We start from the raw sequence: 45436 nt of genomic DNA, 5'->3' as shown, positions 1-45436 counted from the left end.
CCCGCTACGACAAACGCGGCTACATCTTCCTCGGCACCGCAACGGCAGCCGCCATCACCATCTGGCTACGAACATGATCGACCGGACAAGTCCTAGTACGGGCAGTTGCCGATCACTGCGTAGAGATTCTCGACGTGTACGGATCGGCCGCCGTCCGGTACAGATCGACCACCGTCCAGTACGGATCGGATTCCCTCCAGTTCCCGTACGTACCCGACTGCTGACCAGTACGTACCGACCACTGATCAGCACGTATCGCCGCTGACGAGAACGTACCGACCGCTGCTGAGTCCGGACCGCCCGCACAGCGTCGAGGGGCATGCGCACGACCTGAACCCCCTCAGCCAACCGAACACCCCAACCAACCGAACCCCCTGACCCACTGCACCTCCCCCCACACATCACAAGGAGCACCACCCCATGAGCACCACCGCCCGCACCACCACCGCCATTCCCACCGTGCGTCCCCTCACCACGGGTGACGCCGATGTCCTTATCGAGGCTGCTCGTCGGGCCGCCGATGGTCTCGGGGTACGTGGCAGCGTCACCGTGTTGGACACGGGTGGTCAGCTGCTCGGCTTCCGGCGGCATGACGAGGCGGTGCTGATCTCGGGCGAGACCAGTACCCGCAAGGCGTACACCGCGCTCCAGTTGGACGCGCCGACCGCAGACCTTGTGGACCTCGTACGTCCCGACGGGCTCTTCCACACCCTGCCCACCGCGCTGGACCGCCCGCTGCTCTTCATCGCGGGCGGCGTACCGGTCCATCGGGACGGCCGGCTGATCGGCGCGATCGGCTTCGGCGGCGGCACCCCGGAGCAGGACCACCGGATCGCCACCGAGGCGCGGGAGGCGGCACAGCTCGTCTGAGGGAGGTCCCGCGACTGCCGGCGAGGGCCCGCGTTCCGACGGCCGGCCGTTCTCTCCGACGAAGCCGCCCCGTCACCGCTGATCCGAGGTGGGCACCCGACGGCGAGCGCTCGCGCCGTAGACCCGCTCCCGCGCCCGCTCTCGTTGTCGATCGCTATCCCCGTACCCGTTAGAGCTTCTCTCCCCTCCCCGTCCGCGGACCTCTGCCGACTGTGCCGTGCGCAGTCGGCTGCCGCGTTTGGTCGGTCGCCAGGGCTTGAGAACGGAGTCCGCGGTGAGGAAGAGGCAGGTGACCGTGGCGACCGAGGGCGCGACGCGGAGGCTGATGTCGGGGGCCGGCACGCCCGCGGCGGCCCCGGCCGCGAGACGGCTGATGCCTGGCCGGAGCAGGAAGACCGACACCAGCGCGGTGATCAGGGGCAGCCAGAACTTGATGTGGTCCCAGCGATACCCGGCCAGCCCCCACCACGCACCCACGGCCAGTACGAGTCCGCTGACCAGCGACGCCAGAGCGATGGGGAGCGGAGCAGCAGTCAGTCACCGAGGACCTTCATCGCGCGGTAGATGACGGCCGCCATCTCGGGGGCAGCCGGTGGTGAAGCCGTTGATGCTCAGGGCGAGCAGCCCGAGGATGAGCAGCCCAAGGGTGAGCCCGAACCAGCCGACGAATACGGCGATATGAACGACGAGGGTGGCCCGGCGGGCGGGACGACTGCGGCGAGGCATGCGCTCCACGGTGACGAGCGGCGACCGCGAGGCATCTGACGGCGGGAGTATCCGCAGGTACGTGGGGCCGAGTACGTGCGGGGTCTGAGCTGGGCAGGCCGGTGGCGAAGCCACTCCAGTACCCTCCGAAACCACTGCTGCACCTACCCAGGCCACTCCTGCAGCTACACAAGCCACTCCTATACCTCCCCTCGCACTCTCCTCCGTTGCCTCCGTCGTCCCCGCACCCTCCTGCGGGCTCGTGCGTGCTTTCGACCACCAGGCGTCTTAGGCTCCGGCGTATGGGGAAGCTGCATCTGTTTGATATGGACGGGACCCTGCTCTACGGATCCGCTGCCGCCATCGAGATCTCCCGGCAACTCGGGCTGGAGCGGGAGATCGACGAGCTGGAGCGCGGGTTCGCGGCGGGGGAGCTGACACCGCCGCAGTTCGCCCAGTTGGCGTGCGATCTATGGGCCGCCGAGCTGACCGAACCGCAGGTGGCGGCTGCCTTCGAGAGCGCACCGTGGCTGGCCGGAATTCAGGAGGTCTGGGCGGACATACGGGCACGCGGCGAGCGGTGCGCGGTGATCTCGCTCTCGCCGAGCTTCTTCGTCGAACGGCTGCTGGCGTGGGGCGCGGACGCCGCGCACGGTTCGCGCTGGCCCGCGGTGCCGATCCGCGAGCGGGTGGAGCCGGCCGGCATCCTCTCGTCCGCGGCGAAGGTACGGATCGCCGACGAACTCTGCGCGCGGTACGGACTGACCCGGGCCGACTGTGTGGCGTACGGGGACTCCATGTCGGACACCGACCTGTTCGCCGCGGTACCGGCATCGGTGGCCGTGAACGCGGATCACCACGTCAGTGACCTGGCCTCATATGCGTATGCGGGGCGTGATTTGCGGGAGGCGTACGAACTGGTCCGCACCGGCCCGTAATTCAGGGAATTCCACGGTCGATTCATCCGCGGTATGTGCTGAGAATGCGTGCTGTGGGGAGGAGCGAGGATGTCGGGGAGGGACGGGATATCGGATCGCGAGAATTCGGGAAGGCGGGAATGCGTGCAGAGTTCCCGTCCAGGGGTTGTGGTTCCAGCTGCTGCCGGTGAGGTCGCGGCCGGCCCGATGGAGGTGAGGGTTTTCGTGGGTCTGCGAAGGGTGCGCGAAGCCTGCCGACGTAGCGGCGTGGTAGCCCTTGAAAGCCGGACTTATTACTATTTTTCCTCCGCGGCAACCCTCGGCGGCATGTTACCGAGGTGGTCTCTGTCCCCATCATCGGGAGCACCGAGACTTTATGGATTTTGCCCGCTTCATCAGGCTTCGCCGGAACGGCTTGAGTCGATCGCGCATTGATTCAGAAGCGGGGTGGGGGGAATCGCAGGGGCCTTCCGATCCGCGGAGGTGCGAAATGACGACAACCAAAAGACGTTCGAGGCGAGGCAGAGACCATGGACGCTCCGACCACCGCGACGGCCGATAGCGGCTCTTCCGACGACAGCAGTGGCGACTGGGGTTGGTTCACGCCGCTGAAGAATTCGCCCGAAGAGCCGCGCGAGCTGCGAGAGCCACAAAAGCCGCAAGGGCCGCGCGAGCCGCAAGACCACCGGAGACAGCAACCCTCGTCCCACACGTCCCCCACACCTCCCACGTACCCCATAGACCACCCCGCCCCCGCGCCACGGCCTCCTGCCCCTGAGCCCACCCTGGACTCCTTCACCGCCGCGGTCTCGTCCGCCACTGCGGCCACCCCCGCCTCCCCGGATGCGATTCTCATCCGTCGCACCATGGCCGAAATCGAGCCGGTCGCCGACAAGGTCACCTCGTACTTCTATGCGCTGCTGTTCTTGCGCCATCCCGATCTGCGGGTGATGTTCCCCGCCGCGATGGATGTCCAGCGTGACCGGCTGTTCAAGGCGCTGGTCACCGCCGCCAAGCATGTCGATGACGCCGAAATACTCACCGAGTACCTCTCGCATCTCGGCCGCGGGCACCGCAAATACGGCACTCTCGCCGGCCACTACCCCGCGGTCGGCGAATGCCTGCTCGGCGCGCTCTCGCGCCATGCCACGTCCAGTTGGAGCGCCGAGACCGAGGCCGCGTGGGTGCGCGCGTACACCGCGGTCTCGCAGATCATGATCGACGCGGCCGCCGAGGACGAGGCGGTCGCCCCCGCCTGGTGGCAGGCCGAGGTCGTCGCGCACGAGCTGCGGACGCCTGAGATAGCGGTGGTCACCGTCCGCCCCGACCAGCCGTATCCCTTCCTCGCCGGGCAGTACACCACCGTGGAAACGCCCTGGTGGCCACGGGTCTGGCGGCACTACTCCTTCGCCACCGCACCCCGTGCCGACGGTCTGCTCTCGTTCCATGTCAAGGCGGTCCCGGCCGGCTGGGTCTCGAATGCCCTCGTCCGCCGCGCGCGCCCCGGGGACGTCATCCGGCTCGGCGCCCCGGGCGGTTCGATGACCGTCGATCACACCACCCGCAACGGCCTGCTGTGCGTGGGCGGCGGCACCGGCATCGCGCCCATCAAGGCTCTGGTGGAGGACGTGGCGGAACGCGGCATCCGGCGCCCCGTCGAGGTCTTCTACGGCGCCCGCAGCGACTACGACCTCTACGACATCGACACCATGCTGCGCCTGGAGCAGGTCCACCCCTGGCTCTCGGTCCGCCCGGTCGTCGCCACCGGTGCGGTCCGGGGCCGGCCGAACGGCGTCAGCGGGCAACTCCCCGACGCCGTACGCCGATACGGGCCGTGGCGGGAGTACGACGCCTATCTTTCGGGGCCGCCAGGGCTGATCCGCAGCGGTGTGGACGCGTTGCTGGGGGTCGGCATCCCGTCCGACCGTATCCGGCACGACTCGGTGGAAGAACTGGTCACGACGGGATACCGGTAGCGGAGACCGGAGGCACGTCAACGGCCGGGTGCGGGTGAGGCGGGAGGAGCCGCACTTGAGCCACCCCGGGCTGCCGTCCGACCCGGTAGCCGGTCGGCGCGCTCAGCAGTGGGGCACGTCCGAGGCCGAAGCGGCGTACGTCCACCGCGCCGAGCGCATCCCGCAGCCGCGAAGGTGTCGGCGCGAGCGCATGGCACGCGGGCCGCGCGTCCCGTTCTGCCGAAGCAGACGGCTCAGCCCAAATCGGGGGCGTGCATGGCCCGTACGCCCTCGATGTTGCCGTCCAGATAGTGCCGCAGTGAGAGCGGTACGACCTCGACGGAGGCGATCCCGACCCGGGTGAACGGCACCCGCACGATCTCGTACTCGCCACAGGGCTCCTCGACCTCGGGGCCGTGCCGGCGCGCGGGGTCCATCGACTCCAACCGGCAGACGAAGAAGTGCTGCACCTTGACACCGTCCACCCCGCCGTCGCTGAAGTGCTCGACGGTGTCCACGAACACCGGCACGACGTCCGTGATCTTCGCGCCGAGTTCTTCGTCCAGCTCGCGGTGGAGGGCGTCGATGACAGTGGTGTCCTCGGGCTCCACCCCGCCGCCCGGGGTGATCCAGTACGGTGCCCGGCCCGGCTTGGTGCGCTTGATCAGTACGAGGTCCGCGCCGTCGAGCAGAATCGCGCGGGCGGTACGTTTTACGACTGGCCGTACGGTCATACGGGACAGATGCCGCAGTCAGCACCCCGCGAAACCCACGACCCACGCCATATCGCCACACACCACTACACCGCGCCGCATATTTTTTCCCGCCCTCCCCGGCTCCCCCTTCCCGCCCCGGTTCACCAGTCGGCGGCCGTCCGCAGCAGCCAGTCGTGCGCCCGCGCGATGTGCGGCCGGCCGAGCGTCCCGGTCCGTACGACCAGGAAATACGTGCGCAGCGGGGGGACCGGCGGGTCGAGGAGGGCGACGACCTGGCCGCTGTCCAGCGCCTCGGTGCACAGATAGCGGGGCAGCACGCCGAGCCCGGCGCCCGCCGCGACGCAGGCCAGCACCGCCCGGAGGTCGGTGGCGATGACGGCGGCGGAGGCGGCGGGCCGGGCCTCGAAGACCGCCGACCAGTAGCGGGCGATCAGCGGCAGGCTCTCGTGGACCTCGACGAGCGGTACGGGATCCAGCAGGCGGACCCCGCCGGCCCGGAGCGCGTCCGGTCCGCCCAGCCGCTCCGCCCAGCGCGGGGCGGCGATCAGCACATGCTCCTCATCGCACAGCGGGGTGGCGGTGAGCAGTCCGCCGCGCGGCCGGGCGGTGGTGACGGTCAGATCGTGGTGACCGGCGGCGAGGCCGGTCAGCAGCTCCTCGGCGGGCCCGAACGCGGTGCGTATGGACAGGCCCTGGGCGATGAGCGGGGAGAGCGCGGGCAGCGCGCGCTCGGCGGTGAACTCCGGAGGTCCGGCGAGATGCAGGGTGCGGGTGGCGGACCCCTCGTCCAGACCGGCCTCGGTGATCTCGGTGAGTGCGTCGAGATGCGGCGCCACCTTGTGGGCCAGTTCGTCGCCGAGGGTGGTGGGGGTGACGCCGCGGGCGTTGCGCAGGAAGAGCGGGCGCCCCAACCGGCGCTCCAGTGTCCGGATCTGGCTGGTCACCGCGGGCTGGGAGAGGCCGAGCAGCACCGCGGCGCGGGTGAGGGAGCCGGCCCGGTGCACCGTGAGGAAGGTGCGCAGCAGAGCCAGTTCCATTGCGTACCTCCTGCGCCCCTCGGAAGCCCGGCCGCGACCGCCATAAATTTGTCGATGGGGCTGTGTCACTAGCGTGATTGGACACTGACGCTGAGTCAACTAGCCTTTGTTGAGCGGTTCGTTGCACCGTGAACCGCGGCCGGCAGGGTGACGAGGGGGGATACCCTGCCGGCCGGATTCGTGCGGTGACGAGTCCGGCCGACGGGCAGCCGGTGCCGGATCCGGACATTCCAGCAGCCGTTCCGGCCGGGGCGGGTGAGTTTCAGCCGGAGCCTGATGCTCCGGCGGCCGTTCAGGGCGGATCGGCCACTCCGGCCTGGATCGTCCATTCCGGCCCGGACGAGTCCTGTCGGCGTGAAGCTAGTCTTCCGGCCGGGATCAGCCATTCCGACCCGAACGAGCCTTCCGGCCCGAACCCGTCCGCCCCGCCGGGGTCAGCCGCTCCGCCGGAGTCAGCCGTTCCGCGCCGCCGAGTCCAGCGCGCCGAGGACATCCGCGACCAGATCCGCCGGATCCTCGACGCCGACCGAGAAGCGGATGAAGCCCTCCGGTACGGCGTCGCCGCCCCAGCGGGCCCGCCGCTCGGCGGTGGACCGGACACCGCCGAAGCTCGTCGCGTCGTCCACCAGCGTCAGCGCGGCCAGGAACCGCTCCGCATGCGCATGGTCGGGGAGCGCGAAGGACACCACGCAGCCGAAGCGCCCGGGGCGCATCTGCCGTACGGCGAGTGGATGGGCGGGGTCGGTGGGCAGGCCGGGGTGGCGCAGACCGGTGATCTCGGGACGGTCGCGCAGCGCCTCGGCGAGCGCCAGCGCCCCGTCCGCCTGCTGGCGGACCCGCAGCGCCAGGGTGGCGAGCGAGCGGTGCGCGAGCCAGCTCTCCATGGGGCCGGGGATCGCGCCGACCGTCTTGCGCCACAGCCGTACGGAATCGGCCAGCGCGGCGTCGCGGGTGGTGACATAGCCCAGCAGGACGTCGCCGTGGCCGGTCAGCGCCTTGGTGCCGCTGGCGACCGAGAAGTCGGCGCCGAGGTCGAGGGGGCGCTGGCCGAGCGGAGTGGCGAGGGTGTTGTCGACGGCGACCAGGATGCCGCGGGCGTGCGCGGCCTCGGCCAGCCGCCGGATGTCGCAGACGTCCAGACCGGGGTTGGAGGGCGTTTCGATCCACAGCAGCCGGGCGCCGTCCAGCACGTCGAGCTGCGCGTCGTGCGCGGTGGGCGCCGTGCGGACCTCGATGTCGTAGCTCTCCAGGCGGGTGCGGACGGCCGGCAGCAGTTGGTAGCCGTCGTTGGGGAGCACCACAGTGTCGCCGGCGCGCAGCTGGGAGAAGAGGACGGCGGTGATCGCCGCCATCCCGGAGGCGAAGGCGACGGTGTGCGCGGCCTCGTCCGGCGATTCGAGCTCACCGATGGCTTGTTCCAGCCGGGTCCAGGTGGGGTTGCCGTCGCGGCCGTACGTATACGGGCCGACGGCGTCGCCCGGTAGGTGGTAGTGAGCCGCGAAGACCGGCCCGGGGAGGGCCGGTTCGAAGGCGGCGGGCTCCGGAAGCCCGGCCCGTACGACACGTGTGCCGTCGCCCGTCATGCGCTCTCCTCGCTCCTGGTGAACCTGGTGAATCTGTTGAGCCGGTTGAACCTGCTGAGCCCGTTGAACGGCGCTGTTCCTGCTCATCCTGCGTCTTCTGCAGGCGGTGTGCCGCGCGGCGGGTGCTGCGTGTCCCCGGATACCGGCTCTCCGGGCGCGGGCTCTCCGATGGTGACCGCGGCGCGGACCGCCGCCAGGAGGCCGTCGCTCGCCGCCTCGATCATGTCCAGGCACTCCGCGAATTCCGCGGACCCGCCGTAGTACGGATCCGGAACATCCGGTCCGCCCGCCGGTGTGCCGCCCGGCTGGTAGGAGCGCAGCAGACGGACCTTGGCGGCGTCCGAAGCGGTGGGGGCCAGGCGGCGCAGGGTGCGCAGATGTCCGGAGTCCAGCGCGATGACCAGCTCCAGCCGGTCGAACCAGGAGGCCCGGAACTGCCGGGCGGTATGGGTGTGTTCGTAGCCGCCCGCGCGCAGTACGGCGACCGTGCGCGGGTCGGCTCCCTCCCCCTCGTGCCAGCCGCCGGTGCCCGCACTGCCGACCTCGACCAGATCGCCGAGCCCGGCGTCCGCGATCCGGGCCCGGAAGACCGACTCGGCCATCGGCGAGCGGCAGATGTTGCCGGTGCAGACGAAGCAGACGCGGAAGGAGGGGCTCATCTGGTCAGTCTTGCTCAGTCCTGCTCAGTCCTGGTCGGGAAGGACCATGTGCAGCGCCCACGAGACGACCGAGATGATCACGCCACCGAGCACTGCGGTCCAGAAGCCCTGCACATGGAACGCGAGGTGAAATTTGTCCGCCAGCCAGGACGTCAGGAGCAGCATCAGGGCGTTGATGACGAGCGTGATCAGGCCGAGGGTGAGGATGAACAGGGGCAAGGCCAGCAGTTTGACCACGGGCTTGACGATGAAGTTGACCAGCCCGAAGATCAGCGCGACGACAATCAGCGTCAGCACCTTGCGGCCGGTGTTGTCACCGGTCAGCGTGATGTTCTTGAGCAGCCAGATGGCCACTGCAAGTGCCGCGGCATTGGCAAGCGTCTTGACCAGAAAATGCTTCATGGTGAGATCGTCCCAGACGCGACGGACACATCGAGGGGAACGAACGGATGAAGGCTTTCAGGCTGGACGAGCTGGAGGCGGAGCGGGCCGCCAACGATGGCGCGTATCTCCAGTTCCTCCGGGAGCGGAACATGTCGGTCGGGCTGTACGCGCTGGACGCGGGCGGTACCGATCCGCAACAGCCGCATGCCCAGGACGAGGTGTATCTCGTGGTCAGCGGCCGGGCGGCGATCACCGTCGGGATGGAGACGCAGTCGGTGGCGCGCGGCAGCGTCGTCTATGTGCCGGCCGGTGTGGCCCACAAGTTCCACCACATCAGCGAGGACCTGCGGGTTCTGGTGGTCTTCTCTCCGCCCGAGAAATGAGGGCCGGCCCCGGGGACCCGTAGGGGAAGGGTCAGGGGCGGGCCGGGGCTGCGCGGGCCCCGAAGCGGCCCGCGGCGCCCTAGCATCGATGGTGAAGGGGGAACCGGACAGACGCCGCGGCCAACGCGCAGGGACGCGGTCGGCGGCATCGACGCGACTGACAGAGAAAGCAGGGCAGAGCAGTGGCTGGTAAGGGGATATTCGCAGGGCTTCCGTGGTGGGTCACCTGGGTCGTGGTGCCCGTCATCTTGATCGTCGTCTTCGGCGGACTGCTCGCCACCGCGCTCGGCTTCCTGATCAGCGTGCTGTTCAAGGTGCTGATCGCGGCGGCGCTGATCGCCGGAGTGATCTATCTGGTGCGCCGGTTCACCGGCTCCTCCTCGTCCTCGTCGAAGAGCGACTGGTGAACCGCGGCGCCGGCCGGCGCCGTCCGGCGCACGCCGCCTGACGGACACCGTCCGACCGACACTGTCCGGATCCCGACCGATGCCCCGCTCCGCTTCCGGAGCGGGGCATCGGCGTTCCCGGCGGGCCGTCCGACGCTCGGTGAGACGGCTGTTGGGGTCCTCGCGGAGCCGGTCGGCGTTCCGGATGGGGCCGCCGGCGCTTTCCATGGGGCGTCAATCGATCACTGAATGCGTACGCGATACTCCACCAAGTCACCGGATGCCAAGAAATGAGCCAGGTGAGTTAACTCGCAAGCCATTCGGCCTATCGCCTCGACCAGCCGAGTTAGAGTGCGGTTCGCAGTGTCTTCCGGATGCTGACATTCCGGAAAATAGCGAGTGTGGCGAGGCCGGGCGGACGTCGTCGATGGGGGCCTGGGAGACGCGCGCGGTGCGGGAGCAGTTCCCGCGCCGGGGGTCCCGTGCCCCGCGGCGATCGGACCTGGGGGTTGGCGTTGGCAGACGTGAACGGCGAATCCGCTTCCCCGCCCACCCTGATCGGATCGGTGCAGCGCGCGCTGCGCCTGCTGGAGGCGGTGGGCGCACACGCCGACGGGGCGCCCGCCAAGCAACTCGCCAGGGAGGCCGGCCTGCCCCTCCCGACCACCTATCACCTGCTGCGGACCCTGACCCACGAGGGATATCTGCGCCGCGAGAACGGCGTCTTCGTCTTCGGTGAGGCGGCCGACTCCATCGGCCAGGCCGGCTCCCTGCGCCGGCAACGCGCCCATATCACCGAGGTGTTGGCCGTGGCGGGCCGGAAACTGGACGCCGCGGTCTACTTCGCGGTCTACCGTGCGGGCGAGGTGGAGGTGGTGGCGGTGTCCGACGACCCGGAGCGGCCACCGGTCGAGGAGTGGGTCGACTTCCGCACCACCGCACACGCCCATGCGATCGGGCAGTGCCTGCTCGCGCAGCTCGACGACGCGTCCAGGAAGGAGCACCTGGCGCGCTATCCCGTGCAGTCCATAACGCCGTTCTCCGTGCGATCGGAGGACGATCTGCTGCACCGCCTGGACGCGGTACGCCGTCAGAACGTCGCCTACGAGTACCAGGAATACGCGCTGGGCACGGTGTGCTCCGCCATACCCATCCAAGTCGGCGCGGCCGCCGCCACATTGGCGGTTTCGTTGCCCGTGGACGAAGCGCACCGGTTGCGTTCCGTTACGAATCGACTACGAAGAATGGCGGAGAAGACACTAACGACACTCGCCTTCTCTATCAGTATCTGAAAACTCACTCCTTGTGATCTGCTTGCACGTGACAGACGATGGCGTCAATGGGCCTTCGGGGGACGATTCCCGGCCATCTCCGATCTCAAGTGCGGGGCAGTGGTTGATGAACGACACAGTTCAGGCAGAAGTAATCATGAGCTTCCTCGTCTCGGAGGAGCTCGCGTTCCGGATCCCGGTGGAACTGGACTTCGACAGTGCCGATCCGTACGCCATCCGTCTAACCTTCGATCTCCCCGGCGATGTGCCCGTGACCTGGACTTTCAGTCGCGAACTGCTGCTGGACGGGCTCAGTCGGCCGTCCGGTGAGGGCGATGTACGCATCGAACCGTCCTCCGCCGAGTACCTCAGTGATGTCTTCATCAGCCTCCAAGTCGGCGCCGAGCGCGCGCTGTTCAGGGTCAGCGCGCCACCACTGGTCGCCTTCCTGGACCGTACGGACCGACTGGTCCCGCTCGGCAAGGAGGAGGTGTGCGACACCCTGGACGCCGTACTGGACCGCATCCTCACGGAGGCCCCGGCCGGCTGATCCCTCCGCAACGGACCGGCCCAGCCGGTCACGGCACCCCGTACGCCACTCACTCCCGTTCGGCACTCACCGCTTACGGCACTCACCGCTTACGGCGCTTGCCGCGCGCTCCGCGCCGCCCGGACCGTCCACCCCCGGCGACCACGGCTTCCACCGGCGGACCCGGTGTGTCCGTGGGGCCCGGACCGCCCGGCGCCGTGCGGTCCGCCGAGACGACCAGCGCCGCGAGCAGCGTCGTCAGCGGCACCGACGCGACCAGTCCGATGCTGCCCACCAGCGTGCGCACGATCTCCTCCGCGACCACCTCGCTCGTGGCGGCCGTACCGATACCGCTCTGTGCGATCGAGAACAGCAAAAGCAGGGGCAGCGCGGCGCCCGCGTAGGCCATCACCAGGGTGTTCACGACGGACGCGATGTGATCGCGCCCGATCCGCATCGCCGCTCCGTAGAGCTTGCGCCAACCCGCCGTCGGGTCCGCTTCCTTCAGCTCCCACACCGCCGCGGTCTGGGTGACGGTCACATCGTCCAGCACCCCCAGCGACCCGATGATGATCCCCGCCAGCAGCAGACCGTGGATCTCGATACCCGGGTACAGGCTGTGCACCAGCCCGGTCAGGTCGTCCGTGTTGCCGGTCAGCAGCGCCCAGTCGATGAACACCGACCCGAGCAGACCGATCAGCAGCAGCGATGCCAGGGTGCCGAGCACCGCCACCGACGTCCGGGCCGTCAGCCCGTGGCACAGATAGAGCGCGATCAGCATGATCGCGCTGCCGCCGATGACCGCCACCACCAGCGGATCGGAGCCCTTGAGGACCGCCGGGAGGATGAACAGCGTCAGCACCCCGAAGCTCGCCACCAGCGCCACCAGCGCGAGCACCCCGCGCAGCCGGCCGACGAGCACGACCGCGAACGCGAAGACCCCGGCCAGTACCCACATCGGCACGGTCCGGTCGACATCGCTGACCGCGTACTGGAGATCCTTCGGCGCCTTGGGGGAGTACGCGACCACCACGTCCTGCCCGGCCGTGTAGTGCCGCAAGGCGTCCGGCGTCACCACCGTCTGGAACGTCCGCCCGGTGTTGTCACCGGTCGTGACCTTGATCGTCGCCTGCTCGCACTTCGTGGCCCGCCCGCCGCCCGTGCCCGGCGGCTGTCCACCCGGCGACGCCGGCTGTTGCTGCTGCTCGGCGTGGACGTCCGCGCAGTTCACCTCGTCCACCTTGACCACCCTGGCCTTCTCCAAGGGCTGGTCGAAGCCGACGCCGGACGGCTTGTGCGCCGGCGCGCCGCCCGGCCACAGCACGACCAGACCGACCACCACCGCCGCCGCGAACGGGATCAGCACCGCCGCGATCACCTTGCGCAGATGCCGGGAAACAGGCGCGGCGGGCGCATGGCCGTGCGCATGGGAGTGCGCGGGGGCGTGGGGCGGGTGCTCAGAACTGCTCACCGCCCGATCATCGCAAGAACTCATGGGGCCCCCTGTTCAGCGCGTCGCACCGGCCGCTACGGTGGGTGGCACCTTTGCAATCGCGGGAGCTCGGAGCACCGGGCTGAGAGGGCGCTGACCTCCGCGGGGACGGCCGGCCGATGCCGGTACGCCACCCACGGAAGCCGCTGCGTCGACCGCCGAACCTGTTACCGGGTAATGCCGGCGTAGGGAGTTGGGTCTCATGACTCTGAAGGATGCACGCACGCCCGAAAGCGCCGCCGACGGCACCGGAGAGCGGATCGGCTGGCACAAGGGCTATCTTGCCGGATCGCGCCCCGACCTCCGGGTCCCGGTCCGGCGGGTGCACCTCACCAACGGCAAGGACGTGACGCTCTACGACACGTCAGGGCCGTACACCGACCCCCAGATCGACACCGACGTCCGCCGCGGGCTCGCCCCGCTGCGGGAGAACTGGATCATCGCCCGAGGCGACACCGAGGAGTACGCGGGCCGCCCGCCGCGCCCGGAGGACGACGGACTCAAGCACACCTCGCCGCGCGGCGGCCTCAAGAACCTCGACGCGGTCTTCCCCGGCCGCCCCCGCCAGCCGCGCCGCGGCCGGCACGGCGCCGCGGTCAGCCAGCTCGCGTACGCCCAACGCGGCGAGATCACCACGGAGATGGAGTACGTCGCCCTCCGCGAGAACGTCCGGCCCGAGTTCGTACGCGACGAGATCGCGGCCGGCCGCGCCGTGCTCCCCGCCAACGTCAACCACCCGGAGATCGAGCCGATGATCATCGGCAAGAACTTCCTGGTCAAGGTGAACGCCAACATCGGCAACTCCGCGGTTACGTCCTCCATCGAGGAGGAGGTGGACAAGATGACCTGGGCCACCCGGTGGGGCGCCGACACGGTCATGGACCTGTCCACCGGCCGCAACATCCACACCACCCGCGAGTGGGTGCTGCGCAACTCTCCTGTCCCCATCGGCACCGTCCCCCTCTACCAGGCCCTGGAGAAGGTCGACGGCAAGGCCGAGGAACTGACCTGGGAGATCTACAAGGACACCGTCATCGAGCAGGCCGAACAGGGCGTCGACTACATGACGGTGCACGCCGGCGTGCTGCTGCGCTACGTCCCGCTCACCGCCCGCCGCAAGACCGGCATCGTCTCGCGCGGCGGCTCGATCATGGCCGCCTGGTGCCTGGCACACCACAAGGAGTCGTTCCTCTACACGCACTTCGAGGAGCTCAGCGAGATCCTCGCCGCGTACGACGTCACCTACTCCCTCGGCGACGGTCTGCGCCCCGGCTCCATCGCGGACGCCAACGACGAGGCGCAGTTCGCGGAGCTGCGGACGCTCGGCGAGCTGAACACCATCGCCAAGCGGCACGGCGTCCAGACGATGATCGAGGGCCCGGGACACGTCCCGATGCACAAGATCAAGGAGAACATCGACCTCCAGCAGGAGATCTGCGAAGAGGCCCCGTTCTACACGCTCGGCCCGCTGACCACCGACATCGCGCCCGCCTACGACCACATCACCTCCGGTATCGGCGCCGCGATGATCGCCTGGTGGGGCACGGCCATGCTCTGCTACGTAACGCCCAAGGAGCACCTGGGACTTCCGGACCGCGACGACGTCAAGACCGGCGTCATCACGTACAAGATCGCGGCCCATGCGGCGGACCTGGCCAAGGGGCACCCGGGCGCCCAGGACTGGGACGACGCGCTCTCCGACGCCCGCTTCGAATTCCGCTGGGAGGACCAGTTCAACCTGGCCCTCGACCCGGACACGGCCCGCTCCTTCCACGACCAGACGCTCCCGGCCGAACCGGCGAAGACGGCGCACTTCTGCTCGATGTGCGGGCCGAAGTTCTGCTCGATGAAGATCTCCCAGGACATCCGCCGCGAACACGGCGGCGACCTGGCGATCGACCCCGAGGCCGGTATGGCCGAGAAGTCGAAGGAGTTCGCGGCGGCGGGCAACCGCGTCTATCTGCCGATCGCGGACTGACCCACCGCCACGCCGGGACCCGCCCGACGTCACCGTCCCGCGCGGCGACGTCGGGCCGTCGGGCGCTACTCGGGCCGGTGGTCAGGGCCCCCGTAGTCCGGGCTGCTGAAGTCCGGGCTGGCGTAACGGGGGTGCGGTCCGGCCGGGCCGCTGTCCGGGCTGGTGAAGTCGGGGCGGGAGTAGCCGAGGGTCGGGATACGGCTCCCGGGTGCCCCCTGACCGGGTCCGCGGCCGGAGGGGTACGGGCCGGGGGCCGGGCCGGTGAGCGCGCGGCGGAGGAACGGCAGCAGACCGCGGATCAGGAGGGCGTGCCGCCAGGCGTCCCGGGCGTGTTCGAGCTCCGCCGCCGGTCCGTCCTGCGCGGCGGGCTCTGCGGAGCCGTTGCGCAGGGCCGTGACGATCAGGCCGCCCATCCCGAGGAGGGAGCCCACGGCGGCCAGCGCGGCGAAGATCCAGCCGACGCTGATCAGCGGCTGGGCCATGGCGTGTCCGGGGCCGAGGGCGCGCAGGAGGTAGCCGAAGAGGAGGAAGAGGACGGCGGCGATGCCCGCGAGGACCGGGGCGAGGACGGAGACCATGGCGCCCACCCCCGCGCCGGCCGTCCCGGTCGCCGTGGTGACGGCGGTCGCCGTGGCCGGACCGGCCGGGCCGCCGGATGGCTGGTCTCTTTCCCCGCCGCCTGCGCCGGCCCCGGCGTACGCCGGTACGGACGCCGGGTCACGCAGCTCGGCACGGAGCTGTACGTAGTGGTGGTATTCGGCTGCCGCGCAGGCGGCGATGGTGGCCGTCGCATCGAGGGCCATCGCGCGCAGTTGCTCGGTACTGAGGTGCTGACCCGCGTCGGAGAGCACGCCCTCCGGCCGGTATTCGGCGGTACGCAGCGCGTCATCGAGGATGCGTGCGAATTCCTCGCGATCCTCGCTCAGCAGGTGTGAAGCGCTGTTCATCTGCATCCCCCGATGCTCCGTAGGGCCATACCGGCCGACAGCGGCCGGCACTGGGCGGAATGGGCGGAGAGCCTGCTACGGATGGACCGATGGTAGAGCGCCTCCGGCACGGGGCGACAGGGAGTTGGGAAATTGCGACCGGCCACGACCGGTTTTCGCCTCACCGCGCACCCGGCCGATCACCTGCCGACCTTGCGTATACCTGCCCCGGTAACGCTCAGTCATTCAAGGGGAGTTGAACGACCAGCAGCTTTCCGGCCATCGTCACTCCGCCGTCCATCGCGATGGCCAGCCCGTCGGCGTAGACATGCGGACCGTCGACGGCGACGCCCTCGTCCTCGCTGTCCTCCGTGCCGACCTCGCCCAGCAGATACGGGATCGGGCTGTGGCCGTGGACGACGCGTTCGCCACCGTAGGCGTCCAGGAGTTCCCGGGCGGCCTGTGCCCCGCCGTCGTCACGGAAGGCGAACCGCTTGGTGAACTTGCGGAAGAGCTCCCAGACTTCGTCGGCTTCGCTGCGCGTCAGCACCTCGTGGACGGTGTCGTTGACGTCCTCGATGGAGTCGCCGTATTCGAGGTAGGCGGTGGTGTCGGAGTGCACGAGCAGATGCCCGTCCTCCTCCGTCACGGCATCCAGCCGGGCCATCCACTGGAGGTGGTGGTCCTCCAGGCGGTCCATATCGGTCTTCTGGCCGCCGTTGAGCAGCCAGGCGGCCTGGAAGGAGGCGGTACCGGCGCCGGACTGGACGGGGGTGTCGCCGAACCGCTTGGCCCCCAGCAGCAGCAGTTCGTGGTTGCCCATCAGGGCCTTGCAGTAGCCGCCGGCCGCCGCGGCCTGGGCGGAGAGCTGCATGACGAGATCGATGACGCCGATGCCGTCCGGGCCGCGGTCGGTGAAGTCGCCGAGGAACCACAGCCGGGCGTTGCGGGCCGACCAGTCGCCGTCGGCGTCGATCAGTCCCTCGGCGGCCAGTGCCTCGCGCAGCTCCTCGTAGAAGCCGTGCACATCGCCGACGACATACAGCGGGCCCGGCCCGTCGGGCACCTCGGGGTCCGTGGCCGTCTCCGGCGCCGGTACGAGACCCGCGGCCGGGAGGTCGACGAGGGTGTCCGTACGGACCGCGCCGATGACCGGGAGGTCGCGCTCGGTGGGGGTGTACTCCGCGGGCGGCTCGTCCGGCCGGGCGTCGGGCGGTACCACGGGGGGCGCGGCCGGGGGGCCGGCGGGCAGATGCCTCGGCGGCCCGACGGGGGCCAGGGGCGGTGGCCCCGCGGGCGGTCCGGGCGGCGGAGGGGACGCCGGAGTTTCTTCCGCCATGGTCCACACCATGGGTCCTTGACCGGCCCCCTGAGTCATCGACCCCTCCACCATCGCGCGCCGTGCACCTCTGGGACCTCTGCCTGGTCGGCGGCGGGTCCGCGGTGTCGTGCGCCCATCATAGGAATGCCGCTCGCGGGTTGTGACGCACCCGGGGGTGGTCAATCGGCCGGAGCCTGCCGATCGCGGCTGATTTCTCCCGTGATCACCCTGTTTTTTCCTGGCCGGAGGAGACACCGGGCCGCAGCCGGCGGGCCCGGTCCGCCGTCCACGGGAGCACGCTCAGTTGCCGGCCGGACCCCGCGGCGGGCTGATGGTCGTCCGCGGGGACCGCCGCTGGGAGGAGGTCCGGACGATCAGATCCGTCGGTATCACCTGCTCGACCGGCCGGCCGTCGCCGAGCCCTTCGATGGCGTCGATGAGGATCTGGACGACGGCGGTGCCGATGCGGCGGGGCTTGAGGGAGAGCGTGGTGATGGGCGGCTCGGTGCTGGCGTAGCCGGTGGACTCGCTACAGCAGACCAGCAGCAGATCCTCGGGGACGCGCAGGCCGTAGCGGCGGGCGGCGGCGAGCAGATCGGTGCCGTTGGGGTCGAAGAGTCCGTAGACGGCGTCCGGGCGGTCCGGACGGGCCAGCAGCCGGTCGGCGGCGACGGCACCCGCGCAGGGGTCGTGGGCCGGGTAGGACTCGTACACCGGGTCCTGGCCGACCCGCTCGCACCACCGCAGATAGGCGGTGGTGGACAGCCGGGTGTAGGTGTCGGTGGTGGTGCCGGTGAGCAGGCCGATGCGGCGGGCGCCGGCGTCGGCGAGGTGGTCGAGCAGGCCGAGGACGGCCGCTTCGTGATCGTTGTCGACCCAGCCGGTGACGGGGAGGGCGCCGCCGGGGCGGCCGTCGGAGACGACGGGGATGCCGTGCCGGACCAGTTCCGCGACGACGGAGTCGCCGTCGGCGGGGTCGATGACGACGGTGCCGTCCAGGGCGACGTTGGACCACACGTCGTGGCGGGAGGTCGCGGGGAGGATGACCAGCGCGTAGCCGCGGGCCAGCGCCGCCGAGGTGGCGGCTCTGGCCATCTCGGCGAAGTACGCGAACTCGGTGAAGGTGAAAGGTTCATCCCCGTACGTGGTCACGGTCAGGCCGATGAGTCCTGACTTGCCGGTACGGAGGGTGCGGGCGGCTGCGGACGGGCGATAGCCCAGCCGGTCGGCCACCTCGCGGACATGGCTACGGGTGGCATCCGGAAGCCGGCCCTTGCCGTTGAGCGCGTCGGAGACGGTCGTGATCGATACACCGGCTGCGGCGGCCACGTCCCGGATGCCCGCCCGTCCCAGTCGGCGACCGGTCGACCGGCTCACCTGGTGCTTCCCTGCTGCTGTCATGGCGAGCCGATAGTAGGGCTCGGGCAACCCGTTCGAGGGGGTCGTCCGGAGCTCGCGAGAAGGCACGTTTCTGCAAGGTCGTATCCCCTCAATTTCCATGGAAATTGAGGGAGTTGATTCCTCCCGCAATCGTTGGAGGGGAGAGCGGGTGTCCTCGCCTGCCGATGAGTTCAGGTCTCGAAGAGGTCTCAAGTCACCTCCACGGGGGATGCGCGCCACGGCGCGGGCCACCAGCGCGTAACAGACAGCGGAGCGCTCCCTAAAGCTTCCGCGCGAGGCGGTCGGATGCGGCCTGCGTCCGCCGCCGCTGCCGGGCGCCGGTGAATCAGGGGCTGCCGCCGGACGGGGCAATCCTCATAAGGTGTGCAGTATTGGAGTCGAGGGACGGTCGAGGAGGACCTGCGGTGAGCGAGAAAACCCCGAAGCTGCGTGCTGCGCTGGACGGCATTCCCACCTACAAGCCGGGCCGGCCGGCGGCGGCCGACGGCCCCGTTTCGTACAAGCTGTCCTCCAACGAGAACCCCTATCCGCCGCTGCCGGGCGTCCTGGAGAGCGCGGTGGCGGCGGCCGGCTCCTTCAACCGTTACCCGGACATGGCCTGTACGGGGCTGATGGCGGAGCTGGCCGAGCACTTCTCGGTGCCGGTGGAGCATCTGGCGACCGGTACCGGGTCGGTGGGGGTGGCTCAGCAGCTGATCCAGGCGACCGCCGGTCCCGGCGATGAAGTGATGTACGCCTGGCGGTCGTTCGAGGCGTACCCGATCATCACCCAGGTCTCCGGCGCCACCTCCGTGCAGGTCCCGCTGACCTCGGACGAGGTGCACGATCTGGACGCGATGCTCGCCGCGATCACCGACCGGACCCGGCTGATCTTCGTCTGCAACCCCAACAACCCCACCGGCACCGTCGTACGCCGTGCCGAGCTGGAGTCCTTCCTGGACCGGGTGCCGAGCGATGTGCTGGTGGTGCTGGACGAGGCGTACCGCGAGTTCAACCGCGACGCCGAGGTGCCGGACGGCATCGATCTCTACCGGGACCGCCCCAATGTGTGTGTGCTGCGGACGTTCTCCAAGGCGTACGGCCTCGCGGGGCTGCGGATCGGCTTCGCGGTGGCGCACGAGCCGGTGGCGGCCGCGCTGCGCAAGACGGCGGTGCCCTTCGGTGTGAGCCAGCTCGCCCAGGAGGCGGCGGTGGCCTCGCTGCGCAGCGAGGCGGCGCTGATGGAGCGGGTGGACGCGCTGGTCGTCGAGCGGGCCCGGGTGCTCGGCGCGCTGGCCGGGCAGGGCTGGACGCTGCCGGAGTCGCACGCCAACTTCGTGTGGCTGCGGCTGGGGGACCGCGCGGCGGACTTCGCGGCGGCGTGCGAGCGGGCCGGGGTGGTCGTGCGGCCGTTCGCCGGCGAGGGGGTACGGGTGACGATCGGCGAGAGCGCGGCGATGGATCTCTTCCTGGAGGCCGCGGAGGAATTCCGCAAGACGTACTGACGCGTTCACGCTATGTGAATGCCGGTGTGAACGCCTTCGGGCGAGGCTGAGGCCGCAGGTCACCGACCTGCGGCCTCTGGCATGTGGGGGGTGACCGCGGTCACCCACCCCCCCCATCAGGATGGCCGAAAAGGGTAGGAGATAATGGCTTGTGAATGTGAACGCGTTCACAAGCGTGTCCCTTTATGTCCTGCTTTCTCTGTGACGCAAGGGGCAAACTGCCGTAGGAACGGCGACGTAAGGAGAGCCCGACGTGGAACTGGCGTTGGCGCCAGAGACCCTGGCGCGATGGCAATTCGGCATCACGACCGTCTACCACTTCCTCTTCGTCCCCCTCACGATCTCCCTCGCCGCTCTGGTGGCAGGACTTGAGACCGCCTGGGTGCGAACGGGAAACCAGAAGTACCTCCAGGCCACCAAGTTCTGGGGCAAGCTGTTCCTGATCAACATCGCGATGGGCGTCGTCACCGGCATCGTCCAGGAGTTCCAGTTCGGTATGAACTGGTCCGACTACTCGCGGTTCGTCGGTGACATCTTCGGTGCCCCGCTCGCGTTCGAGGCGCTCATCGCCTTCTTCTTCGAGTCCACCTTCATCGGCCTGTGGATCTTCGGCTGGGACAAGCTGCCGAAGAAGATCCACTGCCTGTGCATGTGGGTGGTCGCGGTCGGCACGATCCTGTCGGCCTATTTCATCCTCGCGGCCAACTCCTGGATGCAGCACCCGGTCGGTTACAAGTACAACGCCGCCAACGGGCGCGCCGAGCTGACCGACTTCTGGAAGGTGCTGACCCAGGACACCACCCTCGTCGTCGTCTTCCACACGCTGACCGCCGCCTTCCTGACCGGCGCCGCGTTCATGGTCGGCATCTCCGCGTACCACCTGATGCGCAAGAAGCACATCAAGGTGATGCGGACGTCGCTGCGGGTGGGCCTGGTCACCCTGGTGATCGCCGGCATCATGACCGCCATCAGCGGTGACACGCTGGGCAAGGTCATGTTCGAGCAGCAGCCGATGAAGATGGCGGCGGCCGAGGCGCTGTGGGACAAGGAGGAACCGGCGCCGTTCTCGGTCTTCGCCTACGGCGATGTCGACAAGGGGCACAACAAGGTCGCCATCGAGATCCCCGGTCTGCTCTCCTTCCTCGCGCACAACGACTTCAGTTCGCCGGTGCCCGGGATCAACGACGTCAACAAGTCCGAGCAGGAGAAGTTCGGGCCCGGTGACTACCGGCCCAACATCCCGGTCGCCTACTGGGGCTTCCGGTGGATGATCGGCTTCGGTATGGCGTCCTTCGCCATCGGACTGGCCGGGCTCTGGCTCACCCGCAGGAAGTTCTGGCTCGCGCCGTCGCTGCGGACGGGCGACGAGGAACCCCCGCATCTCGCGGTCACCAAGAACAAGGCGCTCGGCGCCCGGTTCACCAAGTGGTACTGGTCACTGGCCTTCGTCACCCTCGGCTTCCCGCTGATCGCCAACTCCTGGGGCTGGATATTCACCGAGATGGGCCGCCAGCCCTGGGTCGTCTACGGCGTCCTGCGCACCTCCGACGCGGTGTCGCCAAGTGTCTCGCAGGGCGAGGTGCTGACCTCGATGATCGTCTTCACCACGCTCTACGCGGTGCTCGCCGTGATCGAGGTCAGGCTGCTGGTGAAGTACATCAAGGCCGGACCCCCGGAGCTGACCGACTCCGACCTCAACCCGCCCACCAAGATCGGCGGCGATTCCCAAGACGCCGACCGGCCGATGGCCTTCTCGTACTAGGAGGCGGCTGTGCAACTCCACGACGTCTGGTTCGTCCTCATCGCCGTCCTCTGGATCGGGTACTTCTTCCTCGAAGGCTTCGACTTCGGAATCGGCATCCTCACCAAGCTGCTCGCCCGGGACCGGCGCGAGAAGCGGGTACTGATCAACACCATCGGCCCGGTCTGGGACGGCAACGAAGTCTGGCTGCTCAGTGCGGGCGGCGCGACCTTCGCGGCCTTCCCCGAGTGGTACGCCACGCTCTTCTCCGGTTTCTACCTGCCGCTGCTGGTCATCCTGGTCTGTCTGATCGTGCGCGGAGTCGCCTTCGAGTACCGCGCCAAGCGGGCCGAGGAGCGCTGGCAGCGGAACTGGGAACACGCGATCTTCTGGACCTCGCTGATCCCCGCGCTCCTGTGGGGCGTGGCGTTCGGCAACATCGTGCGCGGCGTGAAGATCGACGCACACAAGGAGTACGTCGGGACCTTCTTCGACCTGCTCAACCCGTACGCGATCCTCGGCGGACTGGTGACGCTGACGCTGTTCACCTTCCACGGCGCGGTGTTCGCCGCGCTCAAGACGCTGGGCGACATACGGGAGCGGGCCCGCAAGCTGGCGACCGTCGTCGGACTGATCACCGCCGTGCTCGCGCTCGGCTTCCTGATCTGGACCCAGCTCGACCGCGGCAACGGCACGAGCCTGGTCGCCATGATCGTGGCGGTGGTCGCGCTGGTCGCGGCGCTCGGCGCCAATCAGATCGGGCGTGAGGGATGGGCGTTCGCGTTCTCCGGGATCACCGTCGCGGCCGCGGTCGCGATGCTCTTCCTGACGCTCTTCCCGAACGTCATGCCGTCCTCGCTGAACGAGAGCTGGAACCTCACGGTCACCAACGCCTCGTCCAGCCCCTACACCCTGAAGATCATGACCTGGTGCGCCGGTATCGCCACCCCGGTTGTGATTCTCTATCAAGGGTGGACGTACTGGGTGTTCCGTAAGCGAATCGGCACCCAGCACATCGCCGACGCCCACTAGCTGAGTCCCGCCCCTTCGGGGGCGGCCTCATCAGGACGGAAAGTTTCACGTGAAACCGGTCGACCCGCGCCTGCTCCGATACGCCCGCGCCACCCGCGTCTTCCTCATCGCGGTGGTGGTGCTCGGGCTTGCCGGGGCGGGCCTGGTCGTCGGCCAGGCCATGCTCATCGCCGAGATCGTGGTCGGCGCCTTCCAGCACGACCTCGATCTCGGCGGCCTGACCACACCGGTGATGCTGCTCGCCGCGGTCTCCGTCGGCCGCGGGCTGGTCTCCTGGCTCACCGAACTGGCCGCGCACCGCGCCAGTGCGGCGGTCAAGTCCGAGCTTCGGATGCGGCTGGTCGAGCGGGCGGCGCTGCTCGGTCCGGGCGCGGCGATCCGCCGGCCGGACAGCGACCCGAAGGCCACCGGCCCGGACGGCGGCCCGTCTGCGGCCGACGCGGGCACGCTGGAGATGCGCACCGGCGAACTCACCACCCTCGCCACGCGCGGTATCGACGCTCTGGACGACTACTTCTCCCGCTATCTGCCGCAGCTGGGGCTGGCGGTCGTGGTCCCCGTCGCGGTGCTGGCCCGGATCGTCACCGGCGACTGGATCTCGGCCCTGACGATCGTCATCACCCTCCCGCTGATCCCGCTCTTCATGATCCTCATCGGCTGGGCCACCCAGTCGCGGATGGACCGCCAGTGGCGGCTGCTCTCGCGGCTGTCCGGGCATTTCCTGGACGTCGTCGAGGGGCTGCCCACCCTCAAGGTCTTCGGGCGGGCCAAGGCCCAGGCGGCTTCCATCCGCGCGATCACCAGCGAGTACCGCCGGGCGACCCTGCGCACGCTGCGGATCGCCTTTCTCTCCTCCTTCGCGCTCGAACTTCTCGCCACCATCTCCGTCGCCCTGGTCGCGGTCGGCATCGGTATGCGCCTGGTGAACGGCGATCTCGATCTCTACACCGGGCTGATGGTGCTGGTGCTGGCGCCCGAGGCGTATCTGCCGCTTCGACAGGTGGGTGCGCAGTACCACGCCGCCGCCGAAGGGCTCTCGGCCGCGGAGGAGATCTTCGCGGTGCTGGAGACCCCGCTGCGGACGGCCGGTACCGCGCCCGCGCCCGCGGGCACGGCACTGGCGGTCGAGGGGCTCGTCGTCCGCCACCCGGGACGGACCGCCGACTCGCTCCCCGCGACGTCGTTCGAGGTCCGGCCCGGTGAGACCGTCGCGCTGGTCGGCCCCTCCGGCGCCGGCAAATCCACCTTGCTCAGCGTGGTGCTCGGCTTCACCGAACCGTCCGAGGGCCGCGTCCTCGTCGACGGCCAGGACATCGCCGCCCTTTCGCCCGAGAGCTGGCGGCAGCGGATCGCCTGGGTGCCGCAGCATCCGCACCTCTTCGCAGGCACCATCGCCGAGAACGTACGGCTGGCACGCCCGGACGCCGAGGACGCGGCGGTGCGCACCGCTCTGGACGACGCCGGGGCGCTGGACTTCGTCGACGCGCTCCCCGACGGCCTGGCCACCCGGCTCGGTGAATCCGGTGCCGGTCTCTCCGCGGGCCAGCGGCAGCGCATCGCGCTCGCCCGTGCCTTCCTCGCCGACCGGCCGATCCTGCTGCTGGACGAGCCGACCGCGAACCTGGACGGCGAGAGCGAGGAGGCGATCGTGGCGGCCGTCCGGCGGCTCGCGGTCGGCCGTACCGTCCTGCTGATCGTGCACCGGCCGGCGCTGCTGGCGGTGGCCGACCGCACGGTGCGGCTGCCCGCTCCGGCCGACCCGGCCGACCGGACCGCGGAGGTGGCCGGTGCCTCCGACGGAGGGCCGGAAGGCACGGGCCGGGACGCCGCGGCCGATGACATCGCCGCGACCACTTCGGCCGACGGGCCCCGACAGCAGGACTCGAACCCCGGCCCGGACCCGTACGCCACTCCCGTCCGTGGTTCGGCGCTGACCCGGCTGCGGCGGATCGCGCGTGCCCGGCGGGCGCGATTCGCGCTGGCGCTGCTGCTCGGCAGCCTCGCGCTGGGCAGCGCGGTGGGCCTGATGGCGACGTCCGGCTGGCTGATCTCGCGCGCGGCGCAGCATCCGCCGGTGCTCTATTTGATGGTGGCGGTCACCGCCACCCGCGCGTTCGGCATCGGGCGGGCCGCCTTCCGCTACGCCGAGCGGCTCGTCGCGCACGACGCGGTGTTCCGGATGCTCGCCGATGTACGCGTGGCCGTCTTCCGGCGGCTGGAGCGGCTCGCGCCGGCCGGGCTCAAGGAGCGCCGCCGCGGCGATCTCCTCTCGCGGCTGGTCGCGGATGTCGACGCGGTACAGGACTACTTCCTGCGCTGGCTGCTGCCGGCTGGCGCCGCGGTGCTGGTCGGCGCCGCCGCCGTCGGCTTCACCGGCTGGCTGCTGCCGGAGGCGGGCGCGATCCTCGCCGTCGGACTGCTGCTCGCGGGCGCGGGCGTGCCGGTGCTCTCGGGCGCCCTGGCCCGGCGGGCCGAGCGTCAGCTGGCCCCGGCCCGCGGGGTGCTCGCCACCCGCGTCGTCGACCTGCTCACCGGCACGGCCGAGCTGACGGTCGCCGGCGCCATCGGGGCCCGTACGGACGCGGCACGGCACGCGGACCGGGACCTGACCCGCCTGGCTTCCCGCTCGGCGGCCGCGGCCGGGGTGGGCGCCGGACTCTCGGCGCTGGTGTGCGGGCTGACCGTCGCCGCGGCGGCGGTGGCCGGTGTCCAGGCGGTGCACGAGGGGCGGCTGAACGGGGTGGCGCTGGCCGTCGTCGTGCTCACCCCGCTCGCCGCGTTCGAGGCGGTGACGGGGCTGCCGCTCGCCGTGCAGTACCGCCAGCGCACCCGGCGCGCCGCCGAGCGGGTCTTCGAGGTGCTGGACGCTCCGGCGCCGGTGCGCGAACCGGCCACGCCCGCCGCCGCTCCGGACACGCCGTTCCCGCTGGCCGTACAGGGCCTCACCGCGCGCCACCCGGGACAGCACGAGCCGGCGCTGGACGGCGTCGGATTCACCCTCACGGCCGGGCGGCGGCTCGCCGTCGTCGGCCCCTCCGGCTCCGGCAAGACCACGCTCGCACAGGTGCTGCTGCGCTTCCTGGACCGGGAGGCGGGGACGTACACGCTGGGCGGGACGGATGCCGCGGCGGTGGACGGTGACGACGTCCGGCGGCTGGTGGGGCTGTGCGCACAGGACGCGCACCTCTTCGACAGCTCGCTGCGGGAGAACCTCAGGCTGGCCCGCCGGAGCCGCCCCGATGACGAGGCCGCGCCGGACGCCGCCGACCGGGACCTGTGGGACGCGCTCGGCCGGGCGCGGCTGGCGGACTGGGTGCGCGGGCTGCCCGACGGGCTGGACACCATGGTCGGCGAGCACGGCGCCCGGCTGTCCGGCGGTCAGCGCCAGCGCCTGGCACTGGCCCGTGCGCTGCTCGCGGACTTCCCGGTCCTCGTCCTGGACGAGCCCGCCGAGCACCTCGACCTGGCCACCGCCGATGCGCTGACCGCCGATCTGCTGGCCGCGACCGAGGGCCGTACGACGGTGCTGATCACCCACCGGCTCACCGGTCTCGACGCGGTGGACGAGGTGCTGGTGCTGGACCGCGGCCGGGCCGTACAGCACGGCGGATACGCGGAGCTGGCCGCGACCGACGGCCCGTTCCGGCGGATGCTGGAGCGCGAGCGGGCGGTGGACGCGGCGTACGGGGACCTGCCGGTGGCGATCTCCGCACCGCGCCGCGCACCGGGCCGTACCCCGGCGTTCCGCGGGTAGCCGGCGGGCCGCGCGCGGGCTTCTCCGTATATCTGGACTTTCGTCGGAAAAGCGCCCTTATTAGGCTCATGGCATGGCAGTCACGGCAGGACCCTCAGATCCCATGGACACCGGGCGGGCCGGTCCGGTGCCCGATCCCATGGACGCCGCCACCGAGGCCACCCGCAGTCTGCAAGGACTGTCCTCCGAGCTGACCGCGCGGGTGCCCCAGCTGCTGGAGGCGATGCGCACCGTGGGCGCGGGGCTGGACCTGCACATCACCCTCGACCGGATCGTGGAGACCGCGGCCGAGCTGGCCGATGCCCGCTACGCGGCGATAGGCATCATCGACGACGCCCGTGAGGGGTTGTCGGACTTCGTCACGTACGGCGTGACCGCGCAGGAGCACGAGCGGATCGGCGCGCTGCCCGACGGCCACAAGGGCCTGCTCGGCGCGCTCATCCACGACCCGAAGGCGCTGCGCCTCGCCGACCTCACCAAGGACCCCCGCTCGGCCGGATTCCCGCCGGGCCATCCGCCGATGCGGACGTTCCTGGGGGTGCCGATCCGGGTCCAGGGCGAGATCTTCGGCAATCTCTATCTGACGGAGAAGCGCGGCGGCGCGGAGTTCAGCGAGGAGGACCTGCACATGGTGCGGGTGCTCGCCACCGAGGCCGGTATCGCGATCGGCAACGCCCGGCTGTACGCGGCGACCCGGCAGCGCGAGCGGTGGATCGACGGCTCGGTGGCGGTGACCACCGAACTGCTCGCGGGCAGCGATGTGGACGACGCGCTCGCGGTCGTCGCGGAACAGGCCAGGAAGCTGGCGGACTCGGCGGCCGGCATCGTGCTGCTGCCCGACGATCGCGGTGGCATGGAGATCGTCGCGGTGTCCGCCGACGAGCCCGCCGGGATCATGGGGACCCAGATACCGCCCGACAGCCCGGTGGCGGCACAACTCCTCGCCGGGGAACCGGTGTTCGTGGATGATTCGGCCACCGATCCGCGGATGGTCACCCATGTGTCGGAGCGCTTCGGGCCCAGCATGATGCTGCCGCTCAAGAGCGGTGGCCGGGTGCTCGGCACCCTCGCGACGCCGCGGTCCCGGGGCGCCCGCCCGTTCACCCAGGCTGAACGCACCCTGGCCACGCAGTTCGCGGCGCAGGCCGCGCTGGCGCTGGTGCTGGCCGACGCACAGCGCGACCGCGAGCGGCTGGCCGTCTTCGAGGACCGCGACCGGATCGCCCGTGACCTGCACGACCTCGTCATCCAGCGGCTGTTCGCGACCGGAATGATGCTGGAGAGCGCGCACCGCAGGTCCGAGGCGCCGGAGGTGATCCGGGGCGTCGGCAAGGCCGTGGACGAACTGGACGTCACCATCCAGGAGATCCGCACCGCGATCTTCGCGCTCCAGCAGGGGCCGGCCGAGGCACCGTCCGGGCTGCGCACCCGGGTGCTGCGCGAGATCGGCACCGCCGCCGTACCGCTCGGCTTCCAGCCGTCCGCGAACTTCATCGGCGCGGTGGACTCCCGGGTCGGCGAGCTGACCGGCAAGAACCTGATCGCCGCGCTGCGCGAGGCGCTGTCGAACGCCTTCCGGCACGCTCGAGCCTCCCGGATCGAGGTCGTCGTCGACGCGACCATCACCTTGCCGGACGGCACCGACGGCGTACGGCTGACCGTCGCGGACGACGGCGTCGGCATCCCCGAGGGCGGCCGGCGCAGCGGCCTGAAGAACCTCAGCAAGCGCGCGGAGTCGCTGGGCGGGTCGAGCACCTACGGGCCGGGGCTGGGCGAGGACGGTACGGGCACGATGGTGACGTGGGAGGCGCCGCTGTGAGGGCGGGCCCCGGCGGCGGAGCCTGCCGGGACGGCGTCAGCCGCCCGCCGGGCCCGACTGAAGTATCCGCTCGATCACGGCCGCGACGCCGTCGTCGTTGTTGGAGTCCGTGCGGCCCGTGGTGACGGCCAGGACGTCCGGGTGGGCGTTGGCCATGGCGTACGAGGTGCCGGCCCAGGTGAGCATCTCCATGTCGTTGGGCATGTCCCCGAAGGCGACGACCTCCTGGGGCGTGATCCCGCGCTCCGCGCAGCAGCGGGCGAGGGTGTCCGCCTTGCTGACGCCGAGGCCGCTGATCTCCAGGAGGGCGGTCGGGCTGGACCGGGTGATGGACGCGAGGGCGCCCGCCGCCGTACGGGCCAGCGCGAGGAAGGCGTCCGGGTCCAGCTCGGCGTGGTGCGCGAGCAGCTTGAGCACGGGCTGGCCGGGGCCGGTGGTGTCGAAGGTGGCGGGCGTGCCCAGGGGGGCCACGGTGACGGTGTCGGCGGCCATGCCCGTATCCGTGCCGGGGCCCGGTCCGAAGTCCTCGGCGAGGAGCTTCTCCACCGGGGCGACGACCGCGGCCGGGTCGCGGTGGAGGGGCGGGTACTGCGGCTCGTAGTGGCTGCCGCCGGTGCGCTCCACCGCGAACGTGGTGCCGGGCGCGACGCCGCGCAGCACGTCCACCACGTCCAGCGCGACCGTGCGGTCCAGGGGGCTGACCTCGACGATCCGGCGGCCGCGGTGCAGATCGACGACGGCCGCGCCGTTCGCGCAGATCGCCAGGCCGTGGCCGTGTACATGGTCGCTGACCACGTCCATCCAGCGGGCCGGGCGGCCGGTGACGAAGAAGACCTCGATACCGGCCCGCTCCGCGGCGGCGAGTGCGGCGATCGTCCGGTCGGAGACCGTTTTGTCGTCGTGCAGCAAGGTGCCGTCGAGGTCGGTGGCGATCAGCCGGGGCGCTACGGCCGGCTCGGGCGCCGGGGACGGCGTGGCGGGGGCATCGGTCACGGTGACCATCTTCGCGTACCGCCGCGCACAGGGGTGCGGTGGGTCGCGCGGATGAGCCGGGCGGGGAGGCGAGGCCGGCCGCCCACCTCGGCGCGCGGCCGGGACCTTCGGTTCGTGCGGGCCGCCGTAGGCTCGGGGGCATGCGACTGAGCACCGTGATACTTCCCGTCCGCCGCTGGTCCGAGGGTGGCAAGGAGGTGTGGCAGCGCGCCGAGGAACTGGGCTTCCACACCGCGTACACCTACGACCACCTCTCCTGGCGAAGCTTTCGCGACCAGGCGTGGTTCGGCGCGATCCCGACGCTGACGGCGGCCGCCACCGCGACCTCCCGGATGCGGCTGGGCACCCTGGTCACCTCGCCGAACTTCCGGCACCCGGTGACTCTCGCCAAGGAACTGATCTCGCTCGACGACATCAGTGACGGCCGCGTCACCCTGGGCATCGGCGCCGGGGGCAGCGGCTTCGACGCCACCGCGCTCGGCCGGGAGCCGTGGTCGCCGCGGGAGCGGGCCGACCACTTCGGCGAGTTCCTGCCGCTGCTGGACAAGCTGCTGACCCAGGACGTCGTCTCCCACCAGGGCGAGCGCTACACCGCGCACGAGGTCCGTAACATCCCCGGCTGCGTGCAGCGGCCCCGGCTGCCGTTCGCGGTGGCGGCCACCGGGCCGCGCGGGCTGAGGCTGGCGGCCCGCCACGGCCAGGCATGGGTGACGACGGGCGATCTCAAGGATGCGACGGGCACCCCGGTCGCGTCGCGGGAGGTGGTCCGCGGGCAGATCGAGCGGCTGGAGAAGGCGTGCGCCGACGTCGGCCGGGACTGCGGGGAGCTGCGCAAGATCGTGCTGACCGGCTTCACGCCGGACCGGCCGCTGGACTCCCTGGACGCCTTCGTGGACTTCGCGGGGGCGCATGCCGAACTGGGCGTCGACGAGATCGTCATCCACTGGCCGATCGCCGATTCGGTCTTCGCCGCCGACGCCGCGGTCTTCGAACGGATCGCGACGGAGGGGCTGGCGCAACTGGCCGGCCAGGAGACGGCGCCGATGGACGTACGGACGGACGTCACCAGGTAGCCGGCGGATACGGGCACGGGACCGGCAGAGCGGGCCCGTGCCCCGGCCGGGCAGATCGCTGGCCTGGGCTTTACCCCGTATGTAGCGCGCAAGAGGGAGAATCAAGACAGCGGCGCAGTGTGCAGGACCCGGCGTGGTGCCGAAACGAACGCACCACCCGCGGGTCCGGCGCACTGCGCGAAGTGAAGCGCGCGCGTTGTGGAGGAGCCATGGCACAGACCCGATTCGCCCCCGACCGCGGACTGACCTCGCGCATGGTCGTGACGATGTTCTTCATCGGACTGCTGTACGTCGTGGTCGTCGGCGCGCTGGTGGTGCTGCTCAAGGGCGCCTGGGCGGTGGTACTGGTCATCGCGGGGGCTCTGTTCATCGCGCAGTTCTGGTTCAGTGACCGGATCGCGGCGTTCAGCATGGGCGCGCGCGAGGTCACTCCGGAGCAGGCACCCGAACTGCACGGCGCCGTCGACCGGCTGTGCGCGCTGGCCGATATGCCCAAGCCGCGGGTCGCGATCGCCGAATCGGACGTGCCGAACGCGTTCGCCACCGGCCGCAATCAGAAGAACTCGATGGTGTGCGCCACGACGGGCCTGCTGCGGCGGCTGGAGCCGGAGGAACTGGAGGGCGTGCTGGCCCATGAGCTCTCGCATGTCGCGCACCGCGATGTCGCGGTGATGACCATCGCGTCCTTCCTCGGCGTACTGGCCGGGATCATCACCAGGGCCGCGCTGTGGAGCGGGGTCGGGCGCAACAACCGGGACCAGAACGCCGCCGTCGCCGTACTGGTCGTCACCGCCGTCAGCGCGGTCGTCTACGCCATCAGCTTCCTGCTGACGCGGCTGCTGTCGCGCTACCGGGAGCTGTCCGCCGACCGCGCCGCCGCGATACTCACCGGCCGCCCGTCGGCGCTGGCCTCCGCGCTGACGAAGGTCACCGGGCAGATCGCGCGGATCCCGACCGACGATCTGCGCAAGTCCCAGCCGTTCAACGCCTTCTTCTTCGCCCCGGCGTTCAACAAGGAGACCTTCAACCAGCTGCTGTCCTCGCACCCGACACTGGAACAGCGGCTGGACCAGCTGGGCCGGATCTCGGCGCAGCTGGGACGGCCGTGACGGCCGGTGCCGCTGTCCCGGAGAGCCAAAGCAACCGATTCAAGGCAACGACCGAAGCGACAGATCAAAACAACTGATCAAAACAACTGATCAAAGCAAGTGGTCAAGCGATCAAGGAGTACGTCGCGCATGGGATTTCTGGACGCCATCCTCGGCCGCAGCAAGCCGGTCCGGCCCGATCTCGACCAGCTCTTCGCACTGCCCTCGGCCGCCATCACCTTGCAGGCCGCGGCCGGATTCGAGCCCACCGGACTGGGCTCGGTGTGCTTCGCGAGCGTCGAGGGCGGGGCGTTCTCACGGATCCAGTCGGATGTACGGGCCCTGCTGGGCGGCCCGGTGGAGTTCAGTCAGGACGAGTACGGCTATACCTGGCTGCTCGCCCGCCATGCGCCGGAGGACACGGCGGGCCTGGTCAACGACCTGCACGCGGTCAACACGTCCTTGGAGGAAGCGGGTTTCGGCCCGCAGTTGCTGTGCTCGCTGATCGGTTTCCGCGATGCGCAGGAGCGGCCGCTGGCGCTGGTCTACCTCTACAAGCGCGGCACCTTCTACCCCTTCGCACCGCGGGTGGACGGCGGCGAGAAGCGTGACAGCCCGCTCGAACTCCAGGTGCGGGCGATGCTCGGCGACGACCTGACGGTCGAGAAGGAACTCAACCGGTGGTTCCCGGTATGGGGCGCGCCGGGACTCTGATCCGGCAGCGCGCGCACCGCGCCACCGTCCCGGAGGCCGCCGGATGGGCCCGGCGGCACCTGAACTCCTGCCTCACTTCGCCTGCGGCCGGTGCTCCTCGGCGAGATCGCTCGCCTTTCTGGCCCGCGCGCCGTTGATTTCTTCGGCGGCCCACCGGGCCCACTCCTGTTCCATCGCGGACATCCGCAGGCCGTACTCCAGTGCGATCCGCCCATAGACCGAGATCATCTCGTCGTCCCACTCGGCGGACTTCTCGATGTGCGCGTACTCGGCGCGGTCGCGGCCCGCGGCCTCTTCCAGCTGCAACAGATAGGTACGCGCTTCGAGCGGGGTGAGGACGCCGAGGAAGAAGACCCGCAGCAGGGCGTCGTCGCGCGTGCGGCTGCTGGGCTCGACCTCGGTGAGCCAGTGGCGCAGCTCGGTGAGGCCGTCGTCGGTGATCGCGTACTCCTTGCGGCCGCGGGGGCCGTGGGCGGCGACCTCGGCCAGTCCCGCGGTCGTGATCTTGCCCAGCTCGCCGTAGACCTGGCTCTGGGTGGCGGGCCAGACGTTCGCGAGCGAGGCGTCGAACAGCTTCATCAGGTCGTAGCCGCTCGCGGGGGCTTCCGCCAGCAGGCCCAGCACGGCGTGTTTCAGGCTCATGACCCAACTTTACCTTCCACTCTTGACATATCAAAGCAGCACTCTCTATGTTCGACATGTCGAAGTTGGAATGTGGTTGCTGGGGGGCGAGGGGATCATGAACTACCTGCGGAGCTTCATCCCATGGCTGGTCTATGCGGGGGTGTCATCGATCGGCTGGCAGTGGGGCGCGCTCGCCGGTCTGGTGCTCGCCGTGGTGCTGCTCGCCGCGGACCGCGCCGCGGGCCTCTCGCTGGAAACGCGCGTGCTGGAGTACGGCACGATCGTGTTCTTCGCGGCCCTCACGGCGTTGGCCTTCGCCCGTCCCGACAGCGGCCTCCAGGCGTATGGCAGCGCGCTCTCGGTGGGCTGGCTGGCGCTCATCGCCTGGCTGTCGGTCGCCGTCCGGCGCCCCTTCACGATGGCCATCGCGCGCCGGATGGCGCCGCCGGAGGTCTGGGAGACCCCGTTGTTCCGGCGGATCAACACCGTGCTCACGGCGGTCTGGGCGCTGTCCTTCACACTCACCGCGATCGCCCAGGCGATCGTCTCCGCCCAAGACCTGAGCCTGATCTTCTCGGTCCTCGTCCAGGCCGCCGGCTTCATCCTTCCCATCCGATTCACCGCCGCCTATCCGGAGCGGGCCCGTGCCCGCTTTTTCCGAGAGTCCGGTGTGCGGCCCGAGAGCCAAGGAGCCCTCATCTCATGACCGCGGCATCCACACCCGGATCAACCACCGGCGAATCCGGCACGCTTGAACCCACCACACCCGGATCCACCACACCCGGATCCACCACACACGCGTCCACCGCGCCCGGATCCACCGTGCTTGAGCCCACGGCGGCCGCATCGACCGCGTCCGGTTCCGCTGCTGCCGCGCCGGCCGCACCCGTATCGGCCGGTCGGACGTCCGGGGACAGGGGCGGCCCGATGCCGCACCTGGCGGGCAATTTCGCCCCGGTGACGGACGAGCTGACCGCCTACGACCTCCCGGTCACCGGCGCGATCCCGCCCGAGCTCAGCGGCTGGTATCTGCGCAACGGCCCCAACCCGAAGGACGCCGACTCGCCTCACTGGTTCTTCGGCGACGGTATGGTCCACGGCGTGCGCCTGGAGGGCGGCCGGGCCGTCTCCTATCGCAACCGCTGGGTCCGCACCTCCACCTTCACCGACGGCGTGCGCGTCCGGGGTGAGGACGGGCAGCGCGATCTGACGGCAGGTGCCGCCAACACCCACGTCGTCCGGCACGCCGGCCGCACCCTGGCACTGGTCGAGTCGTCGTTTCCGTACGAGATCGACTGCCGCCCCGGTCATGAGCTGGAGACCCTCGGCGTCCACGACTTCGGGGGCCGGCTCACCACGGCCATGACCGCCCACCCGAAGACCTGCCCGACCACCGGTGAACTGCACTTCTTCGGGTACGGCGGCGTCACCCCGCCCTATCTCACCTATCACCGGGCCGACGCGGCAGGGGAGTTGGTGATCAGCCGCCCCATCGACGTCCCCGGGCACACGATGATGCACGACTTCCATCTGACCGCCCGCCATGTCGTCTTCATGGACCTCCCGGTCGTCTTCAACCGGAACCGCCCCGGTATGCCGTACGGCTGGGAGCCGGAGTACGGTGCCCGGCTCGGCGTGCTGCGCCGCGACGATCCGTACGGCGAGGTCCGCTGGCTGCCCATCGACCCCTGCTATGTCTTCCACGCCCTCAACGCCCATGACGACGGCGACCAGCGGATCGTCCTCTACGTCTCCCGCTACGCCGAATACGGCGACAACGTGCCCGCCTTCCTCTGGCGCTGGACGCTCGATCTCGCCTCCGGCACGGTGACCGAGGAACAACTCGACGACCACTTCACCGAGTTCCCCCGGGTGGACGACCGGCTGGCCGGCCAGGAGGCCCGCTTCGGCTACGCCGCCTCCGGCCTGTCTCTCGGTGCGGACCGGAATCCCGGCGCCCTGCTCCGCTACGACCTGCACACCGGCGCGGTCGCCCGGCACGACTTCGGCCCTGGGCGCATCCCGGGGGAGGCGGCCTTCGCACCGGCGGACGACCGCCCGGGTGGACCCGGCTGGCTGATCACCTACGTCTACGACGCGACCACCGGCACCAGCGATCTCGTCGTACTGGACGCGGAGGACATATCCGCCGACCCCGTGGCCACGGTCCCGCTTCCACAGCGCGTGCCCTATGGCTTCCACGGCAACTGGATCCCGGACCCGGTCAGTTGACGTCAGACCGGGCATTCCCGAGTGAAGGCCGGACGCGCCGAGTGAGCAGTGTGCAACCTGATCCTTGACAACTGAAGAGAGTGCAAGGCGCGGTGCGAGGCCGCTGTGTGAGGGGGCAGGCCCGCGGGCGGCTGCGTGCGCGGGCGGCGGGCGGTGCTGCCGTGCCCCGCGCCCGGAGCCCGGCGCCCTGGCAGGGCGCCGGGTCAGCGACGGGGGGAGGGGCGCGCGCCGTGCCGCGCTTCGGGGTCGTGCGAAGCGCTACCGCGGGCCGGGGTGGCACCGCCGGCCGGGGTGACGCCATCGGCCGGGGTGTAGCTGTCGGCCGGAGCGACGCGGATCGCCGGGACGACAAGGGCGTCCATCGTGCGGGCCTGGACCTCGCGGTGTGCGGCGGAGGCGATGAAGGCGGCCGTGTTCTCCGGGCCCACCAGGGTCCGCACGGCCAGCACGGTTTCGGCGGGGAGCGGCACCGGCTCCGAACCAGTCGCGGGACGGGGGGCCGCGACGGGCTCGGGCTCGGGGGGATGCCCCTGGGCGGGAACGGGGACGGCGGTCACTGCTGTGGTGGCGGCCGCCGCTGCACCCGCGGGCTCCGCCGCCGCACCCACCGGCTCCGCCGCGGTCGGCCCCTCCGCGCTCCCCGGCCCCATCCCGCCCTCCCCGCCGTCTGTCCTGCGCTCCTCCGCCGTCTCGCCGGACGCGGTGGTCACCCGCACACCGGCCGGGAGGGCTTCGGTCAGGTGATGGCGGAGGAACCGGGTGGCCAGGGTGCGCATGGCACGGGCCAGTTCGGCGTCCACGGTCTGCTGGGCGAGCGGGCGCAGCCGACGCACCAGCTCGGCGGCTTCCACGGCATCGGCTTCGCTGGGCGGATGGTCCAGGAAGGAGTGAAAGACATGCTCGGCGGTGAAGTCCAGGAAGCGGGAGGCGATGTGCTCCACCTGGCCGCGCACCTCACGAAGGTGCCGGGAGATGGCCGGCAGCGGCACGCCCGCGGAGTGCAGTTCGGCGGCGACGGCGAGCTCCTGCGGGCTGGGTACGCGGAACTCGTGATCCCGGCCCGGGACACGCTCCAGGACGCCCAGCTCGACGGCCTCGGCCACCGCCGCGTCGTCGGAGATGCCGCCGAAGGCGGCGTCCAGGTCGGCGCGGCTGATCCGGGACGCCTCCTCGTCGGTCCACGGTCCGTCGATCTCGGCGACCAGCCCGAGGACGCCGCCGAGATCACGCCCGGCGTCCCACGCCTCCAGCAGTTCCTTGATGCTGGCGAGGGTGTAGCCGCGGTCGAGCAGCCCGGCGATCTGGCCCAGCCGGGCCAGATGAGCGGCTCCGTACACATTGGCCCGGCCGCGTCGCTCCGGGCGGGGGAGCAGTCCGCGGTCCTGGTAGCCGCGGATCGTGCGGACCGTGGTGCCGCTGTGGTGGGCCAGGTCCTCGATGCGGTATTCGGCCGCCGGCGGCTGCTCGGTCACTGTGGTGCTCCTCAAGAGATGGCCGCGCGCTACGAGAGGGCCGCGCGGCCCACCGCGCCCGCCGCGGTCCGTGCGGCCGGGGAGGACGCCAGGTAGGCGACGGCCGTGTGCAGCGACCCTTCCTGCGAGGGATGGTACGACCGCCGCAGGTACCGCGGTATCGCCGCCCCCAGCGCGCGCCAGGTGGGCAGCAGCCCCTTGCGGACGGCGCGGTTGTGCTCGCGCAGCGAATAGCGGGAGCGGGTGGCGAGCTGCGGGTCGTGCCGGAGGAGATAGGCGGCGCCCCGGCCCCAGAGATACCAGAGGACAGGGGCCGTCACGGACATGCCCAGGATGCGGCGGAGGTAGCGGGAGAGCTCCGCGCCTCCGGTGTGCTCATACATGTCGAAGGCGACCGCGCGGTGCTCGACCTCCTCCGCGCCGTGCCAGCGCAGCAGGTCGAGCATGACCGGGTCGGGGCCGGCGCTGTCCAGGGCCTCGGCGTCCAGCACCCAGTCGCCGAGCACCGCGGTGAACTGCTCGATGGCGGCGATGAGGGAGAGCCGGAAGCGCAGCCACTCCCGCTCCGGGACCGGGACGCCGAGCGGTGGCCGCTCGCCGAGGAGGTACTCGAAGAGGAAGTCGACATGCCGGGTGTAGGGACCGGTGTCCAGGCCCTGGTGCGCCAAGTGGCCCAGTACGTAGGCGTGCTGGACGCTGTGGGTGGCCTCCTGGCCCATGAAGCCCTTGACGTCCTTGAGGAGTTCCTCGTCCCGGACCAGGGGCAGGGCCTCCTTGAAGACCTTGACGAACCACCGCTCACCCGCCGGCAGCAGCAGATGCAGCACGTTGATGACGTGGGTGGCGGTGGGCTCGTCCGGTATCCAGTGCAGCGGCGTCTCACGCCAGTCGAACGAGACGCGGCGAGGTGCGATCGGGCGGTGCTCCTGAGGGGGTGGCGTACTCATGCGCGGCTCCTGACGTGCGCAGTTCTCCGGAGGCGGTGACGGGAGTCAGCCGGGTGCGCTCCCCGGCCGGCCGTTTCGCCGGCCCGGGGAGCGCCGTGCGTAGGGTCTGCGGGCGGTCTACAGCGGCGGTTCGATGCGCGCGAGGGCGCGCAGGGCACGCGGGGCGAAGCGGGACATCAGGCGGGCGCCGCGGGCCTCGGGGGTGACGGGGACCACCGCCTGGTTGCGGACCACCGCGCGCAGGACGGCGTCGGCGACCTTCTCCGGCGGGTAGTTGCGCATGCCGTACATCCGGGCGGCCTTGGCCTGGCGGCGCTTCTCCTCGTCCGCCGGGACACCGGTGAAGCGTGAGGTGGCGGTGATGTTGGTGTTGACCAGCCCCGGACAGATGGCCGAGACGCCGATGCCCTGGCCCGCCAGCTCGGCGCGCAGACACTCGCTGAGCATCAGCACGGCCGCCTTGGACGTGCTGTACGCGGGCAGCACCCTGGACGGCTGGAAGGCGGCGGCCGAGGCGGTGTTGACGATATGGCCGCCCTGCCCGCGCTCCGCCATCCGCCTGCCGAAGATCCGGCAGCCGTGGATGACGCCCCAGAGATTGACGTCCAGGACCTTCCGCCAGTCCTCGGAGCTGGTCTGCAGGAACGACCCGGACAGGCCGATACCGGCGTTGTTCACCAGTACGTCGACCGTGCCGTAGGCGGCGTCGACCTTGTCGGCGAGCTTCTCCATCGCCGCCTCGTCCGCGACGTCGACGGCCTCGCCCCATGCCTGTGGCGCGCCGATCAGCCGCGCCATATCGGCGGTCCGCGCCGCCCCCTCGGCATCCCGGTCGACCGCGATGATCCGGGCACCGGCCTCCGCGAAGGCGAACGCGGTCGCCCGGCCGATGCCGCTGGCCGCGCCGGTCACCAGCACCAGCTGCCCGCCGAAACGGTCGGCATGGGGGCCGGCGGCCATGACCTCCTTCGCCGGGTCGCCCTCCTCCTTGGCGTTGACGAACTCGGTGATCCAGGAGACCAGCTGATCCGGACGGGTGCGCGGTACCCAGTGCTTGGCCGGGAGGGTGCGGCGCACCAGCTGGGGCGCCCACTGCTCCAGGTCGTCGTAGAGCCGCTGGGAGAGGAAGGCGTCGCCGGTCGGGGTGATGAGCTGGACCGGGCAGTGCGCATAGGCGTCGGCGCGCGGGCGGCGCAGCCGGGCGCGGATGTTGTCGCGGTAGAGCCAGGCGCCGTGGGCGGCGTCGCCCGGCAGCGACGCGGTCGGATAGCCGCCGTCGGGCACTTTTTCGATCCGCCGCAGGATTCCCGGCCAGCTTCTGCCGAGCGGGCCCCGCCACGCCAGTTCGGGGAGCACGGGGGTGTGCAGCAGGTAGACGTACCAGGACTTGGCGCCCTGGCCGAGGAGCTGGGCGGTGCGCCGGGGAGTGGGGCGCGTCATCCGCTTCTTGATCCAGTGGCCGAAATGGTCCAGGGACGGTCCCGACATGGAGGTGAAGGAGGCGATCCGGCCCTCCGTGCGCCGGACGGTGGCGAACTCCCAGGACTGCACCGAGCCCCAGTCGTGGCCCACGAGGTGGACCGGGCGGTCCGGACTGACGGCGTCCGCGACGGCCAGGAAGTCGTCCGTCAGCTTCTCCAGGGTGAACCCGCCGCGCAGCGGCCGTGGGGCGGTGGACAGGCCGCAGCCCCGGACGTCGTAGAGCACCACATGGAACCGGGCGGCCAGTCCGCGGGCGACCTCGGACCACACTTCCTTGCTGTCCGGATAGCCGTGCACCAGCATCACCGTCGGCAGCGCCGGGTCGCCCAGTTCGGCGACGCACAGCTCGACCCCGCCGGTCCGCACCCGGCGTTCACGCGCACCCGCGAGCCCCGGCCCGCTTCCCCCCTCCGTCTCGCTCTCTGTCCCTGGACCTGTCCCCGGGACCGACCGCGCACCCGGCCCGGCACCCGGGGACGGCCCCGGCCCCCGGCCCTTGCCCCGTCCGGTTGCCCGCAGGCGTCCCCCTCCGCGTCCCCGCCGAGGTCCCTGTCCACGTCCCGTGTTCACGCGGCCTTCTCCTCCTGCCAGCGCCGCACATGCGGCAGATCGTCGTCCAGCCAAAAGGCGCTTTCCTGCGGGTCCTTGGAGTCCGTGACCACCAGGATCTCCTCGAACTTCGCGCCCGTGCCCCGGAACCCGAGGTGCGGTTCGACCGCCCACAGCCCCGGCTGCGGCGGGTGGTCGGAGAAGGTGTACGGGCTCCACAGCGGGGACCAGCCGTCGCGGTGGCCGTGCAGGGCGTCGGAGGCCAGGCCCTTGAGCGACTGGGTGCCGAAGCCGAAGAGGGTGGGGGACCAGCGGCGCTCCCTGACCCGGTCGACCTTGTGCGCGATGACGCCGAAGGGGTAGGCGCGGTGGCGGTTGGCATACCCCTGACGCACCATGAGGCGCTCGACGTTTTCGTAGATCTCCCGCAGCGAGTGCCGTTCGCGGACCTCGCGCAGGATCAGCTCACGATGCGCTTCGAGATCGGCGAGCAGCCGGTCGTGCACGGGGTTGAGCCCGAGGCAGCCGGAGTAACCGATATCGGCCGTGTACCCCTTGTGGACCGGCGCCATGTCGAGGATGAAGGGCATCCCCGGCTCCAGCGCGCGGTTGGTGGGGAAGAACTGCAACGGGACACGGAAGTTGACGAAGGCGGTGCGGTCGCCGAACCAGGCGAACGGGAGATGGAACCAGTCCCGCACCCCGCGCTCGCGCAGCCACTCGCGCTGCATCCGGGCCGCCGCGCGCTCGGTGATCCCGGGCCGGAGCTGCCCGGCCACCGCCTCCGCGCAGGCGTAGGCGAGCCGCTGGACCTCCTTGAACCCCCGTAGCCCGGCGGCGAGGTCTCCGGTTCCTGCTGGGGTCGCTGGGGTGACTGAGGCCATCGTCAACCGTCCGTCCGTAAGCGGTCCATCGCGGTACGTGCCCGTAACTTGACACTGATGAATGTGACAATGACTGACGGCTGCGTCAAGAGGGGTGCGACCCCGAGTCCCGGTGCGCCGGGAGGAGGGGGTCCCCTACGGGCTTCTACTCCCGGAGAGGTAGAGGCATCCAACCGCCTGGGTTGACGACCGGTGCGCGAGGCGCCGATACCGTCGTTGCCGTGACTGTGATCGTGACCGAAAGCCTGAGCAAGCGGTACCCGCGGGTGACCGCTCTGGACCGGCTCTCCGTTGACATCGCCCCCGGCGTTACCGGCCTGGTGGGTGCCAACGGCGCCGGCAAGTCCACTTTGATCAAGATCCTTCTCGGGCTGGCCCCGGCCACCGAGGGGACCGCGCACGTCCTCGGGCTGGACGTGACCAAGGACGGCAGCACCATCCGTGAGCGGGTCGGCTACATGCCCGAGCACGACTGCCTGCCGCCGGACGTCTCCGCCACCGAGTTCGTCGTGCACATGGCCCGGATGTCCGGTCTGCCGCCGACCGCCGCCCGCGAGCGCACCGCGGATACGCTGCGCCACGTCGGCCTGTACGAGGAGCGCTACCGCCCCATCGGCGGCTACTCGACGGGCATGAAGCAGCGCGTGAAGCTGGCCCAAGCGCTCGTCCACGACCCGCAGTTGGTGTTCCTGGACGAGCCGACCAACGGCCTGGACCCGGTCGGCCGGGACGAGATGCTCGGCCTGATCCGGCGAGTCCACACCGACTTCGGGATCTCCGTCCTGGTGACCTCCCACCTCCTCGGCGAGCTGGAGCGCACCTGCGACCATGTCGTCGTCATCGACGGCGGCAAGCTGCTCCGCTCCTCCGCCACGGACGAGTTCACGCAGGTCACCACCTCGCTGGCGGTCGAGGTCACCGACACCGACACGCACCCGGACGGCACCGAGGCGCTGCGCGCGGCGCTGGTCTCGGCCGGCGCCGCGGTGAGCACCGACGCCGCCGGCGCGGCGAGCGTCGTCTCCTCCGGCCACCTCCTCTACGTCGAGGCCCCCGGCGAGGAGACCTACGACCTGGTGCGGGACACCGTCGCCGGCCTCGGTCTCGGCCTGATCCGGATGGAGCAGCGCCGGCACCGGATAGCCGAGGTGTTCAGCACGGCGGACGCGGCGGCCGGCACCCCCGCGACCGTCCCCGCCACCGCGGGCGCCCCGGGCGCCCCCCACGCCACCCAGGACGGAGGCGCCCACGATGCCGCCTGAGACCACGACCTCCGCACCCGCCGCGGCGCCGAACGTCATTCACAACATCGGCTACCGCCACTACGACGGCCCCCGCCTGGGCCGTGCCTACGCCCGCCGGTCGCTCTTCTCGCAGAGCGTGCGCGGCTCCTACGGACTCGGCCGCTCGGCGAAGTCCAAGGTGCTGCCGATGCTGCTCTTCGGGGTGATGTCCCTGACCGCCGGCATCCTGGTCGCGGTGACGATGTTCACCCACGCCAAGAGCCTCCCGGTCGAGTACACCCGGTTCGCGATCTACCTCCAGGCCGTCATCGCCCTCTACCTCGCCGCCCAGGCACCGCAGTCCGTCTCCCGCGATCTGCGCTTCAAGACCGTGCCGCTGTACTTCTCCCGCCCCATCGAGCGGAGCGACTACGTCGCGGCTAAGTTCGCGGCGATGGCGGGCGCCCTGTTCATCCTCACCTCGGTGCCCCTGCTGATCCTCTACGCCGGGGCGCTGCTGGCGAAGCTGGACTTCCTCGACCAGACCAAGGGCCTGGCCCAGGGGCTCGTCTGCGTGGCGCTGCTCTCGCTGCTGTTCGGCGGGATCGGCCTGGTGGTCTCGGCACTCACCCCGCGCCGCGGCTTCGGCGTCGCCGCCGTGATCGCCGTACTGACCGTCCCCTACGGCGCCGTGAGCGCCATCCAGGGCATCGCCTTCGTCCAGGGCAAGGAGGCGGCCGTCGGCTGGCTCGGCCTGTTCTCCCCCGTCACGCTCATCGACGGCGTGCAGTCGGCGTTCCTCGGCGGCACCAGCTCCTTCCCCAACGGCCTGGCGCCGTCGACCGCCGCCGGATTCGTCTACCTCCTCGTCACGCTGGGCGTCATCGCCGGCTGCTATGCCCTGCTGTCGCTCCGCTACCGGAAGGCCGGGCTGTGACCGCCCGCCCGATCCCGGCTTCCGCCGCGCGGTGCCCCCGGCCCGCCACCACTCTCCGAAGGAATGGGCCGCGCCCATGACCACACTGACCATCGACCACGTTTCGCGCTGGTTCGGCAATGTCGTCGCCGTCAACGACATCACGATGACCATCGCCCCCGGTGTCACCGGCCTGCTCGGCCCCAACGGCGCCGGCAAGTCCACCCTCATCAACATGATGGGCGGCTTCCTCGCCCCCTCCAACGGCACCGTCACCCTCGACGGCGCCACGATCTGGCGCAACGAGAGCATCTACCGCCACATCGGCATCGTCCCGGAGCGCGAGGCGATGTACGACTTCCTCACCGGCCGCGAATTCGTCCTCGCCAACGCCGAGTTGCACGGACTCGGCCGGACCGAGGCGGCCAGGGCGCTGGCCACCGTCGAGATGGAGTACGCCCAGGACCGCAAGATCTCGACGTACAGCAAGGGCATGCGGCAGCGCGTGAAGATGGCCTCCGCGCTGGTCCACGACCCGTCGGTGCTGCTGCTCGACGAGCCGTTCAACGGCATGGACCCGCGCCAGCGGATGCAGCTGATGGAGCTGCTGCGGCGGATGGGCGACCAGGGCCGCACGGTCCTGTTCTCCTCGCACATCCTCGAAGAGGTCGAGCAACTGGCCTCGCACATCGAGGTGGTGGTGGCCGGCCGGCACGCCGCGTCCGGCGACTTCCGCAAGATCCGCCGGCTGATGACCGACCGCCCGCACCGCTACCTCGTCCGGTCCGACAACGACCGGGCGCTGGCCGGGGCGCTGATCGCCGACCCCTCGACGGCCGGTATCGAGGTGGACCTCGCCGAGGGCGCGCTGCGCGTCCAGGCCGTCGACTTCGGCCGCTTCACCGCACTCCTGCCGCGGATCGCCCGCGACCACGGCATCCGCCTGCTGACGGTCTCGCCCTCCGACGAGTCGCTGGAATCCGTCTTCTCCTACCTCGTAGCGGCCTGAGGCCGGAAAGGAGCCCTGACGCATGTCCACGACCACTCCGACTGCCCGGCCGGCGGCCACGACCCCGCCGAGAGCCACGTTCTTCCACCCGACGGTCGCCCGGCTCACCTACCGCGCCCTGCTCGGCCGGCGCCGCGCCCTGATCCTCTTCGCGCTGCCCGCCCTCCTGGTGATCATCGCCGCCGCCGTCCGGGCCCTGTCCGGCGCCGACGACGCCACCGCCAGTGGCATCCTGGGCGGCTTCGCACTGGCCACGATGGTGCCGCTGATCGGCGTCATCGCCGGTACGGGCGCGATAGGCCCGGAGATAGACGACGGCTCGGTGGTCTATCTGCTGTCCAAGCCCGTATCGCGACAGACGATCATCTTCACCAAGCTGCTCGTCGCGATCGGCGTGACGGTGGTCTTCTCGGCAGTCCCGGTTCTGATAGCCGGGTTCGTCCTGAACGGCAACAGCCAGCAGATCGCGGTGGCGTACGCCGTCGCGGCGGCCGTCGCCTCCCTCGCCTACAGCGCGCTCTTCCTCTTCTTCGGCACCATCTCCCGGCACGCCGTCGTCTTCGGCCTGGTCTACGCCCTGGTCTGGGAATCCTTCGTCGGGAGCCTGGTCCCCGGGGCGCGCACCCTCAGCATCCAGCAGTGGGCGCTCGCGGTCGGGCAGCGGGTCGGCGCGGAGGGCGCGCTCTCCTCCAGCGTCCAACTTCCCCTGGCGATAGGGCTGTTGGTGGCCGTCACGGTCGTCGCGACCTGGTACGCCGGACACCGTCTGAAGTCGCTGACCCTGGCAGGCGAGGAGTAGCGGGAGGGGGCCGGGCGGTGACGGCCGCCGCCCCGGCCCCACCGCCGCCCCGGCCCCGCCGCCGCGCCCTCGGGCTCCGCTACGTGACGGGCTCCGCTATGTGACGGGGCTTCGCCGCGCGGTCGGGCTCTGCTGCCCGGCGTTGAACTCCCGGACGTTCTTCAGATGCTCCTGGTAGTCGGCGGTGAAGCGGGTGTCGCCCGGTTTGACGGTGACGAAGTACAGCCAGTCGCCCGGGGGCGGTGCGGCGGCCGCGTTCAGCGCGTCCGCCCCGGGGTTGTCGATCGGGGTGGGTGGCAGGCCCCGGTGCTCGTAGGTGTTGTACGGGCTGTCGATCTTGGTGTCGGCGTGGCTGGTGTGCAGAGTGCTGCGGTCCAGCGCGTAGTTGAGCGTCGAGTCCATTTGCAGCGGCATGCCCTTGGCCAGCCGGTTGTCGATGACCCGGGCGACCTTGCCCATGTCCCCCGGCCGGTCCGCCTCGGCCTGCACGATGCTGGCGATCACGACGGTCCGGTAGGAGGCGATGCCGTAGTCGGCGAGCCGGAGGTTGGCCGTCTCGACCATGGTGGTGAGCAGGGATGCCGGGGTGGTGTCCCGGTCGATCGGATACGTCGCGGGGAAGAGGTACCCCTCCGGGTTGCCCTTCGCCTCGTCCGGCAGGCTGAGCGGCGTGGTCCGGGCGGCCTTCGCGGTGGTGCCGTCCGCGAGGCGCAGGGCCTTGTCGGCGGCGGCGTAGACCTGGGTGGCGCGCCGGCCCTCCGGGATGGTGAGCTTCGCCGCGCGCTCCGGCCCGCCGCGGAAGAGCCGCGGCACGATCACTACGGCGAGGATGACCAGGACGCACAGGCAGATGACGAGGATGAGCCGGCCGGTGCGGGTGAGCCGCGGCCTCGGCCGGCGAACGGTGCGGCGGACATCGCTCATGAGGGCACGGTAGGCCAGTCACCGCGGCCACGGGGTGACCTCGCCCGGGACACCGCCGACGGCGCCCCGGCCCCGGCACCTCCTCCGCCCCCACCGCCACATCCGTACGCCCCGCACCTCCGGGCCCGCACCCCCCTGCCCCCGCACCCCCGTACGCACCGCAC

General features: G+C 70.7%; 40 protein-coding genes. 22 read left to right on the top strand and 18 right to left on the bottom strand.

Annotated elements, in window-relative coordinates; all coding sequences use genetic code 11:
* Window positions 1-420 precede the first annotated feature (420 nt).
* Entirely contained in the window at window positions 421-870 is a 450-nt protein-coding gene (locus tag IH09_RS30905; protein ID WP_052860839.1) for a GlcG/HbpS family heme-binding protein, read from the top strand.
* A 72-nt stretch (window positions 871-942) separates the two neighbouring features.
* Here IH09_RS30905 and IH09_RS40335 read toward each other — a convergent pair whose 3' ends face one another.
* Window positions 943-1347, bottom strand: a complete 405-nt coding sequence (locus IH09_RS40335; protein ID WP_240150600.1) for a hypothetical protein — start codon at window positions 1345-1347, stop codon at window positions 943-945.
* A gap of 60 nt (window positions 1348-1407) precedes the next feature.
* Window positions 1408-1596, bottom strand: a complete 189-nt coding sequence (locus tag IH09_RS40330; protein WP_240150599.1) for a hypothetical protein — start codon at window positions 1594-1596, stop codon at window positions 1408-1410.
* 281 nt (window positions 1597-1877) lie between these two features.
* On the opposite strand from IH09_RS40330, the gene IH09_RS30895 reads away from it, so the two are divergent.
* Both IH09_RS30895 and IH09_RS30890 read left to right on the top strand, forming a co-directional pair.
* The gene (locus IH09_RS30895; protein ID WP_052860838.1) at window positions 1878-2513 is read left to right on the top strand and encodes an HAD family hydrolase; all 636 of its coding nucleotides are present in this window, start codon (window positions 1878-1880) and stop codon (window positions 2511-2513) included.
* Window positions 2514-3358: 845 nt separating this feature from the next.
* A complete protein-coding gene (locus IH09_RS30890; protein WP_052860837.1) occupies window positions 3359-4468 on the top strand; it encodes a globin domain-containing protein in 1110 nt (369 codons plus the stop codon).
* A gap of 233 nt (window positions 4469-4701) precedes the next feature.
* Here IH09_RS30890 and IH09_RS30885 read toward each other — a convergent pair whose 3' ends face one another.
* The 5 genes from IH09_RS30885 to IH09_RS30865 all read right to left on the bottom strand — a co-directional run bounded on the left by IH09_RS30885 (window position 4702) and on the right by IH09_RS30865 (window position 8844).
* Window positions 4702-5181 (bottom strand): NUDIX domain-containing protein, encoded by a 480-nt coding sequence (locus tag IH09_RS30885; RefSeq protein ID WP_052860836.1) that lies wholly within the window; start codon window positions 5179-5181, stop codon window positions 4702-4704.
* Between the two features lie 122 nt (window positions 5182-5303).
* A complete protein-coding gene (locus IH09_RS30880; RefSeq protein WP_052860835.1) occupies window positions 5304-6200 on the bottom strand; it encodes a LysR family transcriptional regulator in 897 nt (298 codons plus the stop codon).
* 452 nt (window positions 6201-6652) lie between these two features.
* The gene (locus IH09_RS30875; RefSeq protein ID WP_052860834.1) at window positions 6653-7783 is read right to left on the bottom strand and encodes a cystathionine gamma-lyase; all 1131 of its coding nucleotides are present in this window, start codon (window positions 7781-7783) and stop codon (window positions 6653-6655) included.
* Window positions 7784-7866: 83 nt separating this feature from the next.
* Window positions 7867-8442 carry a low molecular weight protein-tyrosine-phosphatase gene (locus tag IH09_RS30870; protein WP_052860833.1) on the bottom strand — a complete coding sequence of 192 codons (576 nt, stop codon included), beginning with the start codon at window positions 8440-8442 and terminating at the stop codon, window positions 7867-7869.
* A gap of 24 nt (window positions 8443-8466) precedes the next feature.
* On the bottom strand, window positions 8467-8844 hold the full coding sequence (locus tag IH09_RS30865) for a phage holin family protein (RefSeq protein WP_052860832.1): 378 nt from the start codon (window positions 8842-8844) through the stop codon (window positions 8467-8469).
* Between the two features lie 47 nt (window positions 8845-8891).
* Between IH09_RS30865 and IH09_RS30860 the strand changes: the two genes are divergently transcribed.
* The 4 genes from IH09_RS30860 (at window position 8892) to IH09_RS30845 (ending at window position 11416) form a co-directional block, all read left to right on the top strand.
* Window positions 8892-9209, top strand: coding sequence for a cupin domain-containing protein (locus tag IH09_RS30860; protein WP_052860831.1), 318 nt, complete (start codon window positions 8892-8894; stop codon window positions 9207-9209).
* A 182-nt stretch (window positions 9210-9391) separates the two neighbouring features.
* A complete protein-coding gene (locus IH09_RS30855; RefSeq protein ID WP_052860830.1) occupies window positions 9392-9616 on the top strand; it encodes a DUF5326 family protein in 225 nt (74 codons plus the stop codon).
* Window positions 9617-10110: 494 nt separating this feature from the next.
* Window positions 10111-10887, top strand: a complete 777-nt coding sequence (locus IH09_RS30850) for an IclR family transcriptional regulator (RefSeq protein WP_052860842.1) — start codon at window positions 10111-10113, stop codon at window positions 10885-10887.
* Window positions 10888-10993: 106 nt separating this feature from the next.
* On the top strand, window positions 10994-11416 hold the full coding sequence (locus tag IH09_RS30845; protein ID WP_052860829.1) for an SsgA family sporulation/cell division regulator: 423 nt from the start codon (window positions 10994-10996) through the stop codon (window positions 11414-11416).
* 82 nt (window positions 11417-11498) lie between these two features.
* On the opposite strand, the gene IH09_RS30840 is transcribed toward IH09_RS30845, so the two are convergent.
* The gene (locus IH09_RS30840; RefSeq protein ID WP_052860828.1) at window positions 11499-12890 is read right to left on the bottom strand and encodes a YibE/F family protein; all 1392 of its coding nucleotides are present in this window, start codon (window positions 12888-12890) and stop codon (window positions 11499-11501) included.
* A 199-nt stretch (window positions 12891-13089) separates the two neighbouring features.
* Here IH09_RS30840 and thiC point away from each other — a divergent pair, with 199 nt between their 5' ends.
* The gene (thiC, locus tag IH09_RS30835; RefSeq protein WP_052860827.1) at window positions 13090-14865 is read left to right on the top strand and encodes a phosphomethylpyrimidine synthase ThiC; all 1776 of its coding nucleotides are present in this window, start codon (window positions 13090-13092) and stop codon (window positions 14863-14865) included.
* Window positions 14866-14930: 65 nt separating this feature from the next.
* Here the strand turns inward: thiC and IH09_RS30830 are convergent, their stop codons facing one another.
* From IH09_RS30830 to IH09_RS30820, 3 genes are all read right to left on the bottom strand, one after another.
* Complete coding sequence (locus IH09_RS30830; protein WP_318279604.1) at window positions 14931-15812, bottom strand: hypothetical protein; 882 nt, start codon at window positions 15810-15812, stop codon at window positions 14931-14933.
* Between the two features lie 217 nt (window positions 15813-16029).
* A complete protein-coding gene (locus IH09_RS30825; protein ID WP_404827301.1) occupies window positions 16030-17130 on the bottom strand; it encodes a metallophosphoesterase in 1101 nt (366 codons plus the stop codon).
* A 282-nt stretch (window positions 17131-17412) separates the two neighbouring features.
* The gene (locus IH09_RS30820) at window positions 17413-18513 is read right to left on the bottom strand and encodes a LacI family DNA-binding transcriptional regulator (RefSeq protein ID WP_052860824.1); all 1101 of its coding nucleotides are present in this window, start codon (window positions 18511-18513) and stop codon (window positions 17413-17415) included.
* Between the two features lie 404 nt (window positions 18514-18917).
* On the opposite strand from IH09_RS30820, the gene hisC reads away from it, so the two are divergent.
* The 5 genes from hisC to IH09_RS30795 all read left to right on the top strand — a co-directional run bounded on the left by hisC (window position 18918) and on the right by IH09_RS30795 (window position 28343).
* The gene (gene hisC / locus IH09_RS30815) at window positions 18918-19997 is read left to right on the top strand and encodes a histidinol-phosphate transaminase (protein WP_052860823.1); all 1080 of its coding nucleotides are present in this window, start codon (window positions 18918-18920) and stop codon (window positions 19995-19997) included.
* Between the two features lie 253 nt (window positions 19998-20250).
* Window positions 20251-21759, top strand: a complete 1509-nt coding sequence (locus IH09_RS30810) for a cytochrome ubiquinol oxidase subunit I (RefSeq protein WP_052860822.1) — start codon at window positions 20251-20253, stop codon at window positions 21757-21759.
* 9 nt (window positions 21760-21768) lie between these two features.
* On the top strand, window positions 21769-22770 hold the full coding sequence (gene cydB, locus IH09_RS30805) for a cytochrome d ubiquinol oxidase subunit II (protein ID WP_052860821.1): 1002 nt from the start codon (window positions 21769-21771) through the stop codon (window positions 22768-22770).
* Window positions 22771-22819: 49 nt separating this feature from the next.
* A complete protein-coding gene (gene cydD / locus IH09_RS30800) occupies window positions 22820-26524 on the top strand; it encodes a thiol reductant ABC exporter subunit CydD (RefSeq protein WP_052860820.1) in 3705 nt (1234 codons plus the stop codon).
* 139 nt (window positions 26525-26663) lie between these two features.
* Window positions 26664-28343, top strand: coding sequence for a sensor histidine kinase (locus IH09_RS30795; RefSeq protein WP_052860841.1), 1680 nt, complete (start codon window positions 26664-26666; stop codon window positions 28341-28343).
* Between the two features lie 36 nt (window positions 28344-28379).
* On the opposite strand, the gene IH09_RS30790 is transcribed toward IH09_RS30795, so the two are convergent.
* Window positions 28380-29345, bottom strand: a complete 966-nt coding sequence (locus IH09_RS30790) for an HAD family hydrolase (RefSeq protein WP_052860819.1) — start codon at window positions 29343-29345, stop codon at window positions 28380-28382.
* 131 nt (window positions 29346-29476) lie between these two features.
* Here IH09_RS30790 and IH09_RS30785 point away from each other — a divergent pair, with 131 nt between their 5' ends.
* From IH09_RS30785 to pspAB, 3 genes are all read left to right on the top strand, one after another.
* On the top strand, window positions 29477-30409 hold the full coding sequence (locus tag IH09_RS30785; protein ID WP_172450981.1) for an LLM class flavin-dependent oxidoreductase: 933 nt from the start codon (window positions 29477-29479) through the stop codon (window positions 30407-30409).
* A 209-nt stretch (window positions 30410-30618) separates the two neighbouring features.
* Window positions 30619-31518 carry a zinc metalloprotease HtpX gene (gene htpX, locus IH09_RS30780; RefSeq protein WP_052860815.1) on the top strand — a complete coding sequence of 300 codons (900 nt, stop codon included), beginning with the start codon at window positions 30619-30621 and terminating at the stop codon, window positions 31516-31518.
* Between the two features lie 129 nt (window positions 31519-31647).
* Window positions 31648-32211: a PspA-associated protein PspAB gene (gene pspAB, locus IH09_RS30775; protein WP_052860813.1), complete on the top strand. Its 564-nt coding sequence runs from the start codon at window positions 31648-31650 to the stop codon at window positions 32209-32211.
* Between the two features lie 72 nt (window positions 32212-32283).
* Here the strand turns inward: pspAB and IH09_RS30770 are convergent, their stop codons facing one another.
* The gene (locus IH09_RS30770) at window positions 32284-32853 is read right to left on the bottom strand and encodes a PadR family transcriptional regulator (RefSeq protein WP_052860809.1); all 570 of its coding nucleotides are present in this window, start codon (window positions 32851-32853) and stop codon (window positions 32284-32286) included.
* A 97-nt stretch (window positions 32854-32950) separates the two neighbouring features.
* Here IH09_RS30770 and IH09_RS30765 point away from each other — a divergent pair, with 97 nt between their 5' ends.
* The gene (locus IH09_RS30765; protein WP_052860840.1) at window positions 32951-33541 is read left to right on the top strand and encodes a hypothetical protein; all 591 of its coding nucleotides are present in this window, start codon (window positions 32951-32953) and stop codon (window positions 33539-33541) included.
* Between the two features lie 221 nt (window positions 33542-33762).
* Window positions 33763-35067, top strand: a complete 1305-nt coding sequence (locus tag IH09_RS30760) for a carotenoid oxygenase family protein (RefSeq protein WP_052860808.1) — start codon at window positions 33763-33765, stop codon at window positions 35065-35067.
* Window positions 35068-35270: 203 nt separating this feature from the next.
* Here the strand turns inward: IH09_RS30760 and IH09_RS30755 are convergent, their stop codons facing one another.
* The 4 genes from IH09_RS30755 to IH09_RS30740 form a co-directional block, all read right to left on the bottom strand.
* Complete coding sequence (locus tag IH09_RS30755; protein WP_094793649.1) at window positions 35271-36539, bottom strand: MerR family transcriptional regulator; 1269 nt, start codon at window positions 36537-36539, stop codon at window positions 35271-35273.
* Between the two features lie 29 nt (window positions 36540-36568).
* Window positions 36569-37486: a metal-dependent hydrolase gene (locus IH09_RS30750; protein WP_052860807.1), complete on the bottom strand. Its 918-nt coding sequence runs from the start codon at window positions 37484-37486 to the stop codon at window positions 36569-36571.
* Window positions 37487-37603: 117 nt separating this feature from the next.
* Window positions 37604-39334, bottom strand: coding sequence for an SDR family oxidoreductase (locus IH09_RS30745; RefSeq protein WP_052860806.1), 1731 nt, complete (start codon window positions 39332-39334; stop codon window positions 37604-37606).
* A gap of 200 nt (window positions 39335-39534) precedes the next feature.
* Window positions 39535-40401 carry a M24 family metallopeptidase gene (locus tag IH09_RS30740; RefSeq protein WP_052860805.1) on the bottom strand — a complete coding sequence of 289 codons (867 nt, stop codon included), beginning with the start codon at window positions 40399-40401 and terminating at the stop codon, window positions 39535-39537.
* 221 nt (window positions 40402-40622) lie between these two features.
* Here IH09_RS30740 and IH09_RS30735 point away from each other — a divergent pair, with 221 nt between their 5' ends.
* From IH09_RS30735 to IH09_RS30720, 4 genes are all read left to right on the top strand, one after another.
* Window positions 40623-41663: an ABC transporter ATP-binding protein gene (locus IH09_RS30735; RefSeq protein WP_094793650.1), complete on the top strand. Its 1041-nt coding sequence runs from the start codon at window positions 40623-40625 to the stop codon at window positions 41661-41663.
* Window positions 41653-42561, top strand: coding sequence for an ABC transporter permease subunit (locus tag IH09_RS30730; protein ID WP_052860803.1), 909 nt, complete (start codon window positions 41653-41655; stop codon window positions 42559-42561). Before IH09_RS30735 ends, IH09_RS30730 begins: the two co-directional genes overlap by 11 nt.
* A gap of 76 nt (window positions 42562-42637) precedes the next feature.
* Window positions 42638-43549 (top strand): ABC transporter ATP-binding protein, encoded by a 912-nt coding sequence (locus IH09_RS30725; RefSeq protein WP_052860802.1) that lies wholly within the window; start codon window positions 42638-42640, stop codon window positions 43547-43549.
* Window positions 43550-43571: 22 nt separating this feature from the next.
* Window positions 43572-44348, top strand: a complete 777-nt coding sequence (locus tag IH09_RS30720) for an ABC transporter permease subunit (RefSeq protein WP_052860801.1) — start codon at window positions 43572-43574, stop codon at window positions 44346-44348.
* Window positions 44349-44444: 96 nt separating this feature from the next.
* Here the strand turns inward: IH09_RS30720 and mltG are convergent, their stop codons facing one another.
* On the bottom strand, window positions 44445-45272 hold the full coding sequence (gene mltG / locus IH09_RS30715; protein ID WP_052860800.1) for an endolytic transglycosylase MltG: 828 nt from the start codon (window positions 45270-45272) through the stop codon (window positions 44445-44447).
* Window positions 45273-45436 lie beyond the last annotated feature (164 nt).

The organism is Streptomyces celluloflavus (assembly GCA_000720995.1).
Classification (GTDB): Bacteria; Actinomycetota; Actinomycetes; order Streptomycetales; family Streptomycetaceae; genus Streptomyces; species Streptomyces celluloflavus.
Note: the sequence above shows the minus strand (reverse complement) of the source record. Positions and strands in the feature narration are given on the sequence as shown.

What these genes read in the sequence shown, in the direction of transcription:
- IH09_RS30760 (WP_052860808.1), top strand. Translation starts at nt 33,763, where the DNA reads ATGCCGCACCTGGCGGGCAATTTCGCCCCGGTGACGGACGAGCTGACC.
- IH09_RS30885 (WP_052860836.1), bottom strand. Translation starts at nt 5,181, where the DNA reads ATGACCGTACGGCCAGTCGTAAAACGTACCGCCCGCGCGATTCTGCTC.
- pspAB (WP_052860813.1), top strand. Translation starts at nt 31,648, where the DNA reads ATGGGATTTCTGGACGCCATCCTCGGCCGCAGCAAGCCGGTCCGGCCC.
- IH09_RS30875 (WP_052860834.1), bottom strand. Translation starts at nt 7,783, where the DNA reads ATGACGGGCGACGGCACACGTGTCGTACGGGCCGGGCTTCCGGAGCCC.
- IH09_RS30785 (WP_172450981.1), top strand. Translation starts at nt 29,477, where the DNA reads ATGCGACTGAGCACCGTGATACTTCCCGTCCGCCGCTGGTCCGAGGGT.
- IH09_RS30825 (WP_404827301.1), bottom strand. Translation starts at nt 17,130, where the DNA reads ATGGCGGAAGAAACTCCGGCGTCCCCTCCGCCGCCCGGACCGCCCGCG.
- IH09_RS30740 (WP_052860805.1), bottom strand. Translation starts at nt 40,401, where the DNA reads ATGGCCTCAGTCACCCCAGCGACCCCAGCAGGAACCGGAGACCTCGCC.
- IH09_RS30795 (WP_052860841.1), top strand. Translation starts at nt 26,664, where the DNA reads ATGGACGCCGCCACCGAGGCCACCCGCAGTCTGCAAGGACTGTCCTCC.
- IH09_RS30790 (WP_052860819.1), bottom strand. Translation starts at nt 29,345, where the DNA reads ATGGTCACCGTGACCGATGCCCCCGCCACGCCGTCCCCGGCGCCCGAG.
- IH09_RS40330 (WP_240150599.1), bottom strand. Translation starts at nt 1,596, where the DNA reads ATGCCTCGCCGCAGTCGTCCCGCCCGCCGGGCCACCCTCGTCGTTCAT.
- IH09_RS30750 (WP_052860807.1), bottom strand. Translation starts at nt 37,486, where the DNA reads ATGAGTACGCCACCCCCTCAGGAGCACCGCCCGATCGCACCTCGCCGC.
- IH09_RS30870 (WP_052860833.1), bottom strand. Translation starts at nt 8,442, where the DNA reads ATGAGCCCCTCCTTCCGCGTCTGCTTCGTCTGCACCGGCAACATCTGC.
- IH09_RS30860 (WP_052860831.1), top strand. Translation starts at nt 8,892, where the DNA reads ATGAAGGCTTTCAGGCTGGACGAGCTGGAGGCGGAGCGGGCCGCCAAC.
- IH09_RS30830 (WP_318279604.1), bottom strand. Translation starts at nt 15,812, where the DNA reads ATGAACAGCGCTTCACACCTGCTGAGCGAGGATCGCGAGGAATTCGCA.
- mltG (WP_052860800.1), bottom strand. Translation starts at nt 45,272, where the DNA reads ATGAGCGATGTCCGCCGCACCGTTCGCCGGCCGAGGCCGCGGCTCACC.
- IH09_RS30765 (WP_052860840.1), top strand. Translation starts at nt 32,951, where the DNA reads ATGAACTACCTGCGGAGCTTCATCCCATGGCTGGTCTATGCGGGGGTG.
- IH09_RS30820 (WP_052860824.1), bottom strand. Translation starts at nt 18,513, where the DNA reads ATGACAGCAGCAGGGAAGCACCAGGTGAGCCGGTCGACCGGTCGCCGA.
- IH09_RS30880 (WP_052860835.1), bottom strand. Translation starts at nt 6,200, where the DNA reads ATGGAACTGGCTCTGCTGCGCACCTTCCTCACGGTGCACCGGGCCGGC.
- IH09_RS30845 (WP_052860829.1), top strand. Translation starts at nt 10,994, where the DNA reads ATGAACGACACAGTTCAGGCAGAAGTAATCATGAGCTTCCTCGTCTCG.
- IH09_RS30905 (WP_052860839.1), top strand. Translation starts at nt 421, where the DNA reads ATGAGCACCACCGCCCGCACCACCACCGCCATTCCCACCGTGCGTCCC.
- IH09_RS30890 (WP_052860837.1), top strand. Translation starts at nt 3,359, where the DNA reads ATGGCCGAAATCGAGCCGGTCGCCGACAAGGTCACCTCGTACTTCTAT.
- IH09_RS30840 (WP_052860828.1), bottom strand. Translation starts at nt 12,890, where the DNA reads ATGAGTTCTTGCGATGATCGGGCGGTGAGCAGTTCTGAGCACCCGCCC.
- IH09_RS30720 (WP_052860801.1), top strand. Translation starts at nt 43,572, where the DNA reads ATGTCCACGACCACTCCGACTGCCCGGCCGGCGGCCACGACCCCGCCG.
- IH09_RS30770 (WP_052860809.1), bottom strand. Translation starts at nt 32,853, where the DNA reads ATGAGCCTGAAACACGCCGTGCTGGGCCTGCTGGCGGAAGCCCCCGCG.
- IH09_RS30865 (WP_052860832.1), bottom strand. Translation starts at nt 8,844, where the DNA reads ATGAAGCATTTTCTGGTCAAGACGCTTGCCAATGCCGCGGCACTTGCA.
- thiC (WP_052860827.1), top strand. Translation starts at nt 13,090, where the DNA reads ATGACTCTGAAGGATGCACGCACGCCCGAAAGCGCCGCCGACGGCACC.
- htpX (WP_052860815.1), top strand. Translation starts at nt 30,619, where the DNA reads ATGGCACAGACCCGATTCGCCCCCGACCGCGGACTGACCTCGCGCATG.
- IH09_RS30725 (WP_052860802.1), top strand. Translation starts at nt 42,638, where the DNA reads ATGACCACACTGACCATCGACCACGTTTCGCGCTGGTTCGGCAATGTC.
- IH09_RS30730 (WP_052860803.1), top strand. Translation starts at nt 41,653, where the DNA reads ATGCCGCCTGAGACCACGACCTCCGCACCCGCCGCGGCGCCGAACGTC.
- IH09_RS30895 (WP_052860838.1), top strand. Translation starts at nt 1,878, where the DNA reads ATGGGGAAGCTGCATCTGTTTGATATGGACGGGACCCTGCTCTACGGA.